The organism is Clostridium beijerinckii, from assembly GCF_036699995.1.
GTDB classification, from domain to species: domain Bacteria; phylum Bacillota; class Clostridia; order Clostridiales; family Clostridiaceae; genus Clostridium; species Clostridium helianthi.
This window is the reverse complement of record NZ_CP144906.1, coordinates 1391371-1449041: the sequence shown is the minus strand read 5'-3', so window position 1 is coordinate 1449041 and position 57671 is coordinate 1391371. Positions and strand designations below refer to the sequence as shown.

General features: G+C 30.3%; 53 protein-coding genes and 1 pseudogene (1 of these 54 running past the window's edge). 3 read left to right on the top strand and 51 right to left on the bottom strand.

All coding sequences use genetic code 11. From position 1 onward, the window contains the following. Window positions 1-15: 15 nt before the first annotated feature. Window positions 16-1266, bottom strand: a complete 1251-nt coding sequence (locus PZA12_RS06760) for a DUF6398 domain-containing protein (RefSeq protein ID WP_103699367.1) — start codon at window positions 1264-1266, stop codon at window positions 16-18. A 460-nt stretch (window positions 1267-1726) separates the two neighbouring features. On the opposite strand from PZA12_RS06760, the gene PZA12_RS06755 reads away from it, so the two are divergent. Next, complete coding sequence (locus PZA12_RS06755) at window positions 1727-2722, top strand: amidase domain-containing protein (protein ID WP_078114873.1); 996 nt, start codon at window positions 1727-1729, stop codon at window positions 2720-2722. A 323-nt stretch (window positions 2723-3045) separates the two neighbouring features. On the opposite strand, the gene purB is transcribed toward PZA12_RS06755, so the two are convergent. Then, window positions 3046-4476: an adenylosuccinate lyase gene (gene purB / locus PZA12_RS06750; protein ID WP_078114872.1), complete on the bottom strand. Its 1431-nt coding sequence runs from the start codon at window positions 4474-4476 to the stop codon at window positions 3046-3048. 201 nt (window positions 4477-4677) lie between these two features. On the opposite strand from purB, the gene PZA12_RS06745 reads away from it, so the two are divergent. After that, complete coding sequence (locus tag PZA12_RS06745; RefSeq protein ID WP_077844541.1) at window positions 4678-4896, top strand: DUF378 domain-containing protein; 219 nt, start codon at window positions 4678-4680, stop codon at window positions 4894-4896. Between the two features lie 127 nt (window positions 4897-5023). Here the strand turns inward: PZA12_RS06745 and PZA12_RS06740 are convergent, their stop codons facing one another. The 38 genes and pseudogenes from PZA12_RS06740 to PZA12_RS06550 form a co-directional block, all read right to left on the bottom strand. Further along, window positions 5024-5284 carry an HPr family phosphocarrier protein gene (locus PZA12_RS06740; RefSeq protein ID WP_011968555.1) on the bottom strand — a complete coding sequence of 87 codons (261 nt, stop codon included), beginning with the start codon at window positions 5282-5284 and terminating at the stop codon, window positions 5024-5026. Between the two features lie 122 nt (window positions 5285-5406). After that, a complete protein-coding gene (locus tag PZA12_RS06735; RefSeq protein WP_009169189.1) occupies window positions 5407-5667 on the bottom strand; it encodes a stage V sporulation protein S in 261 nt (86 codons plus the stop codon). Between the two features lie 220 nt (window positions 5668-5887). Further along, entirely contained in the window at window positions 5888-7429 is a 1542-nt protein-coding gene (gene rny, locus PZA12_RS06730) for a ribonuclease Y (RefSeq protein WP_103698992.1), read from the bottom strand. Between the two features lie 293 nt (window positions 7430-7722). Next, on the bottom strand, window positions 7723-8808 hold the full coding sequence (gene recA, locus PZA12_RS06725; RefSeq protein WP_077839300.1) for a recombinase RecA: 1086 nt from the start codon (window positions 8806-8808) through the stop codon (window positions 7723-7725). A gap of 171 nt (window positions 8809-8979) precedes the next feature. Then, the gene (gene pgsA, locus PZA12_RS06720) at window positions 8980-9570 is read right to left on the bottom strand and encodes a CDP-diacylglycerol--glycerol-3-phosphate 3-phosphatidyltransferase (protein ID WP_077839301.1); all 591 of its coding nucleotides are present in this window, start codon (window positions 9568-9570) and stop codon (window positions 8980-8982) included. Continuing rightward, window positions 9554-10873 (bottom strand): 30S ribosomal protein S12 methylthiotransferase RimO, encoded by a 1320-nt coding sequence (gene rimO / locus PZA12_RS06715; RefSeq protein WP_181006028.1) that lies wholly within the window; start codon window positions 10871-10873, stop codon window positions 9554-9556. The genes pgsA and rimO overlap by 17 nt, the downstream gene beginning before the upstream one ends. A 287-nt stretch (window positions 10874-11160) precedes the next feature. Continuing rightward, window positions 11161-13530, bottom strand: a complete 2370-nt coding sequence (locus PZA12_RS06710; RefSeq protein WP_077839303.1) for an FtsK/SpoIIIE family DNA translocase — start codon at window positions 13528-13530, stop codon at window positions 11161-11163. Window positions 13531-13644: 114 nt separating this feature from the next. After that, the gene (locus PZA12_RS06705) at window positions 13645-14358 is read right to left on the bottom strand and encodes a ClpP family protease (RefSeq protein WP_077839304.1); all 714 of its coding nucleotides are present in this window, start codon (window positions 14356-14358) and stop codon (window positions 13645-13647) included. Between the two features lie 201 nt (window positions 14359-14559). After that, the gene (gene dapG, locus PZA12_RS06700; protein WP_103698990.1) at window positions 14560-15756 is read right to left on the bottom strand and encodes an aspartate kinase; all 1197 of its coding nucleotides are present in this window, start codon (window positions 15754-15756) and stop codon (window positions 14560-14562) included. Between the two features lie 16 nt (window positions 15757-15772). After that, on the bottom strand, window positions 15773-16054 hold the full coding sequence (locus PZA12_RS06695) for a YlmC/YmxH family sporulation protein (protein ID WP_011968547.1): 282 nt from the start codon (window positions 16052-16054) through the stop codon (window positions 15773-15775). A 67-nt stretch (window positions 16055-16121) separates the two neighbouring features. Further along, complete coding sequence (locus tag PZA12_RS06690; protein ID WP_077839306.1) at window positions 16122-17429, bottom strand: M16 family metallopeptidase; 1308 nt, start codon at window positions 17427-17429, stop codon at window positions 16122-16124. 49 nt (window positions 17430-17478) lie between these two features. Beyond that, window positions 17479-19584, bottom strand: coding sequence for a polyribonucleotide nucleotidyltransferase (locus PZA12_RS06685; protein ID WP_077844545.1), 2106 nt, complete (start codon window positions 19582-19584; stop codon window positions 17479-17481). Between the two features lie 106 nt (window positions 19585-19690). After that, a complete protein-coding gene (rpsO, locus tag PZA12_RS06680; RefSeq protein ID WP_011968544.1) occupies window positions 19691-19954 on the bottom strand; it encodes a 30S ribosomal protein S15 in 264 nt (87 codons plus the stop codon). A 119-nt stretch (window positions 19955-20073) separates the two neighbouring features. Continuing rightward, window positions 20074-21009, bottom strand: coding sequence for a bifunctional riboflavin kinase/FAD synthetase (locus tag PZA12_RS06675; RefSeq protein ID WP_077844546.1), 936 nt, complete (start codon window positions 21007-21009; stop codon window positions 20074-20076). 57 nt (window positions 21010-21066) lie between these two features. Beyond that, window positions 21067-21942, bottom strand: a complete 876-nt coding sequence (truB, locus tag PZA12_RS06670; RefSeq protein WP_406760305.1) for a tRNA pseudouridine(55) synthase TruB — start codon at window positions 21940-21942, stop codon at window positions 21067-21069. A 104-nt stretch (window positions 21943-22046) separates the two neighbouring features. Then, entirely contained in the window at window positions 22047-23024 is a 978-nt protein-coding gene (locus tag PZA12_RS06665; protein WP_077839310.1) for a DHH family phosphoesterase, read from the bottom strand. Continuing rightward, window positions 23017-23373 carry a 30S ribosome-binding factor RbfA gene (gene rbfA / locus PZA12_RS06660; RefSeq protein WP_011968540.1) on the bottom strand — a complete coding sequence of 119 codons (357 nt, stop codon included), beginning with the start codon at window positions 23371-23373 and terminating at the stop codon, window positions 23017-23019. The genes PZA12_RS06665 and rbfA overlap by 8 nt, the downstream gene beginning before the upstream one ends. 17 nt (window positions 23374-23390) lie before the next feature. Beyond that, entirely contained in the window at window positions 23391-25478 is a 2088-nt protein-coding gene (gene infB / locus PZA12_RS06655) for a translation initiation factor IF-2 (RefSeq protein WP_077839311.1), read from the bottom strand. 26 nt (window positions 25479-25504) lie between these two features. Beyond that, window positions 25505-25816, bottom strand: coding sequence for a 50S ribosomal protein L7ae-like protein (locus PZA12_RS06650; RefSeq protein WP_011968538.1), 312 nt, complete (start codon window positions 25814-25816; stop codon window positions 25505-25507). After that, window positions 25809-26075, bottom strand: coding sequence for an RNase P modulator RnpM (gene rnpM, locus PZA12_RS06645; RefSeq protein ID WP_017210732.1), 267 nt, complete (start codon window positions 26073-26075; stop codon window positions 25809-25811). Before rnpM ends, PZA12_RS06650 begins: the two co-directional genes overlap by 8 nt. A gap of 13 nt (window positions 26076-26088) precedes the next feature. Continuing rightward, window positions 26089-27285, bottom strand: coding sequence for a transcription termination factor NusA (nusA, locus tag PZA12_RS06640; RefSeq protein WP_078114867.1), 1197 nt, complete (start codon window positions 27283-27285; stop codon window positions 26089-26091). A gap of 16 nt (window positions 27286-27301) precedes the next feature. After that, window positions 27302-27760: a ribosome maturation factor RimP gene (gene rimP, locus PZA12_RS06635; RefSeq protein ID WP_077839312.1), complete on the bottom strand. Its 459-nt coding sequence runs from the start codon at window positions 27758-27760 to the stop codon at window positions 27302-27304. 453 nt (window positions 27761-28213) lie between these two features. Further along, complete coding sequence (gene ispG, locus PZA12_RS06630) at window positions 28214-29293, bottom strand: flavodoxin-dependent (E)-4-hydroxy-3-methylbut-2-enyl-diphosphate synthase (RefSeq protein WP_077839313.1); 1080 nt, start codon at window positions 29291-29293, stop codon at window positions 28214-28216. 332 nt (window positions 29294-29625) lie between these two features. Then, a complete protein-coding gene (gene rseP, locus PZA12_RS06625; RefSeq protein ID WP_077841116.1) occupies window positions 29626-30636 on the bottom strand; it encodes an RIP metalloprotease RseP in 1011 nt (336 codons plus the stop codon). Window positions 30637-30653: 17 nt separating this feature from the next. Then, window positions 30654-31817, bottom strand: a complete 1164-nt coding sequence (gene dxr / locus PZA12_RS06620; RefSeq protein WP_103698989.1) for a 1-deoxy-D-xylulose-5-phosphate reductoisomerase — start codon at window positions 31815-31817, stop codon at window positions 30654-30656. Window positions 31818-31941: 124 nt separating this feature from the next. Beyond that, the gene (locus tag PZA12_RS06615) at window positions 31942-32910 is read right to left on the bottom strand and encodes an AI-2E family transporter (protein ID WP_103698988.1); all 969 of its coding nucleotides are present in this window, start codon (window positions 32908-32910) and stop codon (window positions 31942-31944) included. 404 nt (window positions 32911-33314) lie between these two features. After that, entirely contained in the window at window positions 33315-34109 is a 795-nt protein-coding gene (locus PZA12_RS06610) for a phosphatidate cytidylyltransferase (RefSeq protein WP_077838858.1), read from the bottom strand. Window positions 34110-34124: 15 nt separating this feature from the next. Beyond that, window positions 34125-34883 (bottom strand): isoprenyl transferase, encoded by a 759-nt coding sequence (locus tag PZA12_RS06605; protein ID WP_103698987.1) that lies wholly within the window; start codon window positions 34881-34883, stop codon window positions 34125-34127. Window positions 34884-35294: 411 nt separating this feature from the next. Next, window positions 35295-35852 carry a ribosome recycling factor gene (gene frr, locus PZA12_RS06600; RefSeq protein WP_077838856.1) on the bottom strand — a complete coding sequence of 186 codons (558 nt, stop codon included), beginning with the start codon at window positions 35850-35852 and terminating at the stop codon, window positions 35295-35297. A 228-nt stretch (window positions 35853-36080) separates the two neighbouring features. Continuing rightward, window positions 36081-36803, bottom strand: coding sequence for a UMP kinase (gene pyrH, locus PZA12_RS06595; RefSeq protein ID WP_017210741.1), 723 nt, complete (start codon window positions 36801-36803; stop codon window positions 36081-36083). A 108-nt stretch (window positions 36804-36911) separates the two neighbouring features. After that, window positions 36912-37829: a translation elongation factor Ts gene (tsf, locus tag PZA12_RS06590; RefSeq protein WP_017210742.1), complete on the bottom strand. Its 918-nt coding sequence runs from the start codon at window positions 37827-37829 to the stop codon at window positions 36912-36914. A 95-nt stretch (window positions 37830-37924) separates the two neighbouring features. Next, window positions 37925-38626 (bottom strand): 30S ribosomal protein S2, encoded by a 702-nt coding sequence (rpsB, locus tag PZA12_RS06585; protein ID WP_011968525.1) that lies wholly within the window; start codon window positions 38624-38626, stop codon window positions 37925-37927. A gap of 638 nt (window positions 38627-39264) precedes the next feature. After that, entirely contained in the window at window positions 39265-39459 is a 195-nt protein-coding gene (locus PZA12_RS06580) for a hypothetical protein (protein ID WP_078116876.1), read from the bottom strand. A gap of 16 nt (window positions 39460-39475) precedes the next feature. Next, window positions 39476-40705, bottom strand: a pseudogene (locus PZA12_RS06575) (IS91 family transposase). A gap of 147 nt (window positions 40706-40852) precedes the next feature. Continuing rightward, window positions 40853-41629, bottom strand: coding sequence for a GTP-sensing pleiotropic transcriptional regulator CodY (gene codY / locus PZA12_RS06565; protein WP_011968524.1), 777 nt, complete (start codon window positions 41627-41629; stop codon window positions 40853-40855). Window positions 41630-41837: 208 nt separating this feature from the next. After that, a complete protein-coding gene (topA, locus tag PZA12_RS06560; protein WP_077838853.1) occupies window positions 41838-43931 on the bottom strand; it encodes a type I DNA topoisomerase in 2094 nt (697 codons plus the stop codon). 46 nt (window positions 43932-43977) lie between these two features. Further along, a complete protein-coding gene (dprA, locus tag PZA12_RS06555; protein WP_103698123.1) occupies window positions 43978-45033 on the bottom strand; it encodes a DNA-processing protein DprA in 1056 nt (351 codons plus the stop codon). A 22-nt stretch (window positions 45034-45055) separates the two neighbouring features. Further along, window positions 45056-46576: a YifB family Mg chelatase-like AAA ATPase gene (locus tag PZA12_RS06550; protein ID WP_103698122.1), complete on the bottom strand. Its 1521-nt coding sequence runs from the start codon at window positions 46574-46576 to the stop codon at window positions 45056-45058. 161 nt (window positions 46577-46737) lie between these two features. Between PZA12_RS06550 and PZA12_RS06545 the strand changes: the two genes are divergently transcribed. Beyond that, window positions 46738-47109 (top strand): YraN family protein, encoded by a 372-nt coding sequence (locus tag PZA12_RS06545; RefSeq protein ID WP_077838850.1) that lies wholly within the window; start codon window positions 46738-46740, stop codon window positions 47107-47109. Between the two features lie 334 nt (window positions 47110-47443). Here the strand turns inward: PZA12_RS06545 and PZA12_RS06540 are convergent, their stop codons facing one another. From PZA12_RS06540 to smc, 11 genes are all read right to left on the bottom strand, one after another. Further along, window positions 47444-48256 (bottom strand): ribonuclease HII, encoded by an 813-nt coding sequence (locus PZA12_RS06540; protein ID WP_103698121.1) that lies wholly within the window; start codon window positions 48254-48256, stop codon window positions 47444-47446. Continuing rightward, window positions 48243-49106: a ribosome biogenesis GTPase YlqF gene (ylqF, locus tag PZA12_RS06535; protein WP_077838848.1), complete on the bottom strand. Its 864-nt coding sequence runs from the start codon at window positions 49104-49106 to the stop codon at window positions 48243-48245. Before ylqF ends, PZA12_RS06540 begins: the two co-directional genes overlap by 14 nt. A gap of 226 nt (window positions 49107-49332) precedes the next feature. Next, window positions 49333-49683 (bottom strand): 50S ribosomal protein L19, encoded by a 351-nt coding sequence (gene rplS / locus PZA12_RS06530; protein ID WP_023973323.1) that lies wholly within the window; start codon window positions 49681-49683, stop codon window positions 49333-49335. A 116-nt stretch (window positions 49684-49799) separates the two neighbouring features. Then, window positions 49800-50519, bottom strand: coding sequence for a tRNA (guanosine(37)-N1)-methyltransferase TrmD (gene trmD / locus PZA12_RS06525; RefSeq protein WP_077838847.1), 720 nt, complete (start codon window positions 50517-50519; stop codon window positions 49800-49802). Beyond that, window positions 50509-51006 carry a ribosome maturation factor RimM gene (gene rimM / locus PZA12_RS06520; protein ID WP_103698120.1) on the bottom strand — a complete coding sequence of 166 codons (498 nt, stop codon included), beginning with the start codon at window positions 51004-51006 and terminating at the stop codon, window positions 50509-50511. The genes trmD and rimM overlap by 11 nt, the downstream gene beginning before the upstream one ends. A 515-nt stretch (window positions 51007-51521) precedes the next feature. Beyond that, window positions 51522-51749, bottom strand: a complete 228-nt coding sequence (locus tag PZA12_RS06515; RefSeq protein ID WP_011968514.1) for a KH domain-containing protein — start codon at window positions 51747-51749, stop codon at window positions 51522-51524. A 48-nt stretch (window positions 51750-51797) separates the two neighbouring features. Then, window positions 51798-52043, bottom strand: a complete 246-nt coding sequence (gene rpsP / locus PZA12_RS06510; RefSeq protein WP_008424801.1) for a 30S ribosomal protein S16 — start codon at window positions 52041-52043, stop codon at window positions 51798-51800. A 52-nt stretch (window positions 52044-52095) separates the two neighbouring features. Further along, on the bottom strand, window positions 52096-53448 hold the full coding sequence (ffh, locus tag PZA12_RS06505) for a signal recognition particle protein (protein ID WP_077838845.1): 1353 nt from the start codon (window positions 53446-53448) through the stop codon (window positions 52096-52098). A 12-nt stretch (window positions 53449-53460) separates the two neighbouring features. Continuing rightward, on the bottom strand, window positions 53461-53790 hold the full coding sequence (locus tag PZA12_RS06500; RefSeq protein WP_065415735.1) for a putative DNA-binding protein: 330 nt from the start codon (window positions 53788-53790) through the stop codon (window positions 53461-53463). Window positions 53791-54286: 496 nt separating this feature from the next. Then, window positions 54287-55195, bottom strand: a complete 909-nt coding sequence (gene ftsY, locus PZA12_RS06495; protein WP_041894962.1) for a signal recognition particle-docking protein FtsY — start codon at window positions 55193-55195, stop codon at window positions 54287-54289. Between the two features lie 138 nt (window positions 55196-55333). Next, window positions 55334-57671, bottom strand: the 3' portion of a protein-coding gene (gene smc / locus PZA12_RS06490; RefSeq protein ID WP_103698119.1) for a chromosome segregation protein SMC. The gene runs 1220 nt beyond the window's last position; only the last 2338 of its 3558 coding nucleotides appear in the window; its start codon lies off the right edge, out of view; it ends in the stop codon at window positions 55334-55336.

Genomic DNA, 57671 nt, shown 5'->3' with positions numbered 1-57671 from the left:
ATCATTGTAAAGTAACTATCCAAAATTTATTATATCAAATTCTTTCTTCTTTTCTTTAATCCATTGAAGCATCTTAGGATCATTCCAAACATCTAACCCTAAGCTAGCATATTTCATAGCTTCTTCTTCACTTCCAAATCTAATTAGGTTTGGCAAAGAGTTTGAAACTCTTTTTTGTTTTAATATGTATGGTATCACATGCGGATTTCTCTTATAGGCTCTTCTTAAAGCACTTTCTGCCGCTCTAATTTCATTGATGTTATATAATAACGCTACTCTACTATAGTGTATAGCTGCCAAATTGTCCTTTTCATATTTTTCTAGCAGGCTTTTTAGTTGTGCATATCTTTTTTCAATTAAAAGCCAATTAACTACTAAACTTCTAACCACCAATTCATCTTTCTCATCATACTCTAGAATTTCTAAAGCATTATCTATTGCAGCTCCTTTTTCACCAATTTCCCATAAATGAATCGCCAAACTATACTTAGCTCCGAAAAGTTGCCTCGCTATCTTTAATCTAAGAAGCTCTGCTGGTGCATTTTTCAAATCATCTATTCTTAATAAATTCTTTGCTGCTGTAACTGCTTTTTCTAGAAGTTCTGTCTTCTGGTTATTATTTAAACTAGAATCTTTTGATAATATTATATATGCATCCGCACAATCTTCATATACTTCTAAAGCTTCTTTTGCATATTTCGCCTTATTTTTATAATTCTTTTGTCTCCATGCATACTCAATAATTCTTTGAGCCATTATATAATCTTTATGGACAACAAATTTAAAAGGAACTTTTGTTTCATCCTTAACAGCTTTATCCTCTTCTATTTTATCATTCATCGTTAATGCAACTTCTTCTTTAGCTTTTAGCATAGTACCTTCTGAAGCTTCTGCATCCTTATTTTCGCCTATTATCCATTTATTATTATCTTTTGATATATCTAATAAGCTTTTTACTTCCTTTGATTTACTAGAGCCTGTACTACTACTAACACCAAACTCCTTATATAAGTCAGCAACTTTAATATATGGCTTTTCTTTTGAATCAAATAAGTTATTTACAGTTCCTATAGCATGCACTATTCCTGCTCCCCATGAAAAGCTCTTCCCCTTTTTAAATTGTTCTTCATAATTTAAAAATAAAGTTTCTGTTGCTAGAACACAAATATTCTTATAATCTTCATTTAGATATTCATCTGAAAAACTCTTTATTTTTTCAATTATTTCTTCATACTTGCTAGCTATTCCGTTAGATAATTCTTGCATTTCTTCTTATAGCTCCTTTATAAAAATCTTTAACAAATTTGACTTTATCCTACAACAATTATAATTTGCAAGTATAGTCACCAAATTTATAATTTTCATTTTAGATTTACAATATTCTCTATAAAAATATTATAAGTTCATCACTTTTTTCGTCCATATTACATTATAACATATTAAATATATTTGTATCTACTTTTAAATTTTTATGAATATTTTTGTTGTTTTAATCTATAATCTAGGGTATTACAAATCTTAATATATATTTTTCTTAAAACTTTAATTCATTAAGGCATATAAAATAAATGAACATGTTATTTTTTGAATATGCCTAAAGCCCATATTAAACTATTAATCAGGTAGTACAAACAAATAACTTTATAAAAAATTAATTTATTAACACATTTCTATAATTTCCCTCATAAACATATTTAATGATAACAATTTTAAATAAGGAAACTATATGCTAACAGAGAGTTTATATAATTTATCCTTTTTACTATCAATGCCTTATAATAATCTTAATTTAATTTCTAAACATAAGTATAATTTAGATGATACCATATTAAAAGAAATTTACCTAAAAAAATTATTCAGCTTTGAATGGGCAAAAAAATTAAATTCTTCATTTAAAGACTATAAATTTGATTATGCGTATAATATATTAGAACAAATCCCAAGTTTCATTAAAGTTAAATTAATTCTGAAGACTTCTTTTATTATAAAAAATTATCCTCAAAATATAAATTCAGTTTCAATAAATGAATATATACTCATTTTAGAGTATTTGCAAGACAAATGCAAAATACAATTTATAGCAGAGAATGAAGAAAATCCACTTTTATATGAACATATCATAAACACTGATTTATCAAGCCTAGTAAATAGCCTTAACTTCAATGAAAACCGCAACATAAATGCATATAAGGATAAACTTTCATCAATTGATTCATTATTTGAAATGTTTATAGCTTCTAGCTGTCTTTCTACTAATAACCACGATGAAAAAAGATCTTCCAAATTTAATGTCACAGATGCCTGCAATTATGCTGAAAGATTTGCATTAAATTATAATCCTGAATATAAATCATTTTCTGGAATCGGAGGGGATTGTACTAATTTTATGTCTCAAATAATTCATGCTGGGGGTTTTAGTCAAAATGCAGCTTGGAAGCCATACACTCATGCCTGGATTCGAGTTGAAGAGCTATATCAATACTTAATAACGCCAAAATTAGGAGCCACTAAGCTTCCAAACGATAAATCATTAGATAGAGGCTGTTTAATTCAATTTTACACTCCATCTATAGGACGGTATTTTCATAACGGCTTTATTACTTATAGACTTCATAATGGTGACTGTCTTTATTGCTGTCATAGTTATGACAAACTGAATTATCCCCTTAGCCAAATTTATCCTAACAGGTATCCAACACTTAGAGCTTTGAAATTCGATTGATATACAATATCTATCTCAAACTCTAGATTACATTAATCTAAATCAGATACATGTTTACCTGAATACTACCAAAGCATAGCTCTGAAAGCACATAAAAAAATAGGTTGCATCAAGGACCAGCTTGCTTCAACTCTGATTTAGCAAGCTAATCCTGAACAACCTTACTTGTAATTAAATCAATTTTTAATAAGTTAACTAAATTCATTAACTCAGATTATAAATTTTAACTTTCACTTATAACAGTTAGCTTTCAAATACATATTTCATAAATATGTATTTCTTTGATTTATATATATGCTTAATTTTAACGTTTATATTATTTATTATACAGTTATCTCACTCTTAATTTTTAATGCGTCTTCATTATTCTTAATAATAGGATTTACATATTCATCTATAAACTCAACAACTTGACTTGGTGCTCTTCCAACAAACTTAGTTGGGTCTATAATTGCTAGAATTTCTTCCTTAGATAGACCAAATGAATCATCATTTATTATTCTATCGATTAGGTCATTATCTAACCCTTCTCCTTTTACTCTTTGAGCAGCAGCCATAGAGTGCACTCTAATCTGTTCGTGTAATTCTTGTCTATCCTTACCTCTTTTTACAGCTTCCATCATTATATTTTCAGTGGCCATAAATGGTAATTCTCTTTGCACGTGAGATGCTATAACTTTATCATATACTACCATGTTTTCAGCAATATTTATGTATAAATTTAAAACTCCATCTAATGCCAAAAATCCTTCAGCTACAGATAGTCTCTTGTTAGCCGAATCATCTAGTGTTCTTTCAAACCACTGAGTTCCTGCTGTAATTGCCGGATTTAATGCATCTACTATTACATATCTAGCTAATGCACTTATTCTTTCACTTCTCATAGGATTTCTCTTATAAGCCATAGCTGATGATCCTATTTGATTTTTTTCAAATGGCTCTTCCATTTCTTTCATATTTTGAAGTAATCTTAAATCATTACTAAATTTGTAAGCACTTTGAGCAATTTCTGATAATGTATTTAATACGATAGAGTCAAGTTTTCTTGGGTATGTTTGACCTGTTACTCCATAACTTTTTTCAAATCCCATTTTTTCTGCAACAATTTTATCTAAAGATTTAACTTTATTTTCATCCCCATCAAAAAGTTCCATAAAACTAGCTTGAGTGCCTGTAGTACCCTTAACACCTCTAAGCTTTAATGTTGATAATAAAAAGTCGATATTTTCAATATCCATTACTAAATCTTGCATCCATAATGTAGCTCTTTTTCCTACTGTAGTTAATTGAGCTGGTTGGAAATGTGTAAAACCTAATGTTGGCATGTCTTTATATTCTAGTGCAAAATTTTTCAAATGATTTAGGACTGTAACTATTTTATTTTTAATTAGATTTAAAGCATCTCTCATTATTATAATATCTGTATTATCTCCAACATAACAAGATGTAGCTCCTAAATGGATAATTCCCTTTGCGCTTGGACATTGAAGACCATATGCATATACATGACTCATAACATCATGTCTAACTTCTTTTTCTTTTTTAGCAGCCTCATCATAATTTATATCATTGATATGTTCTTTTAACTCTTTTATTTGTTCCTCAGTTATATTTAATCCGAGTTCTCTTTCTCCTTCTGCTAAAGCTACCCATAATTTTCTCCAAGTTGTAAACTTCATATCATCAGAAAAAATAAAACTCATTTCCTTTGATGCGTATCTTGAATTTAAAGGTGTGCTATATAAATTTCTCATCTAAAAACCTCCACACGAATATATTTTATGCTTTTTCTTTTAACATTCGTATTATATCATATTTTTTTGATTCTTGCCTATTTAATTTTAGAATTATTTGTACTCTTTTGTATTTAAATTTATTTTACATTTTTGTTATTATTGTCTCTAAGAATCATATATATATACTAAGGATCATATTAAAGATTGGAGTGAAGAAATATGTGTAAGATAGGTATCTTAGATAAACTTTCCTTTTTATTAGTTCTTATAGGTTCATTAAATTGGGGAACAATAGGTTTGTTTAACCTAAATATAGCAAAATTAATTTCTATGAATATTCCAATAATAGAGAGGTTTATCTATATTGCAGTATTTTTAGGTGCCTTAGATTTGTTTTCATTGCTATTTAGATGCAATTTAATAATGGATGAGAATTAGCCTTTAATTAAAGATCTGCATGAGTAATCGATATCAAAAATTATACTTATATAAATTATTTAATACTTATACTACTAATGCACCAAAAAAGGTTCCATATTAATAATATGGAACCCTTTTTGGTATATTAGTCTTCTAAAGTTTGAACTAATTTAACGATTTCTTCAACTGCTAAAGCTTCGTCATCTCCTGAAGCAACAACCTTGATAGTAGCATCTTTAGTTACTGCTAAAGATAATACTCCGATTAAGCTTTTTACATTTGCTTTCTTTCCGTTATATTCTATACTAACGTCTGATTTAAATGAAGAAGCCTTCTTAACTAATAATGTTGCTGGTCTAGCATGAAGACCAGATGAATTTTTTACTGTAACCTCTTTTGCTATCATTATATACACCTCTTTACAAAAAATTAATAAATATAGCATTTAACTATTATAGTATAATCGTTTTTATTGATAATTTCAACTTAAAAATGATTGCTCATATAATAATTTAGAAATAATTTTAATTATCTAGGTTGTACTATTAATTTTATGGCCGTTCTTTCTTCTCCATCTATTTGTATATCTGTGAAAGCCGGTACACATACTATATCTTTTCCACTTGGTGCAACAAATCCCCTTGCTATTGCAATAGCTTTAACAGCTTGATTTATAGCACCTGCACCAACAGCTTGAATTTCTGCAATATTTTTTTCCTTTATTATAGCTGCTAGTGCACCTGCTACAGAATTAGGATTTGACTTTGTTGATACTTTTAATACTTCCATTTTTGTTATTCCTCCTAGAATTTAATACACAAATCGTTTACATTAAATATATTCTATATAATTCCTAAAATTCCTTTTAGAATTACTAAATTAAAAAATATTTTTCTTTCTAGGTATTTTGTTTTTAAATACTCAATTATAGTTTAAATGAATTAATTACACTTAATCTATAATAAAATGAAGTATATTTCATCACTTAACAAAATATACTTCACTTTTTTTACTTAGCAAAATCTACTGCTCTAGTTTCTCTTATGACATTAATTTTAATTTGTCCTGGATATTCAAGTTCTTCCTCGACACTTTTAACTAAATTACGTGCCAATTCAATTGTTCCAGCATCATCTACTTTATCTGGTTTAACCATAATTCTAATCTCTCTACCAGCTTGAATGGCATATGACTTTTCTACACCTTCATGTGAATTTGCAATTTCCTCTAACTTTTCCAATCTCTTAATGTATGCTTCCAATGTCTCTCTTCTAGCGCCTGGTCTAGCCGCTGATATTGCATCTGCCGCTTGAACTAGTACTGCTTCTAAAGATTGCATTTCTACATCTGAATGATGCGCTGCTATTGCATTTATTACTAATGGCGATTCGTGATACTTTTTAGCTAGATCTCCACCAATTAGAGCATGAGGCCCTTCTTGTTCTTGATCCACAGCTTTACCAATATCGTGTAGCAATCCTGCTCTTTTAGCTAAAGTAACATCTAAACCTAGCTCTGAAGCCATTAAGCCAGCTAAGTATGAAACTTCTATGGAATGCTTTAACACATTTTGCCCATAACTTGTTCTATACTTCAATCTACCAAGAAGTTTTATAATTTCAGGATGTAGTCCATGTACACTAGTTTCAAGAGCTGCTTGCTCTCCTTCTTCTTTTATACTACTTTCTACGTCCTTAGTTGCTCTTTCAACCATCTCTTCGATTCTTGCTGGATGTATTCTGCCATCCACTATTAACTTTTCTAGTGCCATTCTCGCAACTTCTCTCCTAATTGGATCAAAGCTAGAAAGAATGACTGCTTCTGGAGTATCATCTATAATTAAATCAACTCCTGTTAATGTTTCCAAGGTTCTAATGTTTCTTCCTTCTCTACCTATTATTCTACCTTTCATCTCATCATTCGGTAGTGCAACAACGTGTACAGTTGATTCAGACACATGATCGGCAGCACATCTTTGGATCGCAGTTGTAATTACTTCCCTTGCCCTCTTGTCTGCCTCTTCTTTTGCCTTACTTTCAATATCTTTTATCATTAAAGCTGCATCGTGTGTAATTTCTTTCCTTATTTCATCTAGAAGAATCTCACGTGCTTCTTCACTAGATAGAGCCGATATTCTTTCAAGTTCTGCTCTTCTTTCTTCATAAAGCTTCTGTACTCTTGCTTCTACTTGATCTACCTCAAGCATTCTTTGATTGATTGTTTCGTCCTTCTTTTCAAGAAGTTCACTCTTTTTATCAAGTGCTTCTTCTCTTTGAATTACTCTTCTTTCAAGCCTTTGAATCTCATTTCTTCTCTCACGAGATTCCTTATCAAAATCATTTCTTAATTTATGAAGTTCTTCTTTTGCCTCAAGGATTGCTTCTTTTTTAGTTGCTTCTGCATCCTTTTTGGCTCTTACTAGAATTTCTTCTGCTTCTTTTTCAAGCGATTCAATCTTTGCTTTTGATATGTTTTGAATCGTTTTATAAACCACTATTCCTAATATTAATAAAACTATTACATCTATTAATATCATTACTGCTGTTACCACATAAACACCTCCTAATTTATCATTTTCTCATTATATTATTAACAAGAAAGTATAGTAGGTGTCATATTCTTCTCACTGCATTTGGAATATGATAAACCAGTATTCCTTTTTATTCTATATTAAAAACAAAATTATGTCAAGTTTGCGCATATAACTGTTACATACTGCATTATGCTGTTAAATACTTAATATAGCTGCATATATATGAGTTATCATATATATGCAGCTATATATTTATTAATAAATATTATGAAGTAAATTTACATTTAAACTTTCTATTTATTACATCTTCTTTATTCTTTTGTATCTACAGCAACATCATCTTTATCTTTTATATCTTCGTTAGCTACTTCTGGTGCAGCTCCTTTAAATAGTTCTGCTGGTGCAAGATTATACTTTTCTCTAATTTGATTTTCTATATCTAAAGCTACTTCAGGATTTTCTTTTAGATATAATTTAGCATTTTCTCTTCCTTGACCTAATCTTATGTCTCCATAAGAAAACCAAGCTCCACTCTTTTGAACTATTTCTTCTTTTACTCCAACATCTACTATATTACCATATCTTGAAATACCTTCATTATACATAATATCAAATTCTGCTTGTTTAAATGGTGGGGCAACTTTATTTTTCATTACTTTTACTCTTGTTCTGTTACCTATTATAGAATCCCCTTGTTTTATAGAATCTATTCTTCTAATATCAAGTCTTACTGATGCATAGAATTTTAATGCTCTACCTCCAGTTGTTGTTTCTGGTGAACCAAACATAACCCCAACTTTTTCTCTTAGTTGGTTAATAAATATAGCAACACAATTAGTCTTATTTATTGTTCCTGCAAGTTTTCTTAAAGCCTGTGACATAAGTCTTGCTTGAAGACCAATATGTGAATCTCCCATTTCTCCTTCAATTTCAGCTTTAGGTACTAAAGCTGCAACAGAGTCTACTACTAAAACGTCAATAGCTCCAGAACGAACTAGTGCTTCAGCTATTTCAAGTCCTTGTTCTCCTGTATCAGGTTGTGAAATTATTAAACTATCTACATCAACACCAAGTTTTTGGGCATAACTAGGATCTAATGCATGTTCTGCATCTATGTATCCTACTGCTCCACCTTTCTTTTGTGATTCTGCTGCTATATGAAGCGCAACTGTAGTTTTACCTGAACTTTCTGGTCCATAAATTTCAATAATTCTACCCTTAGGTACTCCTCCAATTCCAAGAGCTATATCTAGATCTAAACATCCTGTTGATATAGCATCCATATTTGAAATATTGTGGTCACCCAATTTCATTACTGATCCTTTACCAAATTGTTTTTCTATATGACTCATAGCACTTTCAATTGCTTTTAACTTTTCTGCATTTATAATTCCCATAATACTAATTAACTCCCTTCCATCGAACTTATGTTCTATATTTATTATAAATTAATTACAAACCATAGTCAATAATTAATTCTAAGAAAAGCCCCTTCTTTGCTAGCAAAGAAGGAACCTTTTTAATTCATATCCATTTTTTTATATTTCTAAACATGGATCTTATATATTTTATTTATCGTAAGAAACAGCTTCCTTATTCTTTTTAAAGTAATCGTAACCTGAAATTAGTGTTACTATAACTGCAATCATAAGCATTAGATTTGGGGCTATTGCAAAAAATAGTTTTAAATAATGGTTCTCTATAACAAAGATTTTCAAAAGTCTTGCGTCATGTATATTGATTTTTAATAATAATAAAATTATTGCTATTATTTGTATAACAGTTTTTACTTTTCCCCACCAACTTGCAGCTATAACTCTTCCTTGCGCTGCTGCTATTGATCTTAGACCTGAAACAGCAAACTCACGAGCAATTATAACAACTGCAGCCCATGATGGCACTACGTGTAATTCTACTAAAGAAATTAACGCAGCTGTGACCAATAACTTATCTGCTAAAGGATCCATAAACTTTCCAAAATTAGTTATTTGGTTTCTGCTTCTCGCAATATATCCATCTAATTTATCAGTTAATGATGCTAAGATAAATATAAATGTACCTATAAAACTGCCATAAGGTATACCCTTAACAGCTATAAATACTAAAAATACAGGAACCAAAAATATTCTAATTAAGGTTAACTTATTTGCAAGATTCATCAACAACAACTCCCACTAAATCATAATCCATATTCTCTACTATTTTTACCTTTACAAATTGACCATTTTCTATTTTTGCATTTGATTCAAATAATACATTTGCATCTATATCAGGAGCCATTTCATAGCTTCTTCCATAATAGCACTTTCCATTATATCCCTCAACAAGAATATCATATAACTTTCCAATTTTCAATTTATTTATTTCTTCTGAAATATTCTTTTGTAAAAGCATTAAATCTTCTTCTCTTTTTTCCTTAATTTCTTCTTCTATTTGCCCATCCATCTTAGCTGCTGGAGTATCTTCTTCCTGAGAATAAGTAAATGCTCCTACTTTATCAAGCTTATATTCCTTTAAGAAATCAATAATTTCATTAAAATCTTCCTCAGTTTCGTTTGGAAATCCTACTATAAATGTTGTTCTTATAACAATTTCAGGAACTCTTTCCCTTAAAATTTGTATTTTATTAATTATATCTTTTTTACTCGTTTTTCTTCCCATAAGTTTTAAAATCTTATCGCTTATATGTTGAATAGGTATATCTAAATACTTTACAACTTTTTCATTACTAGCAATTTCGTTTATAAGTTCATCATATATCTCTTCTGGATAACAATAAAGTACTCTTATCCATTTAATTCCTTCAATTTTGGATAATTCGTTAAGAAGAACATGAAGATTCTTTTTCCCATAAATGTCGCTTCCATATAAAGTGGTATCTTGAGCTATAAGTATGATTTCCTTTACTCCACTCTCACTCAAATCTCTTGCTTCATTTATAATATTTTCCATCTTCCTACTTCTAAATTTTCCCCTTATCTTAGGAATTATACAATATGTGCAAAAATTATTGCATCCTTCTGCTATTCTTATATATGCACTTTCTATTTGAGTTGTAATAATTCTCTTTCCTTCATTAATATTCTCATCAGAATAATTTAAAAGTTCTGTTGCTAATTTATTACCTTCTATAAATTCAGTTATAATTTCATTTATTTTATTATAATCATTAACTCCAAGCATTATATCTATTTCAGGTATTAATGTTCTCAATTCTTCTCCGTATCTTTGAGTAAGACAGCCTGTAGCTATAAGCAGTTTGCATTTATAATTAATTTTATAATTAGCCATCTCTAAAATTGTGTCAATAGATTCTTGTTTGGCACTCTCTATAAACCCGCATGTATTTACTATAATTATATCCGCGTTTTTGGGATTATTAGTTATCTCATACTCATCACTCATCTTACCTAAGATTATCTCTGAGTCAACTCTATTTTTATCACATCCTAAGCTTACCATTCCAACTTTATACTTGCTTGAAGCCTCTTCATTATATTGTTCTTTATTCTTCGCTATTTCTATTTTAATTTCGCTCAACTTCTTATATCCTCCTACGTTCTAATAGTCTTAATTATAACAAATTAGAACTACATTTTACAAGTTGCTATTATACATATACTACTCCCATATCTCATAAAAATCACTTATTATTTCCTCTCAAAAGAGTTAAATTAAAAAAGTTAACATAAAGTTTAATTTTATTTCATAATTAATCATAACTAAAGTTTTAAACTTTTTGGGCATAATTAATTTTCCTCTTCATGTTCATCTCCCAATAGTTGCTGCTTAGTAATAAGCACCTGTCGTGGTCTACTTCCATCTTTTTCTGATATAATGCCTCGTTCTTCTAATTGATCCATTATTCTAGAAGCTCTATTAAATCCTATCCTGAACTTTCTTTGAATAAACGAAGTTGACGCTTGACCATACTCAACTACAACGTTTATCACTTCATTAAGTAATTCATCAACATCATCATTATTATCATTTGCATCTACAGATTTTGAATCTGACGCATTATTAATATGATCAATTATATCTTCTTCATACTTAGTATCACCCTGTTCACTCTTAATAAACGATACAACTTGCTCTACTTCTTCTTCCGATATGAAGCAACCTTGAACTCTAAGCGGTTTACTTTCTCCCACTGGATAATATAACATGTCACCTTTTCCTAACAGTTTTTCCGCTCCAGATCCATCTAAGATAGTTCTAGAATCAATTTGAGATGATACTGCAAATGATATTCTAGATGGAATATTAGCTTTAATTACCCCTGTTATTACATCAACTGATGGTCTTTGAGTTGCTATAACTAAATGCATACCTGCAGCTCTTGCCATTTGTGCTAATCTTCCGATATAATCTTCTACATCATTAGGACATACCATCATAAGATCAGCAAGCTCATCTACTATAATAACTATATATGGCAGTTTTTGTTCTATTATACCCTTATTAAATAATTCATTATACGACTCCATATTTCTAACTCCAGAGTCTGCAAATAGCTTATACCTATTGGTCATTTCATTTACTGCCCAATTTAAAGCTGCTGCCGCTTTCTTAGGATCTGTAACAACTGGAATCAAAAGATGTGGTATTCCATTATAAACATTTAACTCAACAACCTTTGGGTCTACCATTAAAAGTTTAACTTCTTCTGGATTATACTTATATAACAGGCTTATTATAAGAGAGTTTATACATACACTCTTACCAGAACCAGTTGCCCCTGCAATCAGTGTATGTGGCATCTTACTCAAATCTCCCACAACACATTTTCCTGATATATCTTTTCCTAGAGCAAATGCAAGCTTTTTCTTAGACTCGATAAATTCATCATTTTCTAGAACCTCTCTTAAAAAGACTGGTTTTTGTTTCCCATTTGGAACTTCTATACCAACTGCCGCCTTACCCGGAATTGGAGCTTCTATTCTTATCCCTGAAGCCGCTAATCCTAAAGCTATATCATCAGATAGATTTACGATCTTACTAACTTTGACACCTGGACTTGGCTGAAGTTCGAATCTAGTAACTGATGGACCTTTTGTAACTTGAGTAACCTTGGCATCTACTCCAAAGTTAGATAATATTTCTTCAAGCTTATTAGCATTCTCTATTAATTCTTTTTTGTCACTACTATTAAGTTTTGTATTTGAATTTAATTTTAATAATTCAAGACTTGGATGCTTATATTCTTTAGTCTCTTTTTGTTCCATAATATGCTCTTGTATCTCTTTATTTACTACTTCCTTAACATCATTACCTAAGTTTTCTTTTTTCTTAGTATGACTTTGCGTAGGTTTTTCTATAAAACTCTCTATTTGAATATCTGATGATACTTCAGCTTTCGATATAGGTGAAATTTCTGTATCATCACTAGTATTTTTCATAAAATCTAGAATTTTTATTTTCTTTTCTACACCAGAAAGAAATGCTTCTTTTTCATTTTCTTTATCATCTTTTTCTACTATATTTATAAAATTCTCTCTAACTGGCTTCTGCTCATCCCTTACTCTTCTACTTCTTCTGCTATTTCTTATTTTTTCACCTTTATTGTAGGCCTTTATCCCTAAATCATAAAGAGTAATATCGAAAATCAAAGTGATGGCAATTATTGAAAATGCGAGAAGAACTATATATGTCCCCAGAGCCCCTATAATTTTATACATTGGATAACATATAAGATATGCCATTATTCCACCATGAGGAGTCTGTGAGCTATCATTAAGTATAACCTTAATATTTTCAAAAAAACTGCCTTGGCCGTCTAAACTTTGAATGTTTATTGTTCCAAATGTCAATATTGTAACAAACACCAATATAGTTATTCCAAAAAAATTCTTACTTAATTTAATATTTCCTCTTGTTTTTATGTATTGGAATCCAAAATATATTAAATAAATAGGCAATGCATTTGCACCTATTCCAATTACCACATACGATACTCTTTGTGCTAAAGATGATAATATTCCAGCTAAAGAAGTGTATATTGCTATGCCAAGTATTATTCCTGTTGCAATATACACTATTCCTACTACATCTGGATTTATTGTATTTTCATCTTTTTTACTTTTTGTAGTGCTATGTTTGCCTTTAGTCCTACCCACCTTAAATCACCTCATATTTTTATTTCTACATTGAATAGCAATTCTCCTTTAATAAGATAACACTAAAAACAAAAATCGGCTATAGATTTTTTTCTATAACCTTAAAAATAGATACTATTTTTCTATGAGTTCATTAAGTTTACTTAAAGCTTCCTGTATTCCTCCAACTTGATCAATAAGTCCACAATCAACTGCTTGCTTTCCAATTAACATTGTTCCAACATCATTTAATAAATCATCTGTTTGAAGCATAAACCTTTCTAAAGTATCTTGTTTTATATTTGATGTTCTAACTATAAACTCATTTATTCTTTCTTGCATTTTCTTAAAGTATTCAAATGTTTGCGATACTCCAATTACAAATCCATTCATTCTTACTGGGTGAACTATCATTGTTGCAGATGGTGTAATAAATGAAAAATCTGCTGATGTAGCAAGTGGCACTCCTATAGAGTGACCTCCACCAATAACTATTGAAACGGTTGGTTTTGACATACTTCGAATCATTTCAGAAATAGCTAAACCTGCTTCCACATCTCCTCCAACGGTATTTAAGACTATAAGCAACCCTTTTGCATCGTCATTTTGCTCAATGTCTATTAATTGAGGTATGATGTGTTCATATTTTGTGGCTTTTGTTTGTGGCGGAAGTACAGAATGTCCTTCAATCTGCCCTATTATAGATAAAACCTGTATTCTTTTATTTGGTGTTGCTAATGTAGTATTTCCAAGTTCTTTTACATTTTCTATTTTATCTTGTGCTTCTGATGTATTTTTATCTTCTTTTTCTTTCTCTTTCTCATTATTATTTAAAATATATTTATCCATAAAATAATTCCTCCTATACTCTTTTTATTTTGTACAGTAGGAATTATTTTATTCATAAGTGAAATTCCAAATCTATAATTTAGTTAATTGAACTTACTCAGCAAATCGAGTTTCCTTTTGAATTCCAAATCTATGATTTGATTAATCGAACTTACTACCTATAAAAACTCATGGAATGCACTTAGTTTAACTTCCTTTATATTAAAGTTTAAAAGTTTTATGTAAAACATTTATCGCTTCTTTTTCGTTTTCAGAGTGAACCAAGCACCAGATTGTCATATGCGAATCTGCTGTCTGTAGTACTTCTATATTATTATCACTTAATGCCTTGATTATTTTAGCCATTACTCCTGGTATTCCCTTCATTCTCGAACCAATAACTGCTACTTTGCTGCAGTTATCTATCAAAGTATACTTCAAGTTAGCATTGTTTAAAACATTTTCTAAAATCTCTTTATCCACTTGATTTATAGTGAAAATTTGCTCATCAGGGAATATATTTATTAGGTCTAAGCTTATTTTATTTGCGGCTAATAAATCCAATACATTTTTGTATTTCACATTTCCTTGATTTTCTACAGCCCTGATAGAAATCTGAATTCTATTCTTTTGGCTTGCGATTCCTGTCATTATCCTGTCATTACCTTTATCCCCAAAGTTGTTTATTAAAGTTCCTTTACTATTGCTCATAGTATTTTTAATTAATATAGGAATATTTCCTTCCATAGCAACTTCTACAGCTTTTGGATGAATTACTGTTGCACCCTTATCCGCTAGTTGGAATACTTCATTATAACTTATTACATCAATTAAATTTGCATTTTCAACCACTCTTGGATCTGCTGTCATAATTCCATCTACATCAGTATATATTTCAATTGCTGACGCTTTGAGGGCCACTCCTAAAATAGAAGCCGTTGTATCACTTCCCCCTCTACCTAAAGTAGTTAAATATCCGTTTTCAGTCATTCCTTGAAATCCAGTTACTACAGGAATTCTTCCTTGAGACACTAACTCTAATATTTTTTTAGGTTTCACCTCAATACAAGTTGCATCTGTAAAATTATTATCAGTTAATATTCCTGCTTGTCCGCCAGTAAGTGGTACAGCATCAATTCCTGCATTATATAAATCATTACTCATAACAACTGAGCTTATAATTTCTCCACATGTCATTAATAAGTCTTGTGCTAACTTATTGGCATTTTTAAATTTATCGCTTATTAATGATAATAATGTATCTGTTGCATATGGCTGACCTTTTCTTCCCATCGCTGATACTACTACAACAGGACTATATCCTTCTTTAATAGCACTCTTAACTTTTTCAATTACTTTCCTTCTATTTTCTTCAGTGGATACTGAAGTTCCTCCAAACTTTTGTACAACTATTTTCATTAAATTTCCTCCTGAATTATAACTTTACTTTTTTTATTACTTCCTCATCTGCATCTAATATGATAGTTTTAGCACCAATTTTTTTTACACAATCCCATGGAATTTCTAAAAAATCTTTACTGCTAAACAGATTAAATTTTCCGCCACTTAAATTAACTATTAAATATTTAAAGTTTCCTTCTTCATCTATTATTAAATCATTATTTAATAGATAATCATACTTTTCACCATCATTTATATTAATAAGTTCGTATCTCTCTATATCACTTAAATATTTTACCTTATTTTCTTCGCTCATAATAAAAACCTCCTTTTAGTACTCATAAAATAATATGAGAAAAGGAGGTGTATTATTACATAATCTTCTATAAATTAATTTTACCATTATGATTTGAGTTATCATATGCTTTTGCATTCTTTAGTATTATAGAATCTAATTTACTATATTCTACATCTTGCCCAACATACGCTGCATTTATAACTCCCTTTTTAAAACATCTTTCTAAGACGTATTGTATATCATCTTTTCTTATATTATCTATTTTCTTTATTACTTCTTCTTGAGTTTTTATTTTATTTCTAAACAGGAATGTCTTTGCATTCGAAAACATTCTCGAACTCGTACTTTCAAGCCCTAAAATATAATTAGCTTTAATTTTCTCCTTGTTTATTTCAAGCTGCTTATCAGTTATTCCATTCTTACTAAATAGAGTAATTTCTTTTTCTATAACCTCTAAGGCCTTCTCTCCATAATTTCTATTTAAGCCGGCATATATATTTAACGTTCCTACTCCCTGAAATGGTTGCAGGTAAGATGTTATAGAATAACACAATCCTAATTCTTCTCGCACTTTTTGGAAAAGGATTGAAGATGCGCCACTTCCAAATATATTATTAAGCAGCACTAATGCGTAATTGTTTTCATCTCCATAAGGCAATCCCTCTAATCCCAAAGAAATATGAAGCTGCTCAATTTCTTTCTTTGCATATGCAGAATCAACTTGTATTATTGTCTTATCATATTCTGGAGTATATTCACCTTTACTTTTCCATTCACCAAAGTATTTATTAATCAATTCATCTAACTCTTTATCATTGAATTTACCACAAACTGATATTACAGAATTATATGGAGTATACTTTTCACTAATAAAATTTAATATCTTTTCTCTAGTAAATGACTTTACCAATGGTATTGTTCCTAAAATAGGATATCCTAACGACTCATTTCCAAAACAAGCTTTAGAATGCACATCATCTAGTACATCTTCCGGTGAATCTTCACTCATATTAATTTCTTCAATTACTACGCCTTTTTCTTTTTCTATCTCTTCTGGATCAAATTTTGCATTTAAAAGTATGTCTGAAAGAACATCTAAAGTTAAATCCAGATGGGTATCTAATGCTTTTATATAATAGCAGGTAGCCTCTTTACTTGTGAAAGCATTGATCTGTCCTCCAACATTTTCAATATCCTCCATTATTTCTTTCGAAGTTCTTTTATCAGTTCCTTTAAAAAACATATGCTCAATAAAATGCGATATCCCATTAACTTCTGGGTTCTCATTTCTAGAACCATTTTGAACCATTACTCCAACACTGATAGAGTTTAAGTGTTCTATTTTTTCTGTTACAATTCTTAATCCATTTTTAAGGGTATATGTGTTATACATTTTGTCCTTGCCCTCCTTCTTAGTTAAAAAAAAGGCAATTAATTGCCCTTTATTTCTCTTCCTTATTTTCTTGTTCTAATAAAGCATCTTTTCTTGAAAGATTTATTCTACCTTGGTTATCAATTTCTGTAACCTTAACTAAAATCTCATCTCCAATAGATACTACATCTTCTACTTTGTTCACTCTTTCTTTAGCTAACTTAGAAATATGAACTAATCCTTCTTTACTTGGTAAGATCTCAACAAATGCTCCAAATGTAGTTATTTTAGTAACTTTTCCAAGATAAACTTCTCCGGCTTTAACTTCTTTAGTTAATCCTTCTATTATCTTTATGGCTTCATTAACACCATTATGATCAGTTGAGCTTACAAATACAGTTCCATCTTCTTTTATATCTATCTTAACTCCTGTATCTTGTATTATTTTATTTATAACCTTACCGCCTGCTCCTATTACATCCCTTATTTTATCAGGATTTATGCTCATAATTTGTGTTTTTGGAGCATATAATGAAACATCTTCTCTAGGTGTAGAAATACATTCATTTATTTTATCAATTATAGTAAGTCTAGCTTTTCTAGCATCTCTTATAGCATTTTCTACTACATTAAAACTAAAACCTTGAAGCTTAGTATCTACTTGAATAGATGTTATACCTTCTGTTGTTCCAGCTACCTTGAAATCCATATCTCCAAAGAAATCTTCTATTCCTTGAATATCAGTTAATACTGCTTCTTCACTTAAATCTTCTGAAGTTATTAATCCCATTGCAATACCAGCTGCTGGTCTTTTAATTGGTACACCTGCATCTAATAATGCTAATGTTGAACCACAAACTGATGCTTGTGAAGTTGAACCATTAGAACTTAAAACTTCTGATACTAATCTTATTGTATATGGGAATTCTTCTTCGGAAGGGATTAATGGTTCTAAAGCTCTTTCTGCTAAAGCTCCATGACCTATTTCACGTCTACCAGGACCTCTTAAAGGTTTTACTTCTCCAACACTGTATCCTGGGAAATTATAATGATGCATATATCGTTTTGATTGAGCTTCATCTATTCCATCTAGTATTTGAATCTCGCTAATTGACCCAAGAGTTGCAACTGTCATTACTTGAGTTAATCCTCTTGTGAATAATCCTGTACCATGTGTTCTAGGTAAAATTCCTACTTCACACCCTAATGGTCTGATTTGATCAAATGCTCTTCCATCTGGTCTTCTCTTATCTTTTAGAAGCATATGTCTTACAACTTTCTTTTGCATAGTGTAAAGAACTTCTTTAATATCACCCATTTTATCAGCATATTTTTCACCAAATGCTTCATTAACTTTTTCATAAACTGCATCAACAGCAGCATTTCTTTCATCTTTTTCCATGATGTACATTGCTTCTTTAATCATGTCAGATGCAAATTCTTTAACATCTTTTTCAAGTTCTGGATCTACAGCATATAATACTGGCTCATCTTTTTTCTTTCCAAACTTAGCTACTGCTTCTTCTTGGAATGCAATAATCTTTTGACACTCATCAAAACCATATTTAATGGCGTCTATCATAGTATCTTCTGGTATCTCCTGTCCACCAGCTTCAATCATCATTACTCTTTCTTTTGTAGCACACACTGTTAAGTGAAGAATGCTTTTTTCACGGCCTTCTGTATCTGGATTTGTAACGAATTTACCATCGATAATTCCCACTTGAACTGCTGCAGCTGGAATTGTATAAGGAATACTTGAAAGGCATAATGCAAGCGATGCTGCATTAATTGCTAAGATTTCTGGCAAATTATCTTTTTCTACGGATACAACTGTAGTAACAACTTGAACGTCATTTCTGTATCCCTTTGGAAATAGAGGTCTTAGAGTTCTATCAACAGCTCTACCATTTAATATAGCTTTTTCTGATGGTCTTCCTTCTCTCTTGATAAATCCACCTGGAATTTTACCTACTGCATATAATCTTTCTTCATATTCAACACTTAGAGGAAAGAAATCAATTCCTTCTCTTGGCTGCTCTGATGCATTAACATTAGTTAAAATTACTGTGTCTCCATAGCTAGTAAATGTTGCTGCATTTGATAACATACCTACTTTTCCGAACTCAACTTTCAATTCTCTTCCAGCGATTTCAGTCGTTAGAACGTTATTCATAATTTATGACCTCCCTTTAGGTTCATCTAATCATTAATAATATTGTATAATTTTTCTATAATTTGTATAGTTTAAAATAATAGAGCGGAAAACTCCGCTCTAAAAATTATCTTCTTAAACCTAATTCTTTGATTAAAGTTCTATATCTTTCGATATCTTGATCACTTAAATAGTTTAAAAGACCTCTTCTTTGACCAACCATCATTAATAGCCCTCTTCTTGAGTGATGATCTTTCTTATGAACTTTTAAATGTTCAGTTAAAGATTGAATTCTTTCAGTAAGTAATGCTACTTGAACTTCTGGTGAACCAGTGTCTCCTTCGCTTCTTCCAAACTTTTTAATTAATTCCAATTTTCTTGCCTTATCCATTATAAGTGCACCTCCGTGTATTATATTAATTATCCCCTAGTTCCAAGTAAAAGATGGCACCTTACAACTTAGAATTAGGTTCCCTGTGTTATTATATCAAAAGTAACTATTATTGTAAACTATATTATTAAAGCCGACATGCAATTCTCATTTTTTGCAAAAGCCTTATCATTTTCGAGCTGGTCCTTTAACTCTTCTAAACTATTAAATTTTTCTTCGTCGCGGATTTTTTTTATAAAACTCACATCTATTTTATCTCCGTATATTTCTTTATTAAAATCTAATATATACGTTTCTACCGTTAAATTTTTACCTTCAACCGTAGGATTATATCCAACAGATGTAATTCCTTTATATATATTATTATTTACCTTAATATTAGTATAATATACACCAATCTTAGGTAAAATGAAATTTTCATCATATTTTAAATTCGCTGTAGGAAAACCTATAGTTCTTCCAATTTTCTTTCCATGAATAATTTCACCACTTAATGTATAAGGCATGCTGAGCATATTATTAGCTTCTGAAACCTCACCATCTTGAATGGCTTTTCTAATTCTAGTACTGCTTACAACATCGTTATTATATGTACATGGATCCATAACATATAGTTCATACCCATATTCATTTTGCAATTCTCTTAGAAGTTCTACATTTCCTAAATTTTTGTATCCGAATTTATAATTAAACCCTACAACAAACCCCTTGATATTATAATTAACTATCAAAAACTCTATAAATTCCTTTGGAGTCATTTTCATAAATTCAAGATCAAATTCCTTAAAGCAAACTATATCTACTTTATGTTTTTCCAGAATTTTTGCTTTTCTTTCATTGTCCATCAAAAGTTTTACTGAGTTTTCTTTATTTATAAGAGTTCTCGGATGGTTTTTAAATGTAAAAACCATACTTCTCCCTTTATTTTTTTTTGCAACTTCTACTACTTTGTTTATTAAAGAAAGATGCCCAATATGAAGTCCATCAAAACTTCCAAGAGCTATATAATTATTAGAACTTTGAATATCTTTTGAATGTTTATCTATAATTATCATTATCCTTACTCCTAAATCAAGGCACCCAGAAAAACAGCTACATACTAGTTAAGATGCCTAAAGCAACAATTTTTCGATTTTGAATCCATCATCATCTTGTTTTCCAATTCCTATAAAAGTACCTTCACTATCATATACCCTATATAAAACATTTTTTTCTCTTTTTTCATTTGTCAATCTCTTATCGAATACTTTAACTCCATTTACTAATAATTTAGTAAATGTACTCTTTACTGTAATCTTAGGGTAAAAAGAAAGTGCATCCTCTATAGTCATAATATAATCTTGTATATTTTCCTTAGTTAAATCATCTATGTTTACACTATCTGATTGCTTAAAAATAGATGTTTCAGATCTATTTAATTCTGCCATAGCTGCTCCAACTTTTAGTTTTTCACCAATATCATAACATAAACTTCTAATATATGTCCCTTTTGAACAAGCTACTTTCATATATACATAAGGTAATTCAATCTTCAAGTCTGATATATTAAATATTCTAACTTTTCTCGCTTCTCTTTCTACCTCAATACCTTTCCTCGCCAAATCATAGAGCCTTACTCCATTTTTTTTAAGGGCAGAATACATAGGTGGAACTTGGTCATATTCTCCGATAAAAGATAATGCAACCTCTGAAACTTCATCACTCTTAATATGATCTATTTCATTCTTCTCCAATATCTCACCTTCAAGATCATATGTAGTTGTCTTCACTCCAAGTAGAAACTTCACCTCATATACCTTATTACTGTTCATTATATAATCAATAGTTTTTGTAGCTTTTCCAAGGCAGACTGGAAGGACTCCAGTAGCTTCTGGGTCCAATGTTCCAGTATGACCAACTTTCTTCTCGTTAGCTAAGAATTTTATTTTTCTAACTACATCAAAGGAAGTCATTCCTTTATTTTTGAATATATTTAATACTCCATTTATCTGTGAAGTTTTTGTATCTTTCATATATGAATTCTCTATTCCTTCCTTATATAAGTGAAGTTATTACTTACTTTTCATAAATATAATTTATATTTTATTTTTTATTATTTAAGCTCTTCTTTAAGTATCTTTAGCAGATTTTCTTTTGCAGTTTCTATATCTACGCCTTTTTGCATAACTCCAGCAGCTTTTATATGTCCGCCACCGCCATATACTTCTGCAACTTTTCGAACATCCACATCATTTTTAGATCTTAAGCTTCCTTTAACTCCATCTTCAACTTCTTTCAAAAGCATAGAAACTTCTACGCCTTTAATTCCAAGGCCAACTGAAATTATATCTGAAGTATCAGTATTTTTTAAGTTAAATTCCTCTAACATTCCCTTCGGTATCTCAAGGACTGCCACTTTATTTTCTAGAGCGAGCTCAATATTAGATAACACACATCCCATTAATTTTACTTTCTCAAATGGTTTATTATCAAAAAGATTGCTATGGACTTTACTGTTGTTTACTCCAAGTTCTATAAGTTCTGATACTATTTTATGAGTTCTCTTAGTAACATTGGAATGTCTAAAAGAACCTGTATCTGTTACAATTCCTGTATAAACTGCACTCCCTATATTTATTTCAACATCAGTTTTATTCTTAAAATCAATTCCTAACTCTTCTGCTAGCAAATATGATATTTCACATGTGGCTGCTGCACTTACATCTACATAATTAATAAATCCATATTCTTCATTTGAAATATGATGATCAATATTAATGACCTTACCTTTGTAATTACTTAGATCTGCAGATATTCTTTCAACATTACCACAATCTAGTATTATTACAAGATCAGTACCTTCTTTTGGTTCTAAAGTATTACCATCAATTTCATTTGCAAAAGAAAGGAAAGAGAGGTTATCAGAAATAACATCTCTTGATATAATATATGAATCCTTCCCTAAATGCCTTAATGCATTTAGTAGTGCTAAAGTGCTACCTATAGCATCTCCATCTGGAGATGTATGGAATGATAATCCAATTCTTTTTGATTTTAAAATCTCTTCTTTTATTTCTTTAAGACTACTCATTACCCTTACTTATCCTTTGAATTAATTCATCCATATGCATACCGTAATTTATAGAGTCATCTAATTCAATAATTATTTCTGGTGTGTGCCTTAAATTTATTTTTTGGCCTACTGATTTCCTTATAAATCCACTTGCATTTTTTAATGCCTCTAGATTATTTTTCTTTTCCTCATCATCTTTAGAGAATATGCTTACATAAACCTTAGCATATCTTAAATCTTTTGTAACTTTAACATCTGTAACTGAAATCATAGCTGTAAGTCTTGGATCTTTAACTTCATTTTGAATTAAATTACTAATTTCTCTTTTAAATTCTTCGTTAATTCTTCCACCTCTATAGTTTGCCATGTTGATCTTCACCTCTTTTAAAGTTCTTTTCTCTTAATTGCCTCCATCATGAAGCATTCAACGATGTCACCTTCTTTAATATCGTTAAATTTTTCAATTGTTAAACCACATTCGTATCCAGCATTAACTTCTTTTGCATCATCTTTAAATCTCTTTAATGATGATAATGCAGATTCAAATATTACTATTCCATCTCTTATAACTCTTGTCTCTGCATTTCTTTGAAGTTTACCCTTTAGTACATAACAACCAGCAATTGTTCCTACATTTGAAATTTTATAAGTTTCTCTTACTTCTGCTGTTCCTAATATAACTTCTTTATAATCTGGTTCAAGCATTCCTATCATTGCTGATTTAACATCATCAATTGCATCATAGATAATTCTATAAGATTTAATATCTACTCCATCTCTATCAGCTTGAGCAGCTGCATTGTTATCAGGTCTTACATTAAATCCGATAACTATTGCATTAGATGCTGTCGCAAGAGTTATATCTGTTTCAGTTATAGCTCCAACGCCACCATGAATAACTCTTACCTTTACATCATCAGTAGAAAGTTTTTCTAAAGATTGCTTTATAGCTTCAACAGAACCTTGAACATCTGCTTTTACTATTATAGCAAGCTCTTTAACCTTACCTTCTTTAATTTGATTATATAAATCTTCTAATGATACTCTATGGTTAGCAAGTAAAGTTTCTGCTTTTAATTTGTCTTTTCTGCTTTCAGCCATATTTCTAGCAGTTTTTTCATCTTTTACTTGATTAAATCTATCTCCAGCTTCTGGAACTTCAGAAAGTCCGAGAACCTCCACTGGTATAGATGGTCCAGCAGATTTTATTTTTTTACCAGTATCATCAAACATAGCCCTTATTCTACCATATGTAGATCCGACTAATATAGAATCTCCTACTCTTAAAGTTCCATTTTGAACTAAAAGACTAGCAACTGCTCCTCTACCTTTATCTAATTTAGCTTCTATAACAGTTCCAACTGCTCTTCTATCTTTGTTTGCTTTAAGCTCAAGCATTTCTGCAGTAAGTAGAACCATCTCTAATAACTTATCAATATTAAGGTTTTGTTTCGCAGATACTTCTTCACATATAGTATCTCCGCCCCAGTCTTCTGCAAGCAATCCTTGTTCAGCTAATTCTTGCTTAACTCTATCTACATTTGCTCCTGGTTTATCTATTTTATTTATTGCAACAACAATAGGAACTCCTGCTGCTTTACAGTGATTGATAGCTTCCTTAGTTTGTGGCATGATTCCATCATCTGCAGCAACAACTAATATAACGACATCTGTAATTTGTGCACCTCTAGCTCTCATAGCTGTAAACGCTTCATGACCCGGAGTATCTAAAAATGTTATTTCTTCTCCGTTCAATTTAATAGTATAAGCACCTATATGCTGAGTTATACCACCTGCTTCTGTATCAGTAACTTTTGCTTTTCTTATACAATCAAGTAAAGATGTTTTACCATGGTCAACATGACCCATAACAGTTACAATTGGTGGTCTCTTTTGAAGATTTTCTTCATCATCTTCTTCTATTTTTAATACTTCTAATTCTTGAATTTCTTCTTTTCTTTCAACTAAAACTCCATATTCAGCACATACCTTTTCTGCAGTTTCAAAATCTATTTCCGCATTTATTGCTGCCATAACTCCAGCAAAAATTAACGTTCTTATTACATCATTTGAAGGTTGTTGCAATTTTTCTGCCAATTCCTTAACGGTTATGCTTCCACCAATTTCAATTACTTTACCTTCAGCCTCTGCTTCAGCAGCTATTCTTGCTTCTTCTTGTTCTTCTTTTTTAGTCTTTTTCTTTTTCTTTATACCTTTGTTAAGTTGTTCTGCTAATTCATCTTCATATTCGTCAACTATGCTTTTTGAATTCTCAGCATTATCAGCCGATGCTACTAAATCGCTTGGTGATTTTCCTGCTAATAATTCTTTTATTAATTCAGCATCTTCATCTTCAATTGTACTCATATGATTTTTTACTTCTATATTAAATTCTTCCTTTAATATAGTTATTAATTCCTTTGACTCTATGTTTAATTCTTTTGCTAATTCATGTACTCTTATTTTTGACATGCAGTCACCCCCGTATTATTATCTACTCATATATTTTTTTCCTCCTCATATAACGCTAACAGTCTTTTTGCTATATCGTTATCTAGAATTCCCAGCAACATAATTTCTTTACGTCCAATTGGAGGTCCTAGTTGTTCTTTTGAGAAGTCTTCAATATATGGTATATTTTTTTCATTACAATGCTTTTTAAATTTATCTTTAGATTTATCTGATAAATCATTAGATATGATAAAAAGATAAATTTTAGTATTATTTCTATAGTCATCACACTTGCTATATCCTTCAAGCAAGTTTCCTGACTTCTTTGCCATACTTAGAAAGTTAAAAAACTTATTCATTATTTACTTCATCCTTTAGTTTATTATAAATTTCTTCACTTATAGGAATTTCTAAATTTCTACTAAGTCTTTTTGCTTTAAATGCTTTTTCTAAGCACTCTGTGTTCTTACAAATGTATGCGCCTCTTCCTGATTTTTTACCAGTCAGATCAACACACACTTCGCCTTCTGGAGTTTTAACTACTCTTATTAATTCTTTTTTGGGTTTCATTTCCATGCAACCAGTGCACATTCTTAAAGGAATTTTCTTAACCTTCATGAAAAGCACCCCTCTATTCTTGTATTTCTTCCATTGAAGTTTCTTCATCTATTGAATCATCAACTTCAATATCATCAAAAATTTCTAATTCATTTAAATCAGTAGTTTGTTCATTTTCTATTTCTACTTCGGTATTTAGAATTCTTTCATCTTCTTCATCTTGTGCTTCTTTTTGAGATTTACTCTTTATATCTATCTTCCAATTTGTAAGCTTAGCCGCAAGTCTTACATTTTGGCCTTCTTTACCTATTGCAAGAGATAATTGATTATCATCAACAACAACCTTAGCAGATTTATTATCTTCATCAACTGCTACACTTAAGACCTTTGCAGGACTTAAAGAATTAGCTATAAATTCTTCTGGATTCTTGCTCCATTTTATTATATCTATTTTTTCGTTTTTAAGTTCATTAACTATACTTTGTACTCTTACTCCTTTTGGTCCCACACAAGCGCCCATTGGATCTACTTCTTCATCGTTAGAGTATACAGCTATTTTACTTCTTGAACCTGCTTCTCTTGAAATACTTTTAATTTCAACTACTCCTTCAAATATTTCTGGAACTTCAAGTTCGAATAGTCTTTTAACTAATCCAGGATGTGTTCTTGATACATGTATTTGAGGTCCTTTATTACCATTTTTAACTTCAACTATATATAGTTTTAACTTTTCGTTGAATTTATATTCCTCATTTGGAATTTGTTCATTAGGTCCTATTATACCTTCCAATTTTCCCAAATTTACAAAAACAATACCTTTATCTTTTCTTAATATAGTCCCTGTAATTATATCAAATTCTTTTTCTTTGTATTCGTCATATATTATAGTTCTTTCAGCTTCCTTAATTCTTTGAGTAACAACCTGTTTAGCAAGTTGTGCTGCAACTCTTCCGAAATTTTTAGGAGTTACTTCTAAACTTATAATATCATCAACTTCACTTTTTGGATTTAATTCTTTAGCTTCTTCTAATGAAATTTCTGTTACATCATCATATACCTCATCAACTACTGTTTTTTGAGCATATACATGTATTTCTCCTGTTTCTCTATCAATATTAACTTTAACGTTTTGCGCATTTGTATTGGCATTGGCATAATTTTTCTTATACGCTGCAACCATCGCATCTTGAATAGTTGTAAAAAGTAAATCTTCACAAATCCCCTTTTCCTTAACTAATTCTTTAAGAGCACCTACAAACTCTTCATTCATTTTTATACCCTCCTCGTTATATTTCCCCTTCTAAATTTGCTGCTTTAATTTTATCTCTTGGTATTTTAACTTCTGTCTCGCCTTCTACTAATATAGAATCTTCTGAGACATCTCTTAATACTCCTTTTACACTTTTCACTCCATTTAGTGAACTAGTAAGCCTAATTAGCACTTCTCTTCCTATGTACTTATTAAAATGCTCTTCTTTATATAATCCTCTATTTAGACCTGGTGAAGAAACTTCTAGATAATAGGCTTCCTTAATTGGATCTTCTGAATCTAGAACATCACTAACTCTTCTTGAAACTGCTTCACAATCATTTAGTGATACTCTACCTTCTTTATCTATATATATTCTTAAGTAAAACTCACCGTTTTCCTTAACATATTCTACATAATATAATTCACATGACAATTCTGAAACAATAGGTCTTACTAATTCTTCAATTCTTTCAATCAATACATCTTTTTTCATCTTTCTAACCCTCACTTTCATCTTTTAAAAACACATGTCTCATATCTATCTTATGCATTTTTAAAATTTGTAATCAAAAACGCAACTATCTTAAGTTAGTTGCGTTACAAACAGAAAGAGCGGGTAACTTCCCACTCCTTTTTTCTAGCTATTAGAAATAAATCTTCTTATATGATATCATAAACAAATTAACTTTACAAGTGATATTCCCAAATTTTAAATATCTGCTCAATATTTTAATGCATAGTTCATAATTCACAATTTTAAAATACCTTTTATAGACATACACATTATTATATATACTTAGCCATAATTTTTCAATCTGCGAAAACATCCTTAATTACACTTCGTGCCTTTTTAATCTATGAATTATTCTTAATTTTTCTTCTCACCTTTTTCATCTGTGAAATGTTCTTAATTGCGCTCCACACCTTTTTCATCTGTGAAATGTTCTTAATTGTGCTCCGCACCTTTTTCATCTGTGCATAATTTTTCTATTTCTTCCATTAGGGCATCAATAAGATCTTCTTCCTTTACTTTCTTTATGATTTCGCCTTTTTTAAAAATTATTCCTTCTCCTTTTCCACCAGCAATACCAATATCAGATTCTCTAGCCTCTCCAGGCCCATTCACAACACATCCCATGACAGCAACTTTAATATCTTTTTTATAATTTTCAAGCCTTTTCTCAACTTCTTCTGCAATTTTTATCAAGTTTATTTGTGTTCTACCGCAAGTAGGACAAGATACGAATTCAACACCTTTTTTCCTTAATCCCAATGCTTTTAAAATTTCAATTCCAACCTTTATTTCTTCAATTGGATCAGTGGTTAATGATACCCTTATAGTATCACCTATTCCTTCTGCAAGAAGCGTCCCTATTCCTATACTTGATTTAATTGTCCCTCTTTGAATAGTTCCTGCTTCTGTCACTCCTAAATGAAGAGGGTAGTCACATTTTTCTGCTATCAATCTGTAACATTCTATCATCATTTGTACACTAGATGATTTTATGGATATCACAATATCGTGAAAGTCTAAATCCTCTAAAATTTTAACATGCCTTAAAGCACTTTCAACCAAACCCTCTGCAGTTGGCATGCCATATTTTTCTAGAATATCTTTTTCTAGAGACCCAGAATTAACACCTATTCTTATTGGTATCTTTTTCTCACTACAAGCTTCCTTAAGTATTTTTATTCTATCTACACTTCCTATATTACCAGGATTTATTCTAAGAGCTGAAACACCATTTTCTATTGCTTTTAGCGCTAATTTGTAATCAAAATGTATATCTGCAACTACTGGGATTGGAGATCTTTTTGTAATTTCCCCTAGGCTTTCTGCATCTTCCATATCCAAAACTGCGCATCTTATGATATCACATCCAGCGTTATATAGCTTTTCTATTTGATTCAAAGTACTTTCTACATCCTTAGTACGAGTGTTTGTCATTGATTGTACTGTGACAGGTGAATCCCCTCCAACAAATACATTTCCAACCTTGACTTTTCTAGATTTTCTTCTTTCCATACAATGTATCTCCTCTAATTATAATTAACCTAAAATATAAACATTATATATATTGCAAAAATAATTCTTCATCATAATTCTAAAAATATTGCAAGAATTTTAGCCGTAATTGTGAATTGTGCATTGCATCATATATATTCTTGTACATTTTTCTTTTATAAAAATATTTCTAATACTACTTTTAATATCATCTTATAATTTTTATAAATTGTACATTATTAAAATTATGTATAGTAAGCTTAATACATTAAACTTAGCAAACTTGCATCCATATAAGAATCACTTCAAATCTGAATGCAAGTTTTTTATAGTTATAAAATCATTTTTTATTCCTAGAACTTTACAGGAAACAATATATCTTTTATTGTTACTAATATCATCAAGCCTATAAGTGCAGCAAATCCTATATAATTTAAAACTCCAACTATTTTATCCGGAACTTTTCTTCTAGTTATTAACTCTATAAGTAATATCACACACCAGCCTCCATCTAAAGCTGGGAAAGGTAAGAGATTAAAAACAGCTAAATTAACACTTAAAAAAGCAGTAAAGTAAAGTAGTGGCCAAATTCCAGCTTTAGCAGTTTCTGCTGACATCTTAACTATTGTAAGTGGACCACCTACATCAGTTTTTAAATTTGCCTTACCTGTGAATATCATCTCTAAACCTTTAAAAGTTTGAGAAACTAACGATGCTGTCTGATTAAAACTTTGCTTAAAGCTCTCAGCATATCCTGGATTTTGAACTCTTTCAAAATTAAGTCCTATTAACAATTGGCCTTGTTCATTCTTCTTTGGTGTTACTACAACGTCTTTCTTTTCTCCATTTCTTTCAATAGAAATATCCACTGGATTTCCATTTGATAATACTATTCCAGCCGAAATATTATCGTATGAGAAAGCTCTCATTCCATTTACTTTCACTATTTTATCTCCTGGTAAAATCCCTGCTTCTGAAGCCGGTGAGTCTGGAGTAACGCCAGTCGGAATCTTATTTGTGTACCCAAACGCATGTATAAAGAAAGTAAAAATAACTATCGCTAATACATAATTCATAAATACACCAGCAATTATTATACTTATCCTTCTCAACGGAGATTTTGCTGAAAAACTTCTTTCATCTTCAACACTTTCTTCTTCTCCCATCATTTTTACATATCCACCTATTGGAAATAATCTCAAAGAATATTGTGTTTCTTTTCCTTGGTTGGAAAAAATTTTGGGTCCCATCCCAATTGAAAATTCTTCTACTCTTACTCCATTAAGTTTCGCTAATGTAAAATGTCCAAGCTCATGAACTATTATTAAGACTCCAAATGCTAATATAGCCAAAATTATATACATATTAAATTTTTCCCTCCTTAAAGTACCGCATTTTTTATTACATATTCCTTAACTTCTTTATCTAAATCAATAATGTTTTCTAGGGTTAATTCCTTGTTTGCCTGAGCTTTGAATACTTCCATACATCTTTCTATTATGTCAGCTATTTGTAAAAATTTTATCTTTCTATCTAAAAATAGCTCTACCGCCGCTTCATTTGCCCCATTTAAAATAGTTGGCATAAGTCCGCCTGCTTTCCCAGCTTTAAACGCTAAACTTAAAGCTTTAAAAGTATTTATATCAGGTTTTTCAAATGTTAATTGAGATATTTCATAAAAATCTATCGTATCTGCAATACGCTTTTCCCTATTTTCGTAAAGTAGAGCATATTGTATTGGTAATCTCATATCCTGTGCTCCAAGTTGTGCAACTATACTTCCATCATTATATTCTACCATCGAATGCACAATACTTTGTGGATGAACTACGACCTGTATATTATCGTAATCACAGTTAAAAAGCCAATGTGCTTCTATCACTTCAAGTCCTTTATTCATAAGTGTCGCAGAATCTATGGAAATTTTTCTCCCCATATTCCATTTTGGATGTTTCAGTGCATCTTCCACCTTTATATCTTCAAGATTTTCTAAAGTTCTTCCTCTAAAAGGTCCTCCTGAAGCAGTTAAAATTATTTTTCTTAAAGTATTTATATCATTCCCCCTTAAGCATTGAAATATAGCACTGTGTTCCGAATCCACTGGAAATATTTTTACATTGTTCTCTTTGGCAGCTTTCATTACAATTTCGCCTGCTACAACCAAAGTTTCCTTATTGGCAAGAGCAATGTCCTTTTTTGCCTCTATAGCTTTCATAGTTGGCTCTAATCCTATCATTCCAACTACAGAAGTTACTACCATATCAATTTCATTTAAAGAAGCTATCTCATCAAGTCCTTCTATACCTTCCAATACTTTAATCTTTTTATCATGCTCTTCACAATATTTTTTTATTTCGTGAGCACTTGCAGCATCCATCATACCTACATAAAAAGGTTTGAATTCTTCAATTATCTCAATAACTTTTTTTACAGATGTGTTTGCTGTTACTCCTATAAGCTTTAGTTCTCCATTTGATTTTCTTATTACATCTAAGGTCTGAGATCCTATCGAACCCGTAGCCCCTAGTATAGAAATGTTTTTCATTATTTTTCCTCCTAAAAGCAAATCTTAATCAGTACTGCTTAAGGTTTAATTCGAAGATTAAAAGCGTCTCAATTAACTTTAAATAAATTATTTAAATCAAACTAAGATTCTTTATTCTTCATAATCACTCAGTACTATAAATTATTTCTTTTGCTAGAATGCTATACATTGGGCCAATTAATATACCTAAAACACCAAATATTTTCACTCCTATGTATATAGATAACAATATAACAAGAGGGTGCATATCTAATTTATCGCCTAAAAATTTAGCCTCTAGTATTTCCCTAATAACTTGCACTAGTATATATAGACATATAAGACCAAATGCAGTAAGGAAATTCTTCATTATAATATTGTATATTATAATCGGGATAAATACAATTATAGTTCCAACATATGGTAATACATCTAAGATTCCACACACTATACCAAGTGCAAAAAAATTCGATACCCCAAGTATACAAAAGCCCATTATTATCTCCATAGTTGAAATTATGACTAAGATCCCCTCTATTCCAATCATTTGAGTAAAATTTTCTTTTTGATCTCTAAATCTCATCATCATTTCCTTTGGAAGTAACATAGAAATTAATTCTAAGATTTTTGATTTATCAATCAATATAAAAAAGGCACATATGTTTCCTATAAAATAGGCTAAAACACTATCCCCAGTATTTACTGCTCCCTTCCTTATATTCTGATCATTAATTATAGATATTACACTCTTTCCAATTTCCAAGTTATTAAAATTTACATTTAACGCAACTGAAATATCCTGAATAAATTTCTCTATCCATTCTAAATTTGTTAGGTATAATTTTTTTATTATATAAAAAATTTCACTTCCCAAATATATTGTCACAAGTATTATAATAATATTGACAGTAACAATACTTAAAGCCCCCGCAATTTTACTTGGTATTTTAGCCTTAATCATTATTTTGTATATAGGAGTACATACTATGATTATTATAATCATTGATAAAAACGGCTTAAAATAGTATTTTATAAAAAAAGTTCCTATTAATACAAATACAAAAGACAATAAAAGTGAGAAAAGTTTCTTATAAGTTTTAAAAATATTCTTCACCTCACTAACCTAATAATTATTAATATTTGTATATTATATGCCAATCATCTTCTGTTAAAAACTTCATAACTTAACTTATATAAAAAAATTAAAGATGACTGCTATTAAGTTCCGTATTGTGCTTCGCACTCTTTTCATATGTGTAGATTTTTTTACGCATCTGGCTTTTTCAAACTTATGAGAGAAAAATTTAACAGGCGAATATATTTTCTTTTTTATTCTTTTTATAAGCCATAGCTTTCTGAATCAATCTTTTCCATAACTCATCTGCAGATTTAGCTTGAATATAAATCCTTAGAGATTACAAACTTGTGAATTCTTTGTAAATCTAAAAGTTCAGTTAACGCAAAAAAATTAAGCCTTATATAAGTTATACTATATAACGCTTAATTTCTCTCTAATTTTTAAATCTTTATTATAAAAGTTAAGTAATAAAATACTGCTGCTGCTGAAAAAATTATACTATCGAATCTATCTAGAACTCCCCCATGGCCAGGAATTAAATTACTATAATCTTTCACTCCTACATATCTTTTTATTGAGGATGCAACCAAATCTCCTAATTGTCCAAATAATCCGCATAAAATACCAATAATAAAATAATTATATATTGGCATAATATTAACATACTTTTGTACTACTATTCCAAATATACCTGTAAAAACAGTCGCCCCTATAAGGCCTCCTATTGAACCTTCTATGGTTTTCTTAGGTGAAACTTTAGGTGAAAGTTTGTGCTTTCCAAAAAGCTTTCCACTATAAAAAGCAGCTGTATCTGAAAGCCATGATCCTATAAATATAATCCAAACTAAAAATTCACCATGTGCTTTCACATTAACAAGATACACAAAACTAAATAAAATTCCACAATATATAAAACCAAGCAATGTTAGTGATGTGTCAATAAAAGTGTATTTCAAGTTTATAACCGGAAATATCAATAATATGAACGTTGCAGCAACAACAACATACATCATATTTTCGAAATTGTTATTCAAAAGATAATATATTATCAACAGGATATATCCTGCACTTCTCATTGGTTTAAAATCATTCTCTTTTAATGCATTGTAAAATTCCCACAAAGCCATCGCTGACAATGCAAATATAAAGCATTTAAGATAAATTCCCCCAAGAAATACAAACACTATAAATGGAGCAATCATAGCAGCACCCAAATATCTATTATTAGACTTCAAAATCTAACCACTCCTCTATTTAACTTTTCCAAAGCGCCTATCTCTATTTTGATAATCCGCTATAGCTTTTCTTAAATTTTCTTCTTTAAAATCAGGCCAATTAATATCAGAATACCAAAATTCTGAGTAAGCACATTGCCATAATAAAAAGTTACTAAGCCTTTGTTCCCCTGATGGTCTAATAATTAAATCCGGGTCAGGTATCCCTTTTGTATATAAATACTTTTCTACTAACGCTTCATTAATATCTTCTTCGCTTAATTTGCCATTCTTTATATCTGAACCAATGAGCTTAATAGCTCTAATTATCTCATCTCTGCCACCATAATTTAAGGCAAAATTCAAATTTATTTTAGTATTATTTTTAGTGATTTCTAATGCTTCTTCCAAAGCATCTTGACATTCTTGTGGCAATCTTGTCATATCACCTAAAACATTCATTTTCACACCATTTTCATGACACTCTTTTAGCTCTTTTTTAAGATAAGTTACCAATATTTTCATTATTGCTCCTACCTCATCTTTAGGTCTAGCCCAATTTTCAGTTGAAAAAGCATATAAAGTCAAATTTTTTATTCCAAGCCTTGTTGCTTCCTTTAAAACTCTTCTAATACTCTCCATACCCGCTCTATGTCCCATGCTTCTAGGTAAATTCTGTTCTTTTGCCCATCGTCCATTTCCATCCATTATTATAGCTATATGATTTGGTATGTTATTCATATCCAAGTCAAAATCTTGATTAAATTCCTTTTTTGATTTAAATATATTTAACATCTTTCTCCCCCTAGTTTATTAGAAAAACTTGACCTACCCGCATATATTCTTTATATACATTATTAATACTAAACCTTTTTCATATGAAGTCAACAATAAAGTCTTTACTAATTATCCTCATTTAAACAAAATGTAATAATATGTATTACTCTTCAACAATTTCACAAATATCTTGTTCATACTGATATTGAATCATATTTCACTTTCCCTGAGGAAAAATTCGCTTTACAACTTATCTTTTATCCAAAAATAAGTTAACCCTTATATGAGTTAACTAAATTAACCAATCCAAATAATATATTTAGATTTTTACTCTTCAGCTTGTTCAAAGAATAAATTATTCATATACTAAATTCTGAATTCTAAAATCTGCTTAAGGAAAAAACCTGCTTTTCTAGCAGGCTTTAAAATTTAAACTGATAAGACTTCTTTTTCTTTTGCAGCAATTATAGCATCTATTTCCTTTACAACTGCATCAGTCTTCTTTTGAACCTCATCTTCAGCTTTTTTTATTTCATCTTCTGATAAATCCGCATCCTTTTTTAATGCTTTTATTTTATCATTAGCAGTTTTTCTTATTGATCTTATAGCTACCTTAGCTTCTTCTCCTGTTTTTTTAACATTTTTAACAAGAGTTTTTCTAGTTTCTTCTGTTAATTCTGGTATTACTAATCTGATGATTGAACCATCACTTGAAGGATTTAATCCTAAATCTGATTTCAATATAGCTTTTTCTATCTCTTTCAATAGAGGCTTTTCCCACGGTGTTATCATAAGTACTCTTGGCTCTGGAGCTGAGACATTAGCTACTTGGCTAAGTGGGCACATGCTTCCATAATATTCAACATGAATTCTATCAAGCATCGTAGGGTTCGCTCTTCCTGCTTTCATTGTTGATAAATCTGATTTTAATACAGATATTGTTTTTTTCATTTTTTCTTCTGCATTTTGAATAATATCCTTAATCATGATTTTTCCTCCTATTTCTTTTTAAACACATAAAAGAAATAATAGACCAAAGATGCTACGTATATTTCGCGTCAGACACGGAAATAAATTCTGCTCACAGCGATGCTATTAGTAGAGTTTACTGATGAGCAGAGAACCCAAATCTATGATTTAGTATGAATCGCTTACTCAGCGAGCTCATGCGAGTCGAGCTTCCAATGGCACAAAATAAACAAGCATACTGGTTTATTATTTTCTTGGTTGTGTTGCAACTAATGTACCTATATTTTCTCCATACATAGCTCTTCTAATATTTCCTGGCTCATCTAACCCAAATACAAGGATAGGAATTTCATTGTCCATACACAATGAAGTTGCTGTAGAGTCCATTACTTGTAATCCTTGTTCTAATACTTCTATATATGATAGTGTATCATATTTTTTTGCATCTGAATACTTATGAGGGTCTTTATCATAAACTCCATCAACTTTTTTAGCTAAAAGAATTACATCCGCTTCAATTTCAGCAGCTCTAAGTGCTGCAGTAGTATCTGTTGAAAAATATGGATTTCCTGTACCAGCAGCAAATATAACAACTCTTCCTTTTTCTAAGTGTCTCATTGCTCTTCTTCTTATGAATGGTTCTGCAATTTCCTTCATTTCTATAGCAGTTTGTACTCTTGTTTTAACTCCAACTTGTTCTAAAGAATCTTGTAGCGCTAATGCATTTATACAAGTTGCCATCATTCCCATGTAATCTGCAGTAGTTCTGTCCATGCCTTCTCCACTTCTGCCTCTCCAAATGTTTCCGCCACCAACTACTGTTCCTACTTCAACGCCCATATCAATTAATTCTTTAATTTCAAGCGCAATTCTTTTTGCTACATTAAAATCAAGCCCAAATCCATTAACTCCTGCTAATGCTTCTCCTGAAAGTTTTAAAATTACTCTCTTGTATTTACAATCTGCCATTTATAATTACCTCCTGAATATTTTAGGGATCAATAAAACCTCTTTAATAAGTATATGTACTTTATTTCTTAAAAAAAGAGAACACAAAGTGTTCTCTTTAGGTTTTAACTATTTACCGATTTGTCTTGCAACTTCTTCAGCAAAGTCTACCTTTTCAACTTCGATTCCTTCTCCTCTTTCGTATCTTACGAATCTAGTTATCTTAACTGGAGAACCAACCTCTTTAGATTTCTCTTCTAAGAATTTATTGATTGTCTTATCAGAATCTTTTACCCATGGTTGTTCTAAAAGACAAACTTCTTTAAAGTACTTTTGAATTCTTCCCATTACCATTTTTTCAACGATATTTTCTGGTTTTCCTTCATTTAAAGCTTGAACTCTGTAAATTTCTTTTTCTTTTTCCATAGATGTTGCATCAACATCATCTTTACCTAAGAATAATGGGTTTGCTGCTGCAATTTGCATACAAACTTCTTTTGCAACTTCATCTAAAACTTCTGAAGCTTTATCACAAGAAACTTCTACTAAAACTCCAATTCTTCCACCACCATGAATATAGCTACTAACTATTCCATTATCAATAGAGAATTTAGTAAATCTTCTTACCGACATGTTTTCACCAAGTTTTGCTATTAAAGCTTTTAAACTTTCTGCAACTGTTGCTTCTCCATCAAACTTTTCTTCAAGAAGTTCTTCTACTGTTTTAACTGAAGTTTCAGCTACCATTTTAGCTAACTTATCAGCAAAACCAACAAATTCTTCGTTTAATGCAACAAAGTCCGTTTCACAGTTGAATTCAAGAACTGTTCCTGTTTTCTTATCATCTGAAATATATGTCTTAACTATACCTTCAGCAGCAACTCTACCTGACTTCTTAGCTGCATCTGCAAGTCCTTTTTCTCTTAAGAATTCAACAGCCTTTTCAATACTTCCTTCTGTTTCAACTAGAGCTTTTTTACAATCCATCATTTTAGCTCCAGTCATTTCTCTTAGTTCTTTAACTAATTGTGCGCTTATATTTGCCATAAATTTAATTCCTCCTCTATATCGAAAGTAATCCTTAACACCTAATAAAAGGGCAGTTGGAGTGAACTCACTTACCCTTTTAAAGTTTATATAAACTACTCAGCTAATTGTTCGCCTTGTCTTCCTTCCATAATAGCATCAGCCATTTTAGCAGTTATTAATTTAACAGCTCTAATAGCATCGTCATTACCTGGGATTACGTAGTCAACTTCTTCTGGATCACAGTTAGTATCTACAATAGCAACAACTGGTATTCCTAAAATCTTAGCTTCTAAGATAGCATTCTTTTCTTTTCTTGGATCAACTATAAACATTGCTCCAACGTTTGATGCATCTAAGTTTCTGATACCGCCAAGATTCTTTTCAAGTTTTTCCATTTCGCCTTTAAGCTTTATAACTTCTTTCTTAGGAAGAACGTCAAAAGTTCCATCTTCTTGCATTTTTTCAATTTGTTCTAATTTTCTTATTCTACCTCTGATAGTTGAGAAGTTTGTTAACATTCCACCTAACCATCTGTTATTTACGAAATGCATGTTACTTCTGATAGCTTCTTCTTGTATTGCTTCTTGAGCTTGTTTCTTAGTTCCAACGAAAAGTATATCTTTTCCTTCTTCAGCTACTTGCTTAACGAAGTTATAAGCTTCTTCAGCTTTCTTAACTGTTTTTTGAAGGTCTATTATATAGATCCCGTTTCTTTCTGTGAAGATATATGGAGCCATTTTAGGATTCCATCTTCTTGTTTGGTGACCGAAGTGTACACCTGCTTCTAATAATTGTTTCATTGATATTACTGACATTTTGTTACCTCCTTGGTTTTTACCTCCACTATCTTCAGCTTATAAATTTCCCTTAAAATAAGGGCACCAAATCTATAAATTGGATAGTGTGTGTATTTCTTACCTTAAGTAGTATATCATAAGGTATTTATGGTATCAACAAAAATTTTTCAATTTACCTTACATAAATAAAAATATGCACATTATTTATATTTAATAAAATTTTATTAATCATCTTAAAGTGTTCTCAAAATAGTTAAATCTTATACACAACTGGAATAAACTATATATTATTTTTTATTCTTTTAGATACTCCCTTAGTTAATTACCTGTTCAAAAAATTGTTCACATATTTTACTGAATTATAAATTCTTAAAGAATAAAAAAATCGCAGACGACTGTGGAGTCGAAGATTTTTTTCACGCATCTGCCTTTTCGAACGCACGTGAGAAAAATTTGGCAGGCGAATATGATTTATTTCTTATTCTTTTATAGTAATTAATCCCAGTAAAATAGACTACTCTAAAAGTTATCCCCAGATTTAATTGCATTATAATTTACTAAAGAATAAAAAAGTGGCTGCGCCACGCTCCTTCGGAGAAATATATTAAAATATAAATCAAAACCATAGAGATTTACTTTTCTCTATGGTTTTAATTCTATAATTTATATTCTTTTCCGTGTATACCACTATATTTTTGAGGTCTCATGACTCCGCCGCATTTTTCGCATGAAAAACAAGGTGGTTCATTTATGTTACTTTGATCCATTTCATCAAAGTATTCTACAACCTCCTTAGGTATATTTTCTTCAGTTTTACATTCCATACAAATATATAGTATCTCTTCGTTCAATTTTTCTGCCCTCCAACTACGTTGTTGTCGGATTTATTCTACCATATATAAGACCTTTTGTAATTGCATATAATTCAATAGTTTTTTCTAAATTTTCTTTCCCTTCACTAATAATCTTCTTTTTAAAATATTCCCTCATAGAACCGTTATCCCCATAAACTATGTCATTAAATTTCATTAACTCCCCACATCTGGGGCACTTACAAGGGTTAATTCCAAATGAAGCCAGTATTCTATATTCCCATTTAGATATTGCTTTTCGTAGTTTTATCATTTTATCATCCAACATTTTTATAAAATTGTCTTTCTTCTTACTTCTCCTAGAATAAATACCAAAGTATCTGATCATCTTAAAATGCTTTTCTGGAATATGTATTATGACTTTCTTTATAAACTCATGCGCATTTAAAGTTTCTATTATGGTTTTATTATCTTCATGTCTAGTATATTTAAATGTGATATTTCTGCCATCATACTTTATAATTCTAGATTCTGCTATCGCAGGTCGTCCAACATATCTTCCAATATACTTTGCCGCTATTTTAGCTGATTTTATTTGTGTTTTTGCGTGTACATAAAATCCTTTATCCTTATCTCTATATAATTTATTCTTCAGCTTTTTAGCTTCGCTTTTCTTTCCTACTAATTCTTCTAAATGATCCAGCAATAATTTTTGCCATCGCTTTCGCAGTGATAAATATGATATATGTCTTATATGTCTCCACTCAGTATTATTTCCTGTTCCGTCCTCTGTAACCATCATGTGTACATGTGGATTCCACTTTAAATCACGGCCAAATGTATGTATCACAGTTACTATTCCTGGAGCAAATTCCTCACTTTTATTTAAATCTCTCATCCAAGTCGTAACAGCTTTTGCTGCGCATTGCGGAAGTATTTTTAATTTGTTTCTGTTTTTGCCGAAGTATATCCTTAATTCTTCTGGTATAGTGAATACAATATGTCTATGTCTAACGTTTATTAGTTTTAATAACATACTATCAATTCAGTTATCAACATAAACTTTGCCGCAAGATGTGCAAAATCTACTCTTACAAGTAAACCCTATCTTCTTGATTTCATTACACTTTTTACACTTCAACTCAATGTAACCATACTTAGTATCCTTACATCTTAAAACTTTATCAACTTCAGCCTTTACATTAGGTCTAATTTTTTTACCATACAATTTTACAAAGCTATGCCAATGATCTTCTAATATCTTATTCATCTTCCCTTTTTTCATCTGTATACCTCTTAATTTTATAGTTACATCTTAACATACCGAAGAGTCTAAAGCTAGATTCCATCTAGCTTAAGACTCTTCGAAATTCTATAATTTCCTATACAATAAAAAAATAGCTATAGACCATTACTTGTCTATAGCTATCTATTACTTAATCTTTTTTAATTCATCTATTAGCTTTTCATTTAATATTCTAATATAAGTACCTTTCATTCCAAGTGATCTTGATTCAATCACTCCTGCGCTTTCAAATTTTCTGAGTGCATTTACTATAACACTTCTAGTTATACCAACTTTATCAGCTATCTTTGAAGCTACTAAAAGTCCTTCATTTCCATTTAACTCATCAAAAATATGTTCAACTGCTTCCAATTCTGAGTATGAAAGGGTTCCTATTGCTAATTGTACTACTGCCTTTTTTCTAGTATCTTCTGTTATTTCATCTTGCATAGCTCTAAGCATTTCCATTCCTACAATTGTTGCACTATATTCTACTATAACTAAATCCTCATCAGTAAACGGATTGCCAAATCTAGCTAAAATTAATGTTCCTAGTCTTTCTCTACTTCCTATAATAGGAACTATTGTTGATAGCTTATCTACCTTCTTGCATTTACCAATCTCTTGAAATACACATCTACCTTCGTTAGGGAGATTAGATAATGTTTCATTAACTTCCAACAATGTCTTATTATAATCTTCTGGAAATTTTTTATCCTCTATTACCTTTTTCTTCATGGCTTCACATTCAAAATCTTTACCAAAAGTATATCCAAGTACTTTCCCTTTTTTGCTTATTATGTATACATTACATTCAAGAACTTCACTTAATAATGTACATATATCTTGAAATGCTACAGGTTCTGTACCAGATTTCTGCAGAATCTTATTTAACATTCTAGTTTTAGTTAATAATGATGACATATTATAATCCTCCTTGGCAGCTGTATAACAATATTATTTAGCAAAAGAATATTATTGTTAGAAAATTCTTAATTTATTGAATTTTTTTACAAGTTGCTACCAAGACTAGTTTATCATATAAAATCTTGCTTTTCAACACTCTTTTTATTAGATTCGACAAAATAATATTACTTATTTAATTATAAAGCTGTTTTCTTCGTATTTATTTCTATTCTTCTTTTGCGTTATCTTTTTTTACTTCTTCTTTATAATTACACTCACTATTTGAGCATTGTATATAATTTCCTTTTGTTTTCGAATATTTTGCTACCATATAAGAATTACAATTAGGACATTTTTCTTTTACTGGTTCATACCAACTTACAAATTTACATTCAGGGTAACCTAAACATCCAAAAAATTTCTTTCCCTTTTTGCTCTTTTTAGCTACAATTGGTTTTCCACATTCAGGACATGGAACATCCAACTCCTCAACAATAGGTTTAGCATTCTTACACTCTGGATATCCAGGACATGCCAAAAATTCTCCAAACCTTCCTCTTTTAATAACCATCATTCGGCCACATTTTTCACATTTTACATCGCTGACCTTATCTTCAATTACTACTTTTGATATTTCTTTTTCAGCCTTTTCAATAGCAACTTTTAGCGGACTAAAGAATTCTTCTACTATTTGAGTCCAATTCTCATTTCCTTCTTCTACATCATCAAGCTTTCTCTCCATATCTGCCGTAAAATCAACATCAACTATTTGTCTAAAATATTCGCTTACAATATTATTTACTATTTCACCAAGTTCAGTTGGAATTAGATTCTTCTTTTCACGAACAACATAATTCCTTCCTAGAAGCGTTGAAATTGTCGGAACATACGTACTAGGTCTGCCTATACCTTTTTCTTCTAATAATTTAACAAAAGATGCTTCAGTATACCTTGGCTGTGGTTGTGTAAAATGTTGTGTTCCATTTAGCGATTCCACTTTTAGCTCTTCATTTTCCTTAAGCTCTGGTAATATTACAGAATTCTCATCTTCTTCATTTGAATATTCATATATTTTCATAAAACCATCAAAAGAGATTACTGAACCAGATGCCTTAAATTTATAGTCTCCATTTTCTATATCTATTGAGTTTGTATTTAATTCACATGACGCCATTTGGCTTGCAACAAATCTATTCCATATTAGAGAATACAATTTATATTGCTCTGGAGTTAAATTTTCTTTAGCAATTTCAGGTGTAATCTCTACATAAGTAGGTCTTATTGCTTCATGAGCATCTTGGATATTTTTCTTACCTTTATATACTCTAGGAGCACTTGGGAGATATTCTTTTCCATAAGTACCTTCTATAAATTCTTTTGCTCTTTCTTGAGCCTCTTCTGAAATTCTTACAGAATCAGTTCTCATGTATGTTATCAATCCGACTGTACCATAACTTTTGACTTCAACACCTTCATAAAGTACTTGTGCAATTGACATAGTTCTCTTTGTCATAAAATTTAATTTTCTATTTGCATCCTGTTGCAGAGTACTTGTAGTAAAAGGTGGAAGAGGATTTCTATTTTTCTTACCTTTTTTTATACTTTTTACTACAAAGTTTCCCTGATTAAGCTCTTTTATGATTCCATTTGATGTTTCTTCGTTTCCGATCTCAATCTTCTTTCCTTTATATGTTGATAACCTGACTGGAAATTTCTTTTTTTCTTTTTTAAGTGTACAGTCTATTGACCAATATTCCTTTGGTATAAATTCATTTATTTCCTTTTCTCTATCACAAATCAATTTTAAAGCAGCTGATTGGACTCTTCCTGCACTAAGTCCCCACTTTACATTTTTCCATAAAATCGGACTTATTTCATAACCAACAAGTCTATCTAATATTCTTCTTGCTTGTTGGGCATCAACTAAATCCAAGTCTATTTTTCTAGCTTGCTTTATAGATGCTTTTACAGCTGTCTTTGTAACCTCATTAAATACAATTCTGCATGTTTCATCCTCTGAAATTTTTAATATATTGGCTAAATGCCACGAAATCGCTTCACCTTCTCTATCAGGGTCGGTTGCGAGATAAACCTTTTCTGCTTTTTTTGCAGCCTTTCTTAGTTTATCTATTAATTCTCCTTTTCCTCTAATAGTTATATACTTAGGAGTATAGTTATTTTCTATATCAACACCTAATGTACTCTTAGGTAAATCTCTTACGTGTCCCATTGATGCTTCTACAATATAATTCTTACCCAAATATTTGCCGATTGTTTTTGCTTTAGCCGGCGACTCAACAATTACAAGTTTTTGACCCATAGTATAACTCCATAAAATTTATGAAGTATTCACCCCCTACACATTTTTAAATTGTTTTCACATAGTAATTTCCCGGTAGACAAATAATTTCACTTTTTATTTGCATTTCAAATAATAATGCGTATAAAGCTCCTCTATCAACAGACGTATTTTTAAAAATATCATCTATGTGAATTGGTGAATCTGTAATTAACTCTAGTATTTCGCTTTTCTCTGGTGTAAAATTCATCGGTTGAATTTCAACATGTTCTAAACTAAGTAAAACTCTTAAATCCTCTATATCAGTACATATACTAGCACCATCTCTAATTAGTTTGTTAGAACCACTTGCTCCAGCATATAATATAGAGCCTGGAACAGCAATAACTTTTTTCTCCTGCTGCTGCGCAAGTCTAGCTGTTATTAAAGATCCGCTTTTTTCTGAAGCTTCTATAACTATTACACCCTCACTAAGACCACTAATTATTCTATTCCTTTTAGGAAAATTTTCTCTTAATGGTGCTGTACCAAGTAAAAATTCTGAAATTACTACGCCTTTTTCTGCTATTTTAGAAAACAACATTTTATTTTCAGATGGATAAGCTCTATCTATTCCACATCCTAATACGCATATGTTATATCCATCATTCTCTAAAGCTGTTTTATGTGCAATCGAATCAATTCCTCTTGCACCTCCGCTTATAAGCGTTATATTATTAGTAATAAGCTCCTTTGTCAAGAGTTTTGTTACAGTTAGTCCATAATTTGAGCATTTTCTTGCCCCTACTACACCTATAGATTTATTATTTATAATGTCTATATTTCCCATATAAAAAAGGAAATAAGGAGGATTTAAAATCCCGCTCAATTTCTCTTTATATAAAGGATTAGAGTATGTTATATATCCTATATTTTTTTTATATAATGTTTCTTCTAATTTTAAAACTTCATAGCATAAATCATCTTTTTGAAAATTTTTTAATTTTTTAGATATTGTTTCATTTTCTTTTAATATCTCCTCAAAATTATTATATACATTTTCTGCTGTTTTATATTTATTTATTAATTTTATTTTTTGAAAACTTGTAATATCAATAAGTATTAACCATAATTCATAATCCATTTATACATATTCCCTTCTAACCCTACATAATTTCTCCATTAATATTTTTCCTATAGCTAAAAGCTTCTAGAATATGAAACTCTAAAATATCCTTTTGATTATCTATATCCGCTATAGTTCTTGCCAATTTTATTACCTTCCCATAACCTCTTAACGATACGCTTGATGTATTATAATATTTTTTTAGAAGCTCTGAACATTTCTTATTAACCCTGCAAATTTCAAAAATGTCCTTTCCTTTTATATCTGAATTATATTTGTAAGCCGTATTCTTAAATCTCAGTTTTTGTATATCTCTGGCTCTAAGTACATTTTCTTTCATAATTTTTGAATCGTACGAATCTTTTTTGTTTTCTATCTCATCATAATTGAGTCTAGGCACATAATTTAATATATCAATTCTATCTAGCAAAGCACTTGAAAATTTCTTAGAATATTTAGTAATTTTAGTATTTAAATAATATTTGCTATCATTTAAATCTTTATCCTCATTGTTTTCTACTGGATTAAAGGCCCCGATTAGAAGAAAATCAGCAGGCATTTGATAACTTCCACTAAGCCTATTAATATTCACATTTTTTTCTTCAAGAGGTTCTCTTAGAGATTCAAGAACATCCTTCTTAAACTCCAAAATTTCATCTAAAAATAATACACCATTATGTGCAAGAGTTATTTCTCCAGGCCTTATTTCTTTTCCTCCGCCAATTAAGGCTATTCTTGTAGTTGTATGATGTGGAGCTCTGAAAGGTCTGCTAATATGAGAAATCTTTGTCATAAGGCCGCATGCACTATATATTTTTGCAATTTCTATTAATTCCTCTTGAGACAAGGATGGTAAAATTGAAATTAATGCTTTTGCAAGCATTGTTTTACCACATCCTGGCTCTCCATAAAGAATTATATTGTGTTTTCCAGCTGCCGCAATCTCTAATGCTCTTTTAGAAGAATATTGTCCTATAATATCCCCATAATCTAGTGAATCTAGTATTTCTTCTTCTCTTTCATCGCTCTCCATCTCATAAGGGAGCATATCTTCATATGTAATGTGCGAGACTACTTCTTTTAAATTTTTTAATGGGTAATATTCAACATTCTTGAAATAATAACTTTCTTCTAAGTTTTCATAAGGAAAGATAAATTTTCTAATTTCCTTCCTTGCACCTTCAATTATTATAGGTATAGTACCTTTTACCCCTTTAAGCTCACCAAATAAGGATAATTCTCCGAATATAATATACTCCTCCAAATTCTTTCTGCAAATTTGATTTGATTCCATTAATATACCAATTGCAATTGGCAAATCTAAAAGAGATCCAATTTTTCTTACATCTGCTGGAGCTAAGTTAATAGTAATTCTTCCTAACGGAAATTCAAACCCACAGTTTAATATTGCGGCTCTAACTCTTTCTTTTGCTTCTTTTACAGAAGTATCTGGGAGCCCCACAATATTAAACACCGGTAAACCCTTAGATATATCTACCTCTACTTTTATTAAAAAACCTTCTAATCCATTGTGCGTTGCACTAATTATTTTTACTGCCATATAAATCACCTACTAAAAATTATAGACATACATTTAAATATTAATTCCATAAAAATACATTTGTTATATTTATTTTTTAATTGTTAATAATTCAAAGATATAATAGCAATGCAGTTAGTAATTTTTAATATATTTAAGTAAATAAAATTGGAAGTGATCTAGTGAAAAAAATAAATAAAGATATAGGTGATTTTAGCGAAGATTTAGCCAAGAAATATTTAGAAAAGAATGATTATAATATTTTGGATTGTAATTTCAAAAACTTTTTAGGTGAAATTGATATTATATGCAAAAAGAATAATTTATTAATTATTGTGGAAGTTAAGAGTAGATATAACAATAATTATGGATTGCCAAGAGAATCTGTTAATTTTTCAAAACAAAAGTCCATAATAAAAGTTGCAAATTCTTATATTAACTATAAAAGATTACCTAATATTAATGTTAGATTTGATGTCATTGAAGTTTATCTAAATTTAGAAAGTACAAATTTTAAAATAAACCATATAAAGGATGCTTTTAGACTTAACTAATTTATTAGTTTACTTGAGTTTTTAATGCAAATTTACTACCACAGCATATAAAACAAAAAAACTATAAGAATATTATTTAAATTTCTAATATTCTTATAGTTTTTTTATTAATTTATTTATCATGAACATACTAATCTCTTCATATAAATTCCATTTAGTCACATTCGAATAAATAACAAATCTATTTGCAATTTTATTTTTCAACATACTATGTTGGCGTATTGACCTAGCAGGCCTGCTATGATGCCAATTTGTCGCCTTTCCTTGCCTGATAAAAAATATTAATGGCACTTTTGACTTATTATCTATTTTCATGTGCTTAAGCAAAATTTAATTACAATAATTTTGTTAAAAAACTATTTCTATGAATGTCGCTTTTTCCGTATTTTTTTAGACCTTCTATATGTTTTGATGTACCATATCCGACATTATTTTCAAAGTCATAATGTGGGTATTTCTTAGCATATTCTTTCATCAGCTTATCTCTATACACTTTTGCTACAATTGATGCTGCAGCAATACTAGCACTTTTTGTATCACCTTTTATAACAGATTTATTCTCTATACCAATGTTCTTAATTAAATAGCCATCAGATAATACTAAATCTGGTTTTATACTAAGTGCATTACAACTTTCTAAAAACACTTTATTATTTGCAAAAGCTATTCCTTTTTCATCAATTTCTTTATTAGAAGAAACTGCTATTTGGTAACTTAATGCCTTTTCTTTTATTATTTCAGAAAGTTCTTCCCTTTTATGCTCTTTTACTTTTTTTGAATCATTTATATATAAGATTAAATCTTTTTCTAAAACATTTAAATCAAGAATAACACTACAAGCTACGATAGGACCCGCAAGAGGTCCTCTACCAACTTCATCTACACCAGCTATATATCGATAACTTCCAAATGATTTATCAAACTCATACATTGTTTTGACTCTTTTAACTTCATTTAAATATGATTCTAAATCTTTCTCAATCTTTTTCTTAAGTGATAATACATTTTTCCTTTTATCTTCTTCTAGCCAGTTTATAACTTTTGTATGTTCACCATTTCTAGATAAATCAACTATAGATAACTTATGTATTTCTTCCTTAATTTCCGCAAATGATAGTGATCTTATATCTTCATTAAACTGTATCATTTTCTTCTGTTGGGCGCTCCAATGTGATATTGCCCATTTTTCCTCCCCTGAATTCGTCAAGTAGTATAACAGCTATTCTATTATAGTCAATTTGTCCTCCAGAAATTAAAGTACCTCTTTTTTTGCCTATAGCATCTAATGTATCTAATGGATTTTCAAAAACTTCTTTAAGTTTATATCTTTCTTTTAATTTCTCTTCATAATTACTTTGTAATCTTTCAACAAGTTTCAAAGCTAATTCTTCTATATCCATTATTTCATCTTTTATAGCACCAGTAAAAGCTAAATTCAAAGCTGTTTCATCATCTTCAAATCTAGGCCATAACACTCCTGGGGTATCTAGCATTTCAATCCCCATTCCTGTTTTAATCCATTGTTTGCTCTTAGTAACTCCTGGCCTATCACCTGTTTTAGCTATATTATTTCTAGCCATTTTATTGATAAATGTAGATTTGCCTACGTTAGGTATTCCAACAACCATTACTCTCATTGTTATGTTAACCATACCTTTTGCCTTTAATCTATCATGCTTTTCCTTAAGTAATGTTAGCAATGTAGGCTTTATATTCTTAAGTCCATCACCTTTTAAACAATTAACCTCTAATACTTTAACATCATCTTTAGTTAAATAATTTATCCACTCTTTTGTAACTCTACCATCGGTTAAATCACTCTTATTTAAAAGTATAATTCTTGGTTTTCCCTCTAACAATTTTTCAATATCAGGATTCGCAGAACTTCTTGGAATTCTTGCATCTCTTATTTCAATTACAGCATCTACCAATTTCAAGTTTTCTTTAATTTCTCTTTGAGTTTTTTTCATATGTCCCGGAAACCAATTAATTGCCATATGAATTCCTCCTTAAATTTATTTTTCAGTTCAAAATACACAATTCACATTTCATGCCTTTAGGATACCCTGTAAGAAATTTATACTAAAATGACTTAGTAATTTTCTAATCCTATTCTTAAAAAATCCCTCGGCTTTTCCTTGCTTTAATTGTACATTAATCACGTATTAATATTATTTTTCTTATATAATAAAAAAAGGACTGAAACAGTCCCCTTTTCAAATACTATCTAGTTAATAATTCTTTAACTTTAGCAGCCTTACCAACTCTATCTCTTAAGTAGTAAAGTTTAGCTCTTCTAACTTTACCTTTTCTAGCGATTTCAATTTTGTCGATGATTGGTGCATTCATTGGGAATGTTCTTTCAACTCCAGTTCCGTAAGCAACTCTTCTTACAGTGAAAGTTTCTCTTAAACCACCATTTTGTTTTTTGATAACAGTACCTTCGAACATTTGAATTCTTTCTTTGTTACCTTCTTGAATCTTAACGTATACCTTTATAGTATCCCCGATAGCAAATTTAGGTAAGTCAGTTCTGATTTGTTCAGCTTCTATAGCTCTTATTATTTCGTTCATTGTGCATTCCCTCCTTAACGATAATTTGACGTTCTTAACACATATGTATGACAGCGGAACGCCCGTACTAGCACAAACTTAATATTATCACATAATTTTTTATATTTCAACAAAAATTATTTATTATTGTTATTTTTTAATATTTTAATATCTTCTTTGGTTAATGTAATTTTCTTATATAAATCGGGTCTAATCTTCTTTGTTACCTCAAGAGACTTAAGTCTTCTCCATTTTCTTATATTTTCATGATGCCCAGATAACAGAATTTCAGGCACCTTATCTCCTTCAAACTCTTCTGGTCTAGTGTATTGTGGATATTCTAAAAGTCCATTATAAAATGACTCTTCCATAAAACTCTCTTCTTTTCCCAAAACACCTGGAATTAATCTTAATATACAATCAATCACCGGAATTGCAGCCATCTCTCCGCCAGTCAGCACAAAATCTCCAAGTGAAATTTCCATATCTATATGCTTATAAACTCTTTCATCTATTCCTTCATAATGTCCACATAAAAATATTAGTCCTTCTTCCTTAGAAAGCTCTTTAGCAATCTCTTGGTTGAAAGTTTTTCCTCTCGGCCCTAAGAAAACAACCTTCCCTTTATTACTTAACTTTGCGTCCCTTATAGTATCAACTATAGGCTGAGGTGCCATAACCATTCCAGCACCGCCCCCATAAGGATAATCATCGACTTTTTTATGTTTGTTTAACGTATAATCTCTTATGTTTAGCGTTTCTAAATCTACTATGTTGTTTTCTCTTGCTCTTCCTATTATACTATGATCGAAAATAGAAAACATTTCTGGAAATAACGTTAATATGCTAATCTTCATCTTGCCATTCACCTACTGGCTTAATAATGATTTTTTTCAAGTTTATATCTATATCTAGAACTATATCTCTAAGAACTGGTATTAATAGTTCCTTAGGTTCCTTAATCCAATATACATCATTGTTAGGAGTGCTTATTACATCGAAAATTCTTCCAATTTCTTTTTCATTAGTATCATATATAGTACATTCTTTTAAATCAGAAACATAATATGTGTCAGATGGAAGTTCTGGCTCATTTTCGCGTGGTATTTCAATATATTTTTGCTTGTAAGTTTCAGCATCATTCATAGAGTCTATACCTTCAATTTTTAGTATAACTCTATCTTTTTGGAATTTAACTCCTAGTATTTCCTTTTCCTCTCCACCTACTAAAACAGTTTTTAGACGTTTAAATTTATTTACATCTTCTGTTAGAGGATACACTTTAACTTCGCCTTTAATTCCATGTGTATTTATAATCTGACCAATTTTAAATAAATTTCCCACTCTTTTCACCTCATTTTAAGCATAAGAAGAATAATGGCATAAAATAACTTAGAGACGCATATGACGAAAATAGACCAGCATGCTGACTTGTTGTTATTTTTAATAGTATCTTATACCAAAATCCATTATTTTTTTGATTATGCCCTATATAAATTATTATATACTTTTTTCCTTGAACTCATTGTTAAAGATATTAGATTGCCTATATGATCTTAGTTTCACTTAACAAGTTCCGAATTGTTAAGCACACTCTTCTCATATATGTGCGCTTTTTCATATGCGAATTAATCTTAATTGTGCTGACGCGCATTTTTATAGACAAAATGTTCTCAGTTGCACTTATGCGCTTTTTTATAGTTAAATGATTTTGGTTGCGCTTGCGCGCTTTTTTTATAATCGAAATGTTCTCAGTTACGCTTATGCGCTTTTTACAATTAAATGATCTTGGTTGCGCTTGCGCGCTTTTTTCTAATGTGTATATTTAAAAAGAGTTAGGTTACCCTAACTCTCAATTTTTAGATGATTTCTACTATAACTCGTTTATTCTGTTTAACTGCTGCAGCTTTTATAACTGTTCTTATAGCTTTCGCAATTCTTCCTTGCTTACCTATAATCTTACCCATATCTTCTGGTGCAACTTTTAATTCAAGTATTATGGATTGTTCTCCATCTACTTCATTAACAGTAACTGCATCTGGGTTATCAACAAGGGATTTAGCCATAAATTCAACTAATTCCTTCATAAACGCCTACAATTAGTATGTACTAACTGTAGAATTCACCTCCAAAAATTACTTAGTAAGACCTGCATTATTGAAAAGTCTCTTAACTACTTCTGTTGGTTGTGCTCCATTAGATAACCATTCATTAGCTTTTTCTTCGTTGATTTTAACTTCAACTGGTTCAGTTAATGGATTATAGTATCCAATTTCATCGATGAACTTACCATCTCTTGGTGCTCTTGAATCTGCAACAATTATTCTATAGAAAGGAGCTTTCTTAGCACCCATTCTTCTTAATCTGATTTTTACTGCCATTTTAATTTCACCTCCTTTAAAGGATAATAAATATATATTTTAACTCTAATGCTTAGAAAGGTAACTTGCCAAATAGGCCGCCTTTCTTTGCCTGCTTCTGGAATGACTTCATTTGCTTCATGTTCTTTTTCATCATTTCATAGCCCTTCATGAGTTTATTAACTTCTTGTATATTAGTACCTGATCCTTTAGCTATTCTGCTTTTTCTTGATGGAGATTTTAGTATAAGGCTTGGATTTCTTCTTTCTTTTAGTGTCATTGATTGAATAATCGCCTTAGTCTTATCAAGAGCCTCAGTCCCCTTATCAAAGTCAACTCCTTGAAGTTCCTTTGAATTCAAGCCAGGTATCATTTCCATAATTTTATTTAAAGGTCCAAGCTTTTTCATTTGTTCCATTGCCATTAGATAATCTTCAAAGTTAAATTCTTGATTTAACATTCTCTTACCTAAATCAGCTGCTTCCTTTTCATCAATGGCTTCTTGAGCTTTTTCAATAAGCGATAATACATCACCCATTCCTAAAATTCTTGATGCCATTCTATCAGGATGGAACACTTCAAAATCATTCATTTTTTCGCCAACACCGGCATATTTGATTGGCTTATCAATTATAGTTTTAATTGACAGTGCAGCTCCACCTCTAGTATCACCATCTAGTTTTGTTAAAATAACTCCACTTAAATCTAAATCATTATTAAAGTTTTCTGCAACATTAACAGCATCTTGACCTGTCATAGCATCAACAACTAATAATATTTCTGATGGGTTTACATTATCTTTTATATTTTTTAGTTCCTGCATTAATTCTTCATCAATGTGAAGTCTACCTGCAGTATCTATGATAACTACATTATTTCCATTATCTTTTGCATGAGTGATTGCATTCTTTGCAATTTCAACAGGGTTTACTTTATCTCCCATCGAAAATACTGGAATTTCGATTTGTTTTCCTACAACTTCTAATTGCTTTATAGCTGCTGGTCTATAAATATCACAAGCCACTAATAATGGTTTTTTATTATTTTTTCTAAGGTTTAACGCAAGTTTACCACACATAGTAGTCTTACCTGCTCCTTGTAATCCAACTAACATTATAACTGTAAGTCCTGAACTACTATAATTAAGTTTACTTTCAGTTCCACCCATAAGATTAGTAAGTTCTTCATTAACTATCTTTATTACATGTTGTCCTGGTGTTAGACTTTCAAGAACTTCACTTCCAACACATTTAGAACTAACAGAAGAAATAAATTGTTTAACAACTTTATAGTTAACATCTGCTTCTAGTAAGGCAAGCTTTACTTCTCTCATGGCTTCTTTTATATCTTTTTCAGTCAACTTTCCTTTACCTTTTAATTTTCTAAAAGTCTCCTGTAATTTTTCACCTAATCCTTCGAAAGCCATGTTTACTCCTCCTTATAAATTTTCTAGCTTTTCTTTATATTTTATAATATCCTCATCATCTATGGAATATTTATTTTTTAAGTGTTCTAAAAAATTCATAATTTCCTTTTTTCTATTTATACTCTTTTGAAGTAAGTTAAGTTTACGTTCATAGGAGAGAAGTTGTTTATAACATCTTTTGATTAAATCATGAATAGCCTGACGACTCGTTTGATTAAGCTCAGCTATTTCAGCTAACGATAAATCATCATTATAATACCACTGCATAATTTCACTTTGCTTTTCTGTTAATAACGGACCATAAAAATCCATAAGTAACGAAATCTCAACTCTATCTTCCATTTAATCACCTTACCCACAAAAGAGATTTTAACAGGATTATTTCAAAGTGTCAAGTATTTTTACTTAACACTTTTATTTTTTTACACCTAGGCTCTATATCTCAAGTTTTTTGATACAATTAATGATTTTTAAATTGCTTATATTTTGTATATTCATAATCAAAAACCTTGAACCCCTGATGTTTCCAATAAATATTTACATATTTTCATATGTATATTTAAAAATATGAATCTTTGAAACTATTTTTATATAAACCTATGTACCTTTAAAAATGTGTTTATAGAAATATATTTTCGTATAAACATTTAAACATAGTTTAATTTTTATATATTTTTCTAGAAATATTTTTAAGACACACAAGAAAATCCACTTCCAAAACCGTGCACATTTCGCCACTTTTAAAAGTTATTCGTATATTTGACCTCATTATAATTTCCTAACGCAATGAAAGAAAATAATAGACCAAACATACTGGCCTATTATTTCTTATCTAACCCTATATTAATGCTTCAGCAAATCCTTCTGCATCAAATTTTTGAAGATCATCAATGCCTTCCCCGACTCCTATGTATCTAACAGGAATATTTAAGCTTTGCTTTATAGATAAAACAACGCCACCTTTTGCTGTTCCATCTAATTTAGTTAATATTATTCCATCTATCGGACAAGCTTCCATGAACTGCTTTGCTTGAATAACAGCATTTTGACCTGTTGTTGCATCTAAAACTAGTAATGTTTCTTTTCTATAACCTTGCAATTCCCTATCAATTATTCTGTTTATCTTTTCAAGCTCATTCATTAAGTTCTTTTTATTATGAAGCCTTCCAGCCGTATCACATATTAATAAATCAACATTTCTAGCCTTTGACGCTTCTATTGCATCGAAAACAACCGCAGCCGGATCCGATCCTTCCTGATGTTTAACTATATCAACTTCAGCTCTAGAACTCCATACTTCAAGCTGATCAATAGCAGCAGCTCTAAATGTATCAGCTGCTGCCAGTAATACTTTTTTTCCTTCTTGTTTATTCTTTGCTGCAAGTTTTCCTATAGATGTAGTTTTACCAACACCATTTACCCCAATTATAAGCATTACTTTCTTTTCTTTTTCGTCATCTTCATATGTACCTTCAAGTAATATATCTCTAATTACTTCTTTTAATGCCGGTTTTACTTCTTGAGGATCGTTTATTTTTTCTTTTCTGATTTTAACCCTTAATCTTTCTATAATATCTACTGTTGTGTCCATACCGATATCAGACATGATTAATATTTCTTCTAATTCCTCATATAAATCCTCATCTATAGTTACTGCCAAATTTAAGGCCTCATTTATCTTATCGGTCAATCCATCTCTTGTCTTTGCTAATCCCTCTTTTAGTTTATTAAATAAATTTCCAAACAAATTCATTTCCTCCTAATTAAAATTTTCTGCTCGAGTGAAACTTGATTTAAGATAAGTTATCTTATCTTAAATCTTAGTCGAACTAATCCAGAAGCTTGCAGCCGTTACCTCTCATTATAAGTAGACGGTTTACGTATGCTAGCTATCGGAAAAGTCTACTGAAACTACCTTTGATACACCTTTCTCTTCCATTGTTACTCCATATATAATATCACTTACCTCCATAGTTCCCTTTCTATGAGTTATAATTATAAATTGAGTATTTTGAGAGAACATTTTTAGGAACTCTGCATATCTATATACATTTGCATCATCTAAAGCCGCTTCTATTTCATCCAATATACAGAAAGGCGTTGGTTTCATCTTTAAAATTGCAAAAAGTAAAGCTATTGCAGATAAAACCTTCTCTCCACCAGACATTAGATTAATATTTTGAAGTTTTTTTCCTGGCGGCTCTACATTTATGTCAATATTAGCTGTAAGCTCGTCGCCTTCACCTAAAATAAGCTCAGCACTTCCACCTTTAAACAAATCTTTAAAAGTTTTATCAAAATTATAATTCAATATTTTGAAGTTTTCTTTAAATAAACTTTTCATTTCATTAGTCATTTCTTCAATAACAGCATTTAATTCCCTCTTGGCATTTTCTAAATCCTCTGCCTGAGTAGACATAAACTCATACTTTTCTTTAATTTCTTCATACTCTTCTATTGCCGCTAAATTTACTACTCCAAGTTTTGTTATCTTTCCTTTAGTAACAAAAATTTCTTGTTTCAAAGCTTCCTCATCAACTACTGGCTCACATTTATCTAATGCCTCTGCATAAGTTAATTCTAACTCTTCATTAAGTTTCTTATAAACATGCTCCCTATCATTTTCTTTCTTAGCTTTAATTACTTCTCGCTTATTTACTTCCATTTCTTTTAAGCTTACTTCATCCAAAATGCCGCTTATTACATTATCTTTTTCTTTAAATTCTTGCTTTAACTTTTCTTTTAATATCTCATCATCTTTAAAGTTTACTTCTAAATTGCTGATATTAATATTATTTTCTTCGATATTCTTATTCTTAGCCTTTATATCTAAATTTAAACTTTCAATATTTTTTTTATTTTCCTCATTTTCATTATTTAAAAGTTCATTTTTAATCTCTAAATCCTTAATTTCTTTTTCTATTCTTAAAAATTCATTCTTTTTATTTTCTATTGCCTCATCCAACTTAGCCTTACTGATTTTCATTTCTGTAAGCTTAGTATCGCTATCGTTAACTTCTTGAACTTTAATTTTCATTAATTGTTCCAGTTCTATACTTTTGCTCTTGTTAGCTGTATTTTCACTTTCAATCACCTGAACTTCAGATTCTTTAGCTCTAATCTTTTCTAAAATAGCTTCTCTTTCACCTGCTATTCTTTTTATTTCTTCTTTAGCAGTTTCTAGATTTCTCTTTAGCTTGTCCGTATCAGATTGTAACCCTTTAATCTCACTTTCCTTTTTTGTAAGTTCAATATTTTTCTCATGAACTTCATCCCTTTTATTCAGCATATCCTCGTCTAGGTTTTGTATTTCTTTCTTGATATCTTGAACTAGTATTTTCAATTCCTCATATTTCTCTTTTTTATTGCTTATGTCTAATACTAATTCTTCAATCTCTCTTTTTCTACCTAGAACATTTGAATTTTTCCCCTTTATGCTACCACCTGTTAATGCTCCCCCTGGATTTATGATTTCTCCATCCAAAGTAACGATTCTATAATTATATTTTCCGATTCTTGCGATGTTAAGAGCGCAGTCCATATCACTACAGATTATTGTTCTTCCTAGAGAATAATCCATTATATTTTTATACTCTTTGTCATAAGATATTATGTCACTTGCAATCCCAATATATCCATTAGCTTCAGTTATACTTCTATCTAGTTCTAACTTCTTTCCTTTTATAATATTTAAAGGTAAAAATGTCGCTCTTCCTAGACTATTTTTTTTCAAATATCCTATAAGAACTTTTGCTATTTCTTCATTTTTTGTTATAACATTTGAAATTGCAGCACCTAAAGCTATTTCTATAGCAACTTCATACTTTTTACCTACAGTGAAAATTTCACCTAAGACTTTAGTATCATTTGCAGCCGTAATTCTTTCCCTATGAATTAATTCCATTAAAGATTTTACTGACCTGTTATATCCCTCATAATGCTTTTCCAAGTTTTCTAACATTGATCTATTTGCATCAAGTTTTGTTAAAGTCCCACTTAATTCTCTAAGTTCATTTTCTTTTTTAGTTAAATTTGCTGATAGAGAACCTATTTTTTTCTTATGCTCTACTATTTGCATATTTAACAATTTTATATTGTCTTTATTCTTTTCAATTTCATTGGTTAGATCTTTATAAGTCGCTAAATTAATAACAATATTATTTTCTAGAAAAGATATAGACGAATTTAGGGTTTCTTTTTTCTCTTCTCTTAGGGAAAGATCT

Coding starts and splice junctions, on each gene's coding strand:
- PZA12_RS06760 (WP_103699367.1), bottom strand. CDS start 1,266: ATGCAAGAATTATCTAACGGAATAGCTAGCAAGTATGAAGAAATAATT.
- ffh (WP_077838845.1), bottom strand. CDS start 53,448: ATGGCTTTCGAAGGATTAGGTGAAAAATTACAGGAGACTTTTAGAAAA.
- rplS (WP_023973323.1), bottom strand. CDS start 49,683: ATGAACGAAATAATAAGAGCTATAGAAGCTGAACAAATCAGAACTGAC.
- PZA12_RS06745 (WP_077844541.1), top strand. CDS start 4,678: ATGTGTAAGATAGGTATCTTAGATAAACTTTCCTTTTTATTAGTTCTT.
- PZA12_RS06735 (WP_009169189.1), bottom strand. CDS start 5,667: ATGGAAGTATTAAAAGTATCAACAAAGTCAAATCCTAATTCTGTAGCA.
- PZA12_RS06515 (WP_011968514.1), bottom strand. CDS start 51,749: ATGAAGGAATTAGTTGAATTTATGGCTAAATCCCTTGTTGATAACCCA.
- pyrH (WP_017210741.1), bottom strand. CDS start 36,803: ATGGCAGATTGTAAATACAAGAGAGTAATTTTAAAACTTTCAGGAGAA.
- PZA12_RS06540 (WP_103698121.1), bottom strand. CDS start 48,256: ATGATACAGTTTAATGAAGATATAAGATCACTATCATTTGCGGAAATT.
- infB (WP_077839311.1), bottom strand. CDS start 25,478: ATGTCAAAAATAAGAGTACATGAATTAGCAAAAGAATTAAACATAGAG.
- PZA12_RS06740 (WP_011968555.1), bottom strand. CDS start 5,284: ATGATAGCAAAAGAGGTTACAGTAAAAAATTCATCTGGTCTTCATGCT.
- PZA12_RS06755 (WP_078114873.1), top strand. CDS start 1,727: ATGCTAACAGAGAGTTTATATAATTTATCCTTTTTACTATCAATGCCT.
- tsf (WP_017210742.1), bottom strand. CDS start 37,829: ATGGCAAATATAAGCGCACAATTAGTTAAAGAACTAAGAGAAATGACT.
- rseP (WP_077841116.1), bottom strand. CDS start 30,636: ATGTATATAATTTTGGCTATATTAGCATTTGGAGTCTTAATAATAGTT.
- codY (WP_011968524.1), bottom strand. CDS start 41,629: ATGTCATCATTATTAACTAAAACTAGAATGTTAAATAAGATTCTGCAG.
- PZA12_RS06665 (WP_077839310.1), bottom strand. CDS start 23,024: ATGAGTAGTCTTAAAGAAATAAAAGAAGAGATTTTAAAATCAAAAAGA.
- PZA12_RS06695 (WP_011968547.1), bottom strand. CDS start 16,054: ATGAGCGAAGAAAATAAGGTAAAATATTTAAGTGATATAGAGAGATAC.
- PZA12_RS06550 (WP_103698122.1), bottom strand. CDS start 46,576: ATGGCAGTAAAAATAATTAGTGCAACGCACAATGGATTAGAAGGTTTT.
- pgsA (WP_077839301.1), bottom strand. CDS start 9,570: ATGAATCTTGCAAATAAGTTAACCTTAATTAGAATATTTTTGGTTCCT.
- PZA12_RS06605 (WP_103698987.1), bottom strand. CDS start 34,883: ATGTTAAATATATTTAAATCAAAAAAGGAATTTAATCAAGATTTTGAC.
- purB (WP_078114872.1), bottom strand. CDS start 4,476: ATGAGAAATTTATATAGCACACCTTTAAATTCAAGATACGCATCAAAG.
- trmD (WP_077838847.1), bottom strand. CDS start 50,519: ATGAAGATTAGCATATTAACGTTATTTCCAGAAATGTTTTCTATTTTC.
- PZA12_RS06650 (WP_011968538.1), bottom strand. CDS start 25,816: ATGAATAAGTTTTTTAACTTTCTAAGTATGGCAAAGAAGTCAGGAAAC.
- PZA12_RS06690 (WP_077839306.1), bottom strand. CDS start 17,429: ATGTATAACACATATACCCTTAAAAATGGATTAAGAATTGTAACAGAA.
- ylqF (WP_077838848.1), bottom strand. CDS start 49,106: ATGGCAATTAATTGGTTTCCGGGACATATGAAAAAAACTCAAAGAGAA.
- rpsB (WP_011968525.1), bottom strand. CDS start 38,626: ATGTCAGTAATATCAATGAAACAATTATTAGAAGCAGGTGTACACTTC.
- dprA (WP_103698123.1), bottom strand. CDS start 45,033: ATGGATTATGAATTATGGTTAATACTTATTGATATTACAAGTTTTCAA.
- PZA12_RS06500 (WP_065415735.1), bottom strand. CDS start 53,790: ATGGAAGATAGAGTTGAGATTTCGTTACTTATGGATTTTTATGGTCCG.
- recA (WP_077839300.1), bottom strand. CDS start 8,808: ATGGGAATTATAAATGCAGAAAAGTTAAAAGCAATTGAAAGTGCTATG.
- rimO (WP_181006028.1), bottom strand. CDS start 10,873: ATGGTAAGCTTAGGATGTGATAAAAATAGAGTTGACTCAGAGATAATC.
- dxr (WP_103698989.1), bottom strand. CDS start 31,817: ATGAAAAACATTTCTATACTAGGGGCTACGGGTTCGATAGGATCTCAG.
- rpsO (WP_011968544.1), bottom strand. CDS start 19,954: ATGGATAAGGCAAGAAAATTGGAATTAATTAAAAAGTTTGGAAGAAGC.
- rimP (WP_077839312.1), bottom strand. CDS start 27,760: ATGAAAAAAGATGTATTGATTGAAAGAATTGAAGAATTAGTAAGACCT.
- nusA (WP_078114867.1), bottom strand. CDS start 27,285: ATGAATGAAGAGTTTGTAGGTGCTCTTAAAGAATTAGTTAAGGAAAAG.
- PZA12_RS06675 (WP_077844546.1), bottom strand. CDS start 21,009: ATGATAATTATAGATAAACATTCAAAAGATATTCAAAGTTCTAATAAT.
- dapG (WP_103698990.1), bottom strand. CDS start 15,756: ATGAAAATAGTTGTACAAAAGTTTGGAGGAACTTCAGTATCCACTGAA.
- topA (WP_077838853.1), bottom strand. CDS start 43,931: ATGGGTCAAAAACTTGTAATTGTTGAGTCGCCGGCTAAAGCAAAAACA.
- rnpM (WP_017210732.1), bottom strand. CDS start 26,075: ATGAAGGTTAAGAAAATTCCTTTAAGAATGTGCACTGGTTGCATGGAA.
- rbfA (WP_011968540.1), bottom strand. CDS start 23,373: ATGGCAAACTATAGAGGTGGAAGAATTAACGAAGAATTTAAAAGAGAA.
- frr (WP_077838856.1), bottom strand. CDS start 35,852: ATGATTAAGGATATTATTCAAAATGCAGAAGAAAAAATGAAAAAAACA.
- PZA12_RS06685 (WP_077844545.1), bottom strand. CDS start 19,584: ATGAATAACGTTCTAACGACTGAAATCGCTGGAAGAGAATTGAAAGTT.
- PZA12_RS06705 (WP_077839304.1), bottom strand. CDS start 14,358: ATGGATAAATATATTTTAAATAATAATGAGAAAGAGAAAGAAAAAGAA.
- ispG (WP_077839313.1), bottom strand. CDS start 29,293: ATGGAAAGAAGAAAATCTAGAAAAGTCAAGGTTGGAAATGTATTTGTT.
- rpsP (WP_008424801.1), bottom strand. CDS start 52,043: ATGGCAGTAAAAATCAGATTAAGAAGAATGGGTGCTAAGAAAGCTCCT.